Source organism: Cedecea sp. VD22, from assembly GCF_037150195.1.
In the GTDB taxonomy this organism is placed as follows: Bacteria; Pseudomonadota; Gammaproteobacteria; order Enterobacterales; family Enterobacteriaceae; genus Cedecea.
Genome location: NZ_JBBCPX010000004.1, coordinates 57,143 through 113,482, shown reverse-complemented (window position 1 = coordinate 113,482; position 56,340 = coordinate 57,143). Strand labels below are relative to the sequence as shown.

Annotated in this window: 54 protein-coding genes and 1 pseudogene (2 of these 55 only partly in view); 30 read left to right on the top strand and 25 right to left on the bottom strand. The window is 56.8% G+C overall.

Features of this window, described 5'->3' with window-relative positions; all coding sequences use genetic code 11:
• Together WFK85_RS10695 and ldcA are read right to left on the bottom strand one after the other, a co-directional pair.
• Nucleotides 1–4 (bottom strand): annotated as a pseudogene (locus WFK85_RS10695) (potassium/proton antiporter) (its annotated part extends 1,715 nt beyond the left edge of the window); the annotation flags it as partial.
• 83 nt (nt 5–87) lie between these two features.
• Nucleotides 88–999 (bottom strand): muramoyltetrapeptide carboxypeptidase, encoded by a 912-nt coding sequence (ldcA, locus tag WFK85_RS10690; protein ID WP_336708154.1) that lies wholly within the window; start codon nt 997–999, stop codon nt 88–90.
• Between the two features lie 95 nt (nt 1,000–1,094).
• Between ldcA and emtA the strand changes: the two genes are divergently transcribed.
• Entirely contained in the window at nt 1,095–1,706 is a 612-nt protein-coding gene (gene emtA, locus WFK85_RS10685; RefSeq protein ID WP_008454102.1) for a membrane-bound lytic murein transglycosylase EmtA, read from the top strand.
• Nucleotide 1,707: 1 nt separating this feature from the next.
• On the opposite strand, the gene ycgR is transcribed toward emtA, so the two are convergent.
• Nucleotides 1,708–2,439 (bottom strand): flagellar brake protein YcgR, encoded by a 732-nt coding sequence (gene ycgR / locus WFK85_RS10680; protein ID WP_336708153.1) that lies wholly within the window; start codon nt 2,437–2,439, stop codon nt 1,708–1,710.
• 236 nt (nt 2,440–2,675) lie between these two features.
• Between ycgR and WFK85_RS10675 the strand changes: the two genes are divergently transcribed.
• A complete protein-coding gene (locus WFK85_RS10675) occupies nt 2,676–2,927 on the top strand; it encodes a GlsB/YeaQ/YmgE family stress response membrane protein (protein ID WP_008454104.1) in 252 nt (83 codons plus the stop codon).
• A gap of 65 nt (nt 2,928–2,992) precedes the next feature.
• Here WFK85_RS10675 and WFK85_RS10670 read toward each other — a convergent pair whose 3' ends face one another.
• The 6 genes from WFK85_RS10670 to WFK85_RS10645 all read right to left on the bottom strand — a co-directional run bounded on the left by WFK85_RS10670 (nt 2,993) and on the right by WFK85_RS10645 (nt 11,699).
• Entirely contained in the window at nt 2,993–5,170 is a 2,178-nt protein-coding gene (locus WFK85_RS10670) for a TonB-dependent siderophore receptor (protein ID WP_166991912.1), read from the bottom strand.
• A gap of 240 nt (nt 5,171–5,410) precedes the next feature.
• Entirely contained in the window at nt 5,411–7,168 is a 1,758-nt protein-coding gene (treA, locus tag WFK85_RS10665) for an alpha,alpha-trehalase TreA (RefSeq protein WP_166992935.1), read from the bottom strand.
• 174 nt (nt 7,169–7,342) lie between these two features.
• Nucleotides 7,343–8,725 carry a protein kinase domain-containing protein gene (locus tag WFK85_RS10660; RefSeq protein WP_166991915.1) on the bottom strand — a complete coding sequence of 461 codons (1,383 nt, stop codon included), beginning with the start codon at nt 8,723–8,725 and terminating at the stop codon, nt 7,343–7,345.
• A gap of 38 nt (nt 8,726–8,763) precedes the next feature.
• Complete coding sequence (locus WFK85_RS10655) at nt 8,764–9,723, bottom strand: hypothetical protein (protein ID WP_336708152.1); 960 nt, start codon at nt 9,721–9,723, stop codon at nt 8,764–8,766.
• A gap of 120 nt (nt 9,724–9,843) precedes the next feature.
• Nucleotides 9,844–10,338, bottom strand: a complete 495-nt coding sequence (locus WFK85_RS10650) for an SH3 domain-containing protein (RefSeq protein WP_166991918.1) — start codon at nt 10,336–10,338, stop codon at nt 9,844–9,846.
• Between the two features lie 485 nt (nt 10,339–10,823).
• Nucleotides 10,824–11,699, bottom strand: a complete 876-nt coding sequence (locus tag WFK85_RS10645; RefSeq protein ID WP_166992938.1) for an MmyB family transcriptional regulator — start codon at nt 11,697–11,699, stop codon at nt 10,824–10,826.
• A gap of 111 nt (nt 11,700–11,810) precedes the next feature.
• Between WFK85_RS10645 and WFK85_RS10640 the strand changes: the two genes are divergently transcribed.
• The gene (locus WFK85_RS10640; RefSeq protein ID WP_336708151.1) at nt 11,811–13,232 is read left to right on the top strand and encodes an MFS transporter; all 1,422 of its coding nucleotides are present in this window, start codon (nt 11,811–11,813) and stop codon (nt 13,230–13,232) included.
• On the opposite strand, the gene WFK85_RS10635 is transcribed toward WFK85_RS10640, so the two are convergent.
• Nucleotides 13,196–13,966 carry a helix-turn-helix domain-containing protein gene (locus tag WFK85_RS10635; RefSeq protein ID WP_166991924.1) on the bottom strand — a complete coding sequence of 257 codons (771 nt, stop codon included), beginning with the start codon at nt 13,964–13,966 and terminating at the stop codon, nt 13,196–13,198. The two genes, WFK85_RS10640 and WFK85_RS10635, sit on opposite strands and share 37 nt — an antisense overlap.
• A gap of 97 nt (nt 13,967–14,063) precedes the next feature.
• On the opposite strand from WFK85_RS10635, the gene WFK85_RS10630 reads away from it, so the two are divergent.
• Complete coding sequence (locus WFK85_RS10630; protein WP_166991927.1) at nt 14,064–14,624, top strand: NADPH-dependent FMN reductase; 561 nt, start codon at nt 14,064–14,066, stop codon at nt 14,622–14,624.
• Between the two features lie 301 nt (nt 14,625–14,925).
• Nucleotides 14,926–16,584 carry a malate dehydrogenase (quinone) gene (mqo, locus tag WFK85_RS10625; RefSeq protein WP_336708150.1) on the top strand — a complete coding sequence of 553 codons (1,659 nt, stop codon included), beginning with the start codon at nt 14,926–14,928 and terminating at the stop codon, nt 16,582–16,584.
• A gap of 86 nt (nt 16,585–16,670) precedes the next feature.
• On the opposite strand, the gene gap is transcribed toward mqo, so the two are convergent.
• From gap to hutU, 5 genes are all read right to left on the bottom strand, one after another.
• On the bottom strand, nt 16,671–17,681 hold the full coding sequence (gene gap, locus WFK85_RS10620) for a type I glyceraldehyde-3-phosphate dehydrogenase (RefSeq protein ID WP_336708149.1): 1,011 nt from the start codon (nt 17,679–17,681) through the stop codon (nt 16,671–16,673).
• Nucleotides 17,682–17,759: 78 nt separating this feature from the next.
• Nucleotides 17,760–18,740 carry a GlxA family transcriptional regulator gene (locus WFK85_RS10615; RefSeq protein WP_336708148.1) on the bottom strand — a complete coding sequence of 327 codons (981 nt, stop codon included), beginning with the start codon at nt 18,738–18,740 and terminating at the stop codon, nt 17,760–17,762.
• 40 nt (nt 18,741–18,780) lie between these two features.
• Complete coding sequence (hutG, locus tag WFK85_RS10610; RefSeq protein WP_166991936.1) at nt 18,781–19,578, bottom strand: N-formylglutamate deformylase; 798 nt, start codon at nt 19,576–19,578, stop codon at nt 18,781–18,783.
• On the bottom strand, nt 19,571–20,779 hold the full coding sequence (hutI, locus tag WFK85_RS10605; RefSeq protein ID WP_166991939.1) for an imidazolonepropionase: 1,209 nt from the start codon (nt 20,777–20,779) through the stop codon (nt 19,571–19,573). The genes hutG and hutI overlap by 8 nt, the downstream gene beginning before the upstream one ends.
• 51 nt (nt 20,780–20,830) lie before the next feature.
• Entirely contained in the window at nt 20,831–22,507 is a 1,677-nt protein-coding gene (gene hutU / locus WFK85_RS10600) for a urocanate hydratase (RefSeq protein WP_166991942.1), read from the bottom strand.
• A gap of 494 nt (nt 22,508–23,001) precedes the next feature.
• On the opposite strand from hutU, the gene WFK85_RS10595 reads away from it, so the two are divergent.
• The 8 genes from WFK85_RS10595 to WFK85_RS10560 all read left to right on the top strand — a co-directional run bounded on the left by WFK85_RS10595 (nt 23,002) and on the right by WFK85_RS10560 (nt 30,764).
• Nucleotides 23,002–24,099 carry an ABC transporter ATP-binding protein gene (locus tag WFK85_RS10595; RefSeq protein ID WP_039303885.1) on the top strand — a complete coding sequence of 366 codons (1,098 nt, stop codon included), beginning with the start codon at nt 23,002–23,004 and terminating at the stop codon, nt 24,097–24,099.
• The gene (locus WFK85_RS10590) at nt 24,096–24,740 is read left to right on the top strand and encodes an ABC transporter permease (RefSeq protein WP_008454132.1); all 645 of its coding nucleotides are present in this window, start codon (nt 24,096–24,098) and stop codon (nt 24,738–24,740) included. Before WFK85_RS10595 ends, WFK85_RS10590 begins: the two co-directional genes overlap by 4 nt.
• A gap of 3 nt (nt 24,741–24,743) precedes the next feature.
• Nucleotides 24,744–25,424: an ABC transporter permease gene (locus WFK85_RS10585; protein WP_039303879.1), complete on the top strand. Its 681-nt coding sequence runs from the start codon at nt 24,744–24,746 to the stop codon at nt 25,422–25,424.
• Between the two features lie 33 nt (nt 25,425–25,457).
• On the top strand, nt 25,458–26,342 hold the full coding sequence (locus WFK85_RS10580) for an ABC transporter substrate-binding protein (protein ID WP_336708147.1): 885 nt from the start codon (nt 25,458–25,460) through the stop codon (nt 26,340–26,342).
• A gap of 9 nt (nt 26,343–26,351) precedes the next feature.
• The gene (locus tag WFK85_RS10575) at nt 26,352–27,911 is read left to right on the top strand and encodes an HAL/PAL/TAL family ammonia-lyase (RefSeq protein ID WP_166873211.1); all 1,560 of its coding nucleotides are present in this window, start codon (nt 26,352–26,354) and stop codon (nt 27,909–27,911) included.
• Nucleotides 27,904–29,100: a CoA transferase gene (locus WFK85_RS10570; protein ID WP_166991951.1), complete on the top strand. Its 1,197-nt coding sequence runs from the start codon at nt 27,904–27,906 to the stop codon at nt 29,098–29,100. The genes WFK85_RS10575 and WFK85_RS10570 overlap by 8 nt, the downstream gene beginning before the upstream one ends.
• 16 nt (nt 29,101–29,116) lie before the next feature.
• Nucleotides 29,117–29,929: a 3-hydroxyacyl-CoA dehydrogenase family protein gene (locus WFK85_RS10565; RefSeq protein WP_336708146.1), complete on the top strand. Its 813-nt coding sequence runs from the start codon at nt 29,117–29,119 to the stop codon at nt 29,927–29,929.
• A 73-nt stretch (nt 29,930–30,002) separates the two neighbouring features.
• Nucleotides 30,003–30,764, top strand: coding sequence for an enoyl-CoA hydratase-related protein (locus tag WFK85_RS10560; RefSeq protein WP_166991957.1), 762 nt, complete (start codon nt 30,003–30,005; stop codon nt 30,762–30,764).
• A 42-nt stretch (nt 30,765–30,806) separates the two neighbouring features.
• Here the strand turns inward: WFK85_RS10560 and WFK85_RS10555 are convergent, their stop codons facing one another.
• Both WFK85_RS10555 and hutC read right to left on the bottom strand, forming a co-directional pair.
• Complete coding sequence (locus tag WFK85_RS10555; protein WP_166991959.1) at nt 30,807–31,361, bottom strand: HutD family protein; 555 nt, start codon at nt 31,359–31,361, stop codon at nt 30,807–30,809.
• A complete protein-coding gene (gene hutC, locus WFK85_RS10550; RefSeq protein WP_008454147.1) occupies nt 31,358–32,119 on the bottom strand; it encodes a histidine utilization repressor in 762 nt (253 codons plus the stop codon). The genes WFK85_RS10555 and hutC overlap by 4 nt, the downstream gene beginning before the upstream one ends.
• Before the next feature lie 107 nt (nt 32,120–32,226).
• Here hutC and WFK85_RS10545 point away from each other — a divergent pair, with 107 nt between their 5' ends.
• From WFK85_RS10545 to WFK85_RS10515, 7 genes are all read left to right on the top strand, one after another.
• A complete protein-coding gene (locus WFK85_RS10545) occupies nt 32,227–33,594 on the top strand; it encodes a formimidoylglutamate deiminase (protein WP_336708145.1) in 1,368 nt (455 codons plus the stop codon).
• A 92-nt stretch (nt 33,595–33,686) separates the two neighbouring features.
• The gene (locus WFK85_RS10540; protein ID WP_336708144.1) at nt 33,687–34,394 is read left to right on the top strand and encodes an SDR family oxidoreductase; all 708 of its coding nucleotides are present in this window, start codon (nt 33,687–33,689) and stop codon (nt 34,392–34,394) included.
• Nucleotides 34,395–34,481: 87 nt separating this feature from the next.
• Nucleotides 34,482–35,945, top strand: coding sequence for a hypothetical protein (locus WFK85_RS10535; RefSeq protein WP_336708143.1), 1,464 nt, complete (start codon nt 34,482–34,484; stop codon nt 35,943–35,945).
• Between the two features lie 104 nt (nt 35,946–36,049).
• Complete coding sequence (locus tag WFK85_RS10530) at nt 36,050–36,928, top strand: cycle-inhibiting factor (RefSeq protein WP_166873231.1); 879 nt, start codon at nt 36,050–36,052, stop codon at nt 36,926–36,928.
• Nucleotides 36,929–37,084: 156 nt separating this feature from the next.
• The gene (locus WFK85_RS10525; RefSeq protein ID WP_008454155.1) at nt 37,085–37,720 is read left to right on the top strand and encodes a carbonic anhydrase; all 636 of its coding nucleotides are present in this window, start codon (nt 37,085–37,087) and stop codon (nt 37,718–37,720) included.
• 205 nt (nt 37,721–37,925) lie between these two features.
• Nucleotides 37,926–38,327 carry a DUF6515 family protein gene (locus WFK85_RS10520; RefSeq protein WP_336708142.1) on the top strand — a complete coding sequence of 134 codons (402 nt, stop codon included), beginning with the start codon at nt 37,926–37,928 and terminating at the stop codon, nt 38,325–38,327.
• A gap of 331 nt (nt 38,328–38,658) precedes the next feature.
• Entirely contained in the window at nt 38,659–40,095 is a 1,437-nt protein-coding gene (locus WFK85_RS10515) for a purine-cytosine permease family protein (RefSeq protein ID WP_336708141.1), read from the top strand.
• 63 nt (nt 40,096–40,158) lie between these two features.
• Here WFK85_RS10515 and ychF read toward each other — a convergent pair whose 3' ends face one another.
• A complete protein-coding gene (gene ychF / locus WFK85_RS10510; protein ID WP_008454161.1) occupies nt 40,159–41,253 on the bottom strand; it encodes a redox-regulated ATPase YchF in 1,095 nt (364 codons plus the stop codon).
• Nucleotides 41,254–41,392: 139 nt separating this feature from the next.
• Nucleotides 41,393–41,977: an aminoacyl-tRNA hydrolase gene (gene pth / locus WFK85_RS10505; protein WP_336708140.1), complete on the bottom strand. Its 585-nt coding sequence runs from the start codon at nt 41,975–41,977 to the stop codon at nt 41,393–41,395.
• A gap of 274 nt (nt 41,978–42,251) precedes the next feature.
• On the opposite strand from pth, the gene ychH reads away from it, so the two are divergent.
• Both ychH and WFK85_RS10495 read left to right on the top strand, forming a co-directional pair.
• Nucleotides 42,252–42,530 (top strand): stress-induced protein YchH, encoded by a 279-nt coding sequence (gene ychH, locus WFK85_RS10500; RefSeq protein WP_008454166.1) that lies wholly within the window; start codon nt 42,252–42,254, stop codon nt 42,528–42,530.
• A gap of 123 nt (nt 42,531–42,653) precedes the next feature.
• Nucleotides 42,654–43,706: a MerR family transcriptional regulator gene (locus tag WFK85_RS10495; RefSeq protein WP_336708139.1), complete on the top strand. Its 1,053-nt coding sequence runs from the start codon at nt 42,654–42,656 to the stop codon at nt 43,704–43,706.
• Here the strand turns inward: WFK85_RS10495 and WFK85_RS10490 are convergent.
• Nucleotides 43,663–44,574 carry a LysR substrate-binding domain-containing protein gene (locus tag WFK85_RS10490; protein WP_166991977.1) on the bottom strand — a complete coding sequence of 304 codons (912 nt, stop codon included), beginning with the start codon at nt 44,572–44,574 and terminating at the stop codon, nt 43,663–43,665. The genes WFK85_RS10495 and WFK85_RS10490 overlap by 44 nt on opposite strands.
• A 117-nt stretch (nt 44,575–44,691) precedes the next feature.
• On the opposite strand from WFK85_RS10490, the gene WFK85_RS10485 reads away from it, so the two are divergent.
• Both WFK85_RS10485 and WFK85_RS10480 read left to right on the top strand, forming a co-directional pair.
• Nucleotides 44,692–45,432, top strand: a complete 741-nt coding sequence (locus WFK85_RS10485; protein WP_336708138.1) for an SDR family NAD(P)-dependent oxidoreductase — start codon at nt 44,692–44,694, stop codon at nt 45,430–45,432.
• Between the two features lie 13 nt (nt 45,433–45,445).
• The gene (locus WFK85_RS10480) at nt 45,446–45,658 is read left to right on the top strand and encodes a tautomerase family protein (RefSeq protein ID WP_008454175.1); all 213 of its coding nucleotides are present in this window, start codon (nt 45,446–45,448) and stop codon (nt 45,656–45,658) included.
• 15 nt (nt 45,659–45,673) lie between these two features.
• Here WFK85_RS10480 and dauA read toward each other — a convergent pair whose 3' ends face one another.
• The 4 genes from dauA to lolB form a co-directional block, all read right to left on the bottom strand.
• Nucleotides 45,674–47,368, bottom strand: coding sequence for a C4-dicarboxylic acid transporter DauA (dauA, locus tag WFK85_RS10475; protein WP_442892265.1), 1,695 nt, complete (start codon nt 47,366–47,368; stop codon nt 45,674–45,676).
• A gap of 104 nt (nt 47,369–47,472) precedes the next feature.
• Complete coding sequence (gene prs / locus WFK85_RS10470) at nt 47,473–48,420, bottom strand: ribose-phosphate diphosphokinase (RefSeq protein WP_008454180.1); 948 nt, start codon at nt 48,418–48,420, stop codon at nt 47,473–47,475.
• 125 nt (nt 48,421–48,545) lie between these two features.
• Nucleotides 48,546–49,412 carry a 4-(cytidine 5'-diphospho)-2-C-methyl-D-erythritol kinase gene (ispE, locus tag WFK85_RS10465; RefSeq protein ID WP_336708272.1) on the bottom strand — a complete coding sequence of 289 codons (867 nt, stop codon included), beginning with the start codon at nt 49,410–49,412 and terminating at the stop codon, nt 48,546–48,548.
• 2 nt (nt 49,413–49,414) lie between these two features.
• The gene (gene lolB, locus WFK85_RS10460) at nt 49,415–50,038 is read right to left on the bottom strand and encodes a lipoprotein insertase outer membrane protein LolB (protein WP_008454183.1); all 624 of its coding nucleotides are present in this window, start codon (nt 50,036–50,038) and stop codon (nt 49,415–49,417) included.
• Nucleotides 50,039–50,240: 202 nt separating this feature from the next.
• Here lolB and hemA point away from each other — a divergent pair, with 202 nt between their 5' ends.
• Genes hemA through kdsA form a run of 6 tightly spaced genes read left to right on the top strand, consistent with a single transcriptional unit; the run spans nt 50,241 to nt 55,547 of the window.
• A complete protein-coding gene (gene hemA / locus WFK85_RS10455; RefSeq protein WP_008454185.1) occupies nt 50,241–51,497 on the top strand; it encodes a glutamyl-tRNA reductase in 1,257 nt (418 codons plus the stop codon).
• A gap of 36 nt (nt 51,498–51,533) precedes the next feature.
• Nucleotides 51,534–52,616, top strand: coding sequence for a peptide chain release factor 1 (gene prfA, locus WFK85_RS10450; RefSeq protein WP_008454187.1), 1,083 nt, complete (start codon nt 51,534–51,536; stop codon nt 52,614–52,616).
• Entirely contained in the window at nt 52,616–53,446 is an 831-nt protein-coding gene (gene prmC / locus WFK85_RS10445; protein ID WP_336708134.1) for a peptide chain release factor N(5)-glutamine methyltransferase, read from the top strand. Before prfA ends, prmC begins: the two co-directional genes overlap by 1 nt.
• A 20-nt stretch (nt 53,447–53,466) precedes the next feature.
• Complete coding sequence (locus WFK85_RS10440; protein ID WP_442892264.1) at nt 53,467–53,856, top strand: SirB2 family protein; 390 nt, start codon at nt 53,467–53,469, stop codon at nt 53,854–53,856.
• A 2-nt stretch (nt 53,857–53,858) separates the two neighbouring features.
• Complete coding sequence (gene sirB1 / locus WFK85_RS10435) at nt 53,859–54,668, top strand: invasion regulator SirB1 (RefSeq protein WP_008454192.1); 810 nt, start codon at nt 53,859–53,861, stop codon at nt 54,666–54,668.
• A gap of 24 nt (nt 54,669–54,692) precedes the next feature.
• The gene (gene kdsA, locus WFK85_RS10430; RefSeq protein ID WP_336708132.1) at nt 54,693–55,547 is read left to right on the top strand and encodes a 3-deoxy-8-phosphooctulonate synthase; all 855 of its coding nucleotides are present in this window, start codon (nt 54,693–54,695) and stop codon (nt 55,545–55,547) included.
• Nucleotides 55,548–55,707: 160 nt separating this feature from the next.
• Here the strand turns inward: kdsA and chaA are convergent, their stop codons facing one another.
• Nucleotides 55,708–56,340, bottom strand: the 3' portion of a protein-coding gene (gene chaA / locus WFK85_RS10425) for a sodium-potassium/proton antiporter ChaA (protein ID WP_166873271.1). 471 nt of this gene lie beyond the right edge of the window; 633 of the gene's 1,104 nt are visible here — the last part of the coding sequence; the start codon falls outside the window, past its right edge — the gene reads right to left on this strand; it ends in the stop codon at nt 55,708–55,710.

Genomic DNA, 56,340 nt, shown 5'->3' with positions numbered 1-56,340 from the left:
TCATTCGTCTCCTTTGTCTATGTTGTCGAATTGTAACATGTCATCTGTTACGCAAACGCTCAAAAAGGGCGCTTAAACCGGGCTTCTTTAGCGAAGTACCGGGTGTCCACTTAACGTCAGTCGGGAGGTAACGCCGTCGTGGGCCAGCTCGCCAAACGCGCCGAGCGGCAGCGTCACGGTTTGTGGTTCATGTCCAAAAGGCAGGCCGGAAAGGACAGGCACGTTCAGGCGCTGTTGCAGCGTTTTACGCATTACTTCAAAAGTATATCCTGCATCGTAATCCGTTGCGGTTGTCCCGTTAAAACTTCCTAAAATAATCGCTTTCTGGCGTGACAGAATGCCCGCATGGTAAAGCTGCAGCAGCATGCGCTCAACGCGGAAGGGATGTTCGTTGATGTCTTCCACAACCAAAATACCGCCGTCTATTGGCGGCAAAAACGGCGTGCCGACCAGAGAGATTAGCATTGCGAGATTGCCGCCCCAAACCGTGCCGCTGGCCTGCATCGCGGGCGCATCGTTTTCCCAACTTAGCGTGAACGTCGGTTCGCTGAGCGCCTGCCAGAAGTGGCGCCAGGTATATTCATCCATCTCCTCGGCACCAAAATTTCCGGCCAGCATCGGGCCACTGAAGGTGATGGCTCCGCACTGTGCCAGCAGGGCCATCTGGAAAGCGGTGAAGTCGCTGTGACCGCAAATAATTTGTGGCCGGGCGCGAAGCGAAGCCCCAAGAAGTGAAAAATCAATGTGCTCAAGCAGGCGGCTCATGCCGTAACCCCCGCGCACGGCCAGCACGATGTCCGTTTCCGGCGGCAGCGCCGCCAGCTGATTAAGTTCAGCCAGTCGCTCACTGTCCGTGCCGGCAAAACGCTGAAAACGCCGGGTCACTGCCTGCTGATTGACGACCTGATGCCCATTCTCTTCCAGCCGACCAATGCCCCTGGCGGCGGCCTGTTGATTAATGCAGTAGCCGGACGGGGCGATTAAATGAATCAGAGACATGGCATTTCCTTGCTGAATATGAATTGGTTATCATGCCGCTATCGAGAGCGCTTGTCATCGCCGTTATGGCCGGCCACATCAATAAGGATAGAGGCGTGAAATTAAGAGGGTTTATCATTCTGGTGCTTTTTTTGGCCGGTTGCTCCAGCCATTCTCCGCAGCAGCAGGCACCTTGGGATCCGACGATCCCCACCCAGCGGGCGCTGAACTGGATGCCGCTGACCGAACTCTCCGGCCAGCAATGGGGCGTTAGTCCGAGACTGATAACGGCAATTATTGCGGTAGAGTCGGGCGGCAATCCGCAGCTGGTTAGCGCCTCTAATGCCATCGGCCTGATGCAGATCAAAGGCTCCACGGCGGGCAAAGAGGTGTATCGCAATCAGGGCTTCAGAGGGCAGCCCTCGGACAGTGAACTGAGAGAGCCGGCGCGTAATATCGACATCGGTACGGCTTATCTGAGTATTCTGGAACACGGCATTTTGCGGGGAATCAACGACCCGCAGGTGATGCAGTACGCGCTGATTGTTTCTTACGTGAACGGGGCGGGGGCGCTACTAAGAACCTTTGATTCCGACAGGCAGACCGCAATCGACAAAATTAACCGCCTGAGCCCGGATGAATTTTATCAGCATGTAGCGACCAACCATCCTGCGCCGCAGGCACCGCGCTACCTGTATAAGGTCACGCGGGCCATGAACGCCATTTAAGCTATTTCACGCGGTTGGCCTTTTCCCGGGCCGACCGCTCCAGCGAGAAAATAATCTTTTGCAGTTCGCGCTCGACCGCCGGGTTGACGTTTAAGAAACGAAAACTCAGGCGCGGAGTAGAAATGGTCTCGTTTTTACTGTCCACGACTTTTCGCTCCGAAACCATCACCAGCTGCATATCAAAGTAAAACTTGCCCCATTCCACGAGATCCATCTCTACGCGGCCAAAACGCAGCCCGGGTGCAAGGCCCGCCGGTAACGTGCCGTCCACCAGGGCGCCCATGCCGCCCAGGGACAGGTCGCAGAGCCGGAAGGCAAATTGGGAACCGTCGGCAAGTTCGGTACGGCAATAATACTGGGGCTGCGTAGGCGCGGTAATGCGGAAATATTCCCGGCGCTGAACGAACCACAGCGATGGCGGCAGCGGCGTGGTAAACGCCGGGAGATTTTGATATTCCGTCGCTTTAAGGCCCGGCAGCGAGAACTCGACTTTTGCCCCCTGCGTTTCAGCGATGAAATCAATATCGTTGGCCTTCTGCACGGAAAGGTTTTCCCGCGCCTGGCTGCCAAAGTCCAGCACTAAACGCTCCGCCGAGACATCGAGAATTTTGCTGATGAACTGCCCGTTAGACCATTCCAGCCTGACGGGAACCTGCTGTCTGTGTAAATCACGTAACACACCTAATACTGCCAGAGGAGACTGCTTCAGGAACTGATCGTTATAGTGACTCAAGGCTCAAGTCCTTGTTGTGTTTTCAGGTTGTGGTAACGAAGCTTATCGGCAAAACCGCACAAAACTTAATACAAATTTTTGACTATTTTTTCCTGAAAATGCGCATAACCAGGTGAGATTCATCACGTTTTTTTGCAGCCGAACTATACTCTTTTTGACAGCAGGTCGCTGGCCGGGGCGCAGACAGCCTTGGGCGAGCCTGCTAAAGCTCACAATGTAGAAGAGGACGTTCTAAAATGGGTATCCTGGCCTGGATTATTTTTGGTCTTATCGCGGGTGTGGTAGCTAAGTGGATTATGCCTGGCAAAGACGGCGGCGGTATTATCCTCACCTGTATTCTGGGGATCGTGGGCGCGGTTGTCGGCGGTTGGGTGGCGACGGCATTGCACCTTGGCGGACCGGTAACCGGTTTTAACTGGCCAAGTTTCTTTGTGGCGGTGATTGGCGCCATTATTGTGCTGGCTATTTTCAGGATGGTACGACGGTAGACAGTCATTCATTACAAAAAAACGGCCCTTCAGGGCCGTTTTTACGTTTAGCTTTCTATATAAGTTTAGAAATCGTAGCCCACGGTCGCAATGATCGAACGTTCCGCGCCCCAATAGCAATAGCCCGTCCCGTAGCAGCCCGCCACATAGTCACGGCCCGTGAGGTTGGTGGCATTAAGCTGCACAAACGCGCCTTTCAGCGACGGTGTCCATGCGCCCATGTCTGCCCGAACCATGGCATCCAGCAGCGTTACGGAAGGAACACGCAGGGTATTTTCGTTGTCGGCCCATTGTTTGCCGATGTAGCGAATCCCTGCGCCCAGGCTCAGGCCATAATCGGCTTTGAACGTGCTCCACAGGCTCGCCATTTGATTTGGCGTGACGTACGGCGTGTTGCCGTCATTACCGTCGATGGCATCTTTATAGCGCACCCGGTTAAGGGTATAGCTGGCGATGGTTGACAGGCGTGGTGTCAACTGAGTGCGGGCTTCCAGCTCAAGTCCTTGTGAATGCACTTTGCCTGCCGGTTCAAAATATCCCCCCTGCACGTTACGGTTCCCCACATCTTTTTGGGTCAAATCGTAAACGGCGGCGCTATACAGATCGCTGGTTCCCACAGGCTGGTATTTTACGCCAGCTTCGTACTGTTCGGCAGTTGTGGGTTTCAGCAGTTTGCCTTCGGCATCGGAAAGTACCTGCGGTGTGACGGCCTGACTGTAGCTCACATACGGCGAAATACCGTTATCAAAGGCGTACAGCAGAGATGCGCGGCCGCTAAAGTGGTTGTCGCTGCGGTTGTCCGTCACGTCACTGTCGATCGCCGTCGCCACCAGATGGCTTTTAGTCACCAGATGATCGTAGCGGCCAGACAGCGTCATATGCCAGCGGTCCCACTTCATCTCATCCTGCAGATAAGCCCCGGTTTGCTCATACTGGCGGCGGCCTGATTTCACCAAAAGCCCCTGATTAATTGTCGCGTAGCTTGGGTCACGTGGATCGTAATAATAGTAACTGCCAACGCCACCAGAAACGCCGGTCCACGGATTCAGGTTGGTAGTGTAGCCCGTCCCGTCGGTCAGATCGTTGGTGAACCGGTGATATTCCCCGCCGAGCACCACTTTATGCTGCAGATCGCCGGTCGAGAAGTCGGCTTCTAACTGATTGTCGATGGCCCAGGCATCCAGCGAGGAGTTTTCACGGCTGTAGTAGCGCGACAGTTCGTTATGCGCGGTATCTGCCCAGCCAATTTGATAGGCCTGGCGTAGCGCTACGTTTGAGTGGGTATAGCTGGCGTTTGAGCGGAAAGACCAGACCTCATCGAAGGCGTGAGCAAACTCGTAGCTGTAGATCTGCTGGTGGCGCTTAAAGGCGTCATCCCCCGGCTGTACGTCAGAAAAGCCAGTATCCAGCTTGCGTCCCGTGGTGGTGTAAAGGCTGCCGTCGCCCGGAACAGAACCGTGGTAGCCCCCGGACGGATCTTTTTCCAGGTAGGCTCTTAGTACCAGAGACGTTGCATCATCCGGCTGCCAAAGCAGGGACGGCGAAATAGCGTAACGTTCATCACGCGTGTTGTCATACTGTGTATCACTATTTTTAGTCAGGCCGGTGATACGGAAGGCCCACTGGTCATTAATCGCGTTGGTGTAATCAAACGCCGTGCCGTTGGTGTTGTGGTTGCCGTATATCGCCCGCACGTGGCCTTCTTCGACAAACTGCGGACGTTTAGACGTTTCCATCACCAGGCCACCCGGAACAGTCTGGCCGTAAAGTGCGGAAGACGGGCCTTTGATGACGTCAAGGCGTTCCAGGAACCAGGGATCGACCTGGACCACGTTAAAGCTGCCCGCGTCGCTCATCAGGCGGAGGCCATCAAGGAAGATGTTATTCACGTCGCCGCCGTGGAAACCCCGTAATGCGACGGTATCGTAACGGGTTGCACCGCCGGAGAATCCGGTAAACACGCCCGGGGTATAGTGCAGCGCGCTATTAATGGTTTGCGCGCCCTGGTCTTCCATTTGCTGACGGGTCACGACGGAAATGCTTTGCCCGGTGGTAATCAGCGGCTCGTCGGTTTTGGTCGCGCCACGGGTTGTGGTGGCGGTATAACCTATTGTTGGAGAGGTTGCGGTGTCAGCAGGTTTGGCGGTCACAACCAGTATTTCTTCAGCCGATGAAGAAAAAGGGGCGATGAGCGCCAGCGTGCAGAGTAAAGCGGAGCGCTTTACGGTAAGGTCCTTTATCATTTTTTGTCCGGAAGTATTGAGATCATCATCCTGATGGAAGTCCTCCGCCGGCATGCGACGGGAAAACGCGGTTTTTAAATGCGGTTTCGAATGAGAATTGTTATCGTTATTATTATCAAGTGCAAGGCGTGCGATGATTTTTAATGCATAAAAGCCCATGAAATCAATGATGATTTCATGGGCTTATTGTTTTAAATGAAATGATTAAGCGGCAATCACGCCGTGGTCAGTATGGTCAGGTTACGGCGCTGGCTTGCTCGAGGCAGGTGAGATCCCCGTTTTATCTGCGGCAGGTTTGGCCGCTTCCGTTACCGGGCCGGGCGTGGCCGAAGGCAGCTTATCCGGCGCATTGTCGCAGGGTTTTTCTTTTGCACAGAGCATATCCAGCATTTTCAGCGCGACGCCGTTGGTCCAGCCGAAGCCATCCTGAAGCGGATATTCACCGCCTCCACCGCCCGCACCTCCGGCTGTGACATCGTATTTTTCAACCAGCTTTTGCTCTTTGTTGTAGAGGTTCTGCACCGTACTCAGGAAGCGGAAGCTGACTTCCAGCGCGAGATCTTTATGCCCGTAATTTTGCAGACCTTCGGTGGCCACCCACTGCAGCGGCGCCCAGCCGTTGGGGGCATCCCATTGCTGGCTGGTTTTTACGCTGGTCGTGGCAAGTCCGCCCGCGCTGAGCAGGTGCTGACGGGTGGCTTTCGCCATCTTGTCCGCTCTGTCCTGCGCCGCCGCATGAACGTACAGTGGGAACAGGGCGGCGGCGGTTAGCTGGTTTCGAACCGTGTGGCTTTTCAGATCGTAATCCGCGTACCAGCCTTCTTTGGCGTTCCACAGGTTTTGTTCAATTGCTTTCTGTCGATCGTCCGCGGCCTGCTTATAGCGCTGTGCTGCGTCGCTATCTTTTGCCAGCTCGCTGGCGTGAGCCAACGTTTTTTCAAGCTGGTAGAGCAGCGCATTAAGGTCCACGGGCACAATGCTTGTGGTACGGATGGTGCCCAGTTGGGCTGGATTATCCATCCAGCGGGAGCTGAAGTCCCAGCCGGAAGCGGCGGCAGCTCGCAGGTCACGATAAATATCCGTGGCCGCACGCGACGGCGTATTTTTCGCAGTGGTGACGTCGTCCAGGTAAGACTCTGTTCGCGGCGTGTCTTTCTCATCCCAGTAACGGTTGAGCAGGGCACCATTTTTGAGTTTCACCACGCGGGCATGGGCTTCGCCCGGTTTGAGGGCGTCGCTGCCCTCCATCCACCAGCTGTACTCCTGCTTCAACTGCGGCAGGTAGGCTGTGTAAACGCTATCGCCTTTATTCTGCGCCAGCAGTTCCACCATCATGGCGAAGAACGGCGGCTGTGAACGGCCCAGGTAGTAGCTGCGGTTCCCGTTGGGAATGTAGCCCCAGGTATCGATTTCGTGGGCGAAGTTGTCCACCATATTTTGCACGTCATCCCAGCGCCCACTCTCCGCCAGCCCCAGCAGGGTGAAGTAACTGTCCCAATAGTAAAGCTCGTGGAAGCGCCCGCCGGGCACAACGTAAGGTTTTGGCAGCGGGAGAAGCGGGTCCCATTTGTTGTCGCTGTTCGCGGAACGGGTCAGTTCTGGCCAGAGCCCGTTGATATGCTCCCGCAGGCTTTCTCCTTCCGGCGGCACAGACTTTTTTTCTTCCTTTGGCAGGATAAAGTTCACATCAACAAAATGGCGTAAGTCGAACCCCGAGAGCCGGCGCTGCATACGATAATCAGCAAGGATCATCAGCGGATCGCCCTTGGGCACGGCATCCGCAAAGGTTTTCTGGTCGGGGAACAGCTTCGCGGTCTGGACATCAATAAACAAAGGCCCAAAAAGCTCGTCGGGCGATTGAGGCTCGGGCGGGCGTGGGGATTCGGTTTCCTGGGCTGCAAACGAAGCAAGCGGCGTAAGGCCAAATACGGCACCGGCAGCGGCCATTTGGGCCGCAAAGCAAAGCGCATAAGGCCGGCGCAAAACGGGTTTTATCATCATTCCTTCTCCATCGACGGGACGCAACACGCTACGTTGCGATCAACTCCCTGAAAACCTTAGTTGAATTTTCCGAATTTCGAGCGTCGTTGAAGATAAAAAGAGAAAAACCGGATTATTTACCCCATAAAAAAGCCCCGCAGAGCGGGGCTGAAGTATTCGTTAAGTCTGTAATCACCCCTGCGGGTTTACCAGCCATGTGCCGGAGTTTGCTACTACAATGGTTTGCTTGCGGGGCGTTTCGCCGCCGCTCAGCGTCAACAAATATTTCCCGGCAGGGAGCTGAAGCGAGGCAAAACCGTTGGCGGCGGGCGTCAGCTTTTGCGCTTTGCCGTTGACCGCCAGCTGTTCGCCGTCGTTCATTCGAACATACACTCGGGCGAGCGTGCTTTCAGCCGCGACGGCTACAGGGGGCGCGCTTGCCTGCGCCGGGCTTTGATTCGCTGCAAGCGGCGCGGGAGCAGGTTCCGGCGAGCTCACTGAAGGGCTTCCCCGGCCAAAAAGTACCGCGCCAACAATCAGACCCGCGACGGCGCCCGCACCAATTTGCAGGGCAGGTTGATAGCGCTTCCAGAGCGGACGCGTCGCCGTATTCTCTGGATCTTCTACCGGTACCAGCGCGGTACCCGTTTTTTTATTACCGATCAGTTCACGCACGTCGTCTGGCTGGATATTCAGCAGGGCCGCAAAAGCGTCAATGGATTGGGGGCGATCTTCCGGCTTCAGCGACAGCGCTTTATCAACCGCCTGCAGTAAATTCAGGGAATAGCCCTCGGGCTGGTTTTCCGCGAGCTGGATGCAGCTGTCCTGAATACTGCGGGCGACGCTGGCAGGCGGTGCATTGCCGGTAATCAGCGTATAAAGCACGGCTCCGACGGCGTAAATATCTGTCCACGGCCCCAGCTGGCTTGCCAGATCTCCGGTGTACTGCTCCAGCGGTGCAAATCCGGGGTGAAGCAGGGTATTGCCTTCATCCAGCGAGCCTTGTCCCCGGCGTGGCGCGCCGGTATTGAGCAGGATGGGCAGCCCGTTATCCTGAATTTGAATGCTTTTCAGCGACAGGTTGCGGTGCAGATGTTCGGCCGCGTGAAGCGTTGCCAGCGCGCCGCAAAGCATGGGCAGCATCCGGCGTATCCACGTTTCATCGATCAGCGACGGCTGCTGCTTTTGCAGTTCATCCAGCGTAATGCCGCTATAAAACAGCGTCACGACGTAAGCGGTATTATTGTCGCTCCAGATGCGCAGCACCTGAGGCAGATTCGGGTGATTAAAGTGCGCCAGCTGACGCGCTTCCTGCATAAAACCGTTCAGACCGGTGGTGTAGACCAGATGGTCGCGCTCGCTGTGCAGCACCAGCTCCATCACGTCATTGCGCATGACGTAAGCTTTAGGCATGTATTCACGGATAGCCACCAGACGTTCGAGCTGATGATCCCACGCCCGGTAAAGAATACTGGTCATGCTGGCGTCGATGGCTTCCTGAATTTCAAATTCGTCAAAGCGGTAGCCAGGCGGCAGAGCATTGGGCACTTTTGGAATAAAATCGTTATCTATCATGATGTTCTCTGCGCGTAGTCATGCAACATGCGGCGTATTTATTTTTGGGCTCGCCAGGCACCCGCGGCCGGGTCGCGCAGCTGCGGGTGCAGGGACTCGACCAGCAACAACGTAATGGCCGTCCCCGGCGTCACCCAGCCGGACCAGAGCTTGCGCACCTCGTTGAGCCGCGTCTGGAGACGCTGTTCATCCAATGCCATGTCGCGAGACACTTCCACGGCAACGGTGCCGCTGGCTTTCCAGCCGTTAATTTCAGGGTGGTAAGGCAAAATAAGCCAGCTTTGCGGTGCCTGTTCACTGCTGACGACCATGCGCTCATTGTTCACGCTGGTGATAAGCAGGCTGTCGGCGTCCGCTGAGGGGTTGAGTCCGCTGACCGGGAAACCGTGGACAAACGTCATCATAATGCGCTTTTCGCCGCCGAGGCCGCGCTGCACCACTTCGCTGGTGCCGTTCAGCCAGCCGCCTTTTTCACATTTGCCATTCTCTTTCCCCGGAATAAACAGGGAACTGCTGGAGGCATCCCCCTGCCAGAATGTGCGCAAGTGGCAGCCATCCTGTAGGGTAAATTCCAGCCATGGCGTGCGGTCGAGAGGCGTGGAAAGATCTTCCGGGCGCTCATTACGGGTCGCAACCGAAGAAAGCGGGGACTCGATAGTCACTCCCCAGTCGCTGGTTTTGGTGGCAGACCCGCGAGCAAGGGACGTCCCCTCGGGATCTTCAAGCTGCCAGTTGACGCGCTCAATCTCGCTGCACTGATTTTCCAGAAGCGCGCCGAGGCGAGGCATGAACGTTTTCAGAATAAGGGGGTTTTTATCCCCGTTTGCCACAATTCGAACCGGAAGATCGCTTCCGCACCAGCTTTGCGGGGCATTGCTTTTGATGTTGTCTATCCACACGTCCAGCTTTTGGGACGGCGATTGAACGATGCGGTAGTTCCCTGCCCAGACGGTAGTGGATGCCAGCAGCAACGCCATACCCGAAAGCCAGAGTTTCATAAAAATCCTTGTTAGCCTGTGTGTAAAGAGGGGCTACGTTAACGCCCATACAGGTTGCCGGGCGAGTCGTTGCTACTCTCATACCAAAATCTTTGGTTAGAAAACCCCCGAAGGGGAAGTTTAATTAATGATCCACGTTCCGTTGTCGGCGTTCTGGCAGGCTTTGCTTTTATTATCTACCGCAACGCAGGTGGATTTTTTGGCCGCGCGGCGAGGACGAGGCCGGTCTTTTTTCAGCGTCTGGGTATACAGCTCGCTTTTGACCAGCGCCCTGAGCGGCACATAGCCCAGCAGCTCTTGTTTATCCTGCTCGGCGATAGCAAACCAGTGATTTTCTACCTCGCCCAGCACCGTGTAGCTTTGGCCGTTTTCAAGCTGGGCCAGCACTTTGCCACCAAAATCGGGTTTGCTCATGATGGAGCCCGGATAAAGCGCCCGATACTCGGCGTCAACAGGCGTAAACTCTTTTGGTACTTCAACGACATAGCGGTGAGTCAGGGTGACGCCGTTTACCGTGCTGGTCACAATGGTGTCGTCGGTCATCTTCGGCGGCGGCGCTTTACAGCCGACAACCGTAGTGACAACAAGGAGGACTAACAGGCTTCGCAATTTCATTGAGACGTTCCCTGAGAAAAAGGTTAAAACTCAACCGCCGCGGGAGCAAGGAGCGCCGCACAGGAAAATTATCCACGACGTGAGATACGCCCACGCAAAACGGTGCGGCGGCTTGAGTATCTCGCCGGCGCAAGGAATTCGCGTGGTTTCAGCATAGTAGCGTGATTTTACATAGCCCGGTTAACAATTCAATGGTGTTATAACAGTGGAATAACCTATTACGTACATGAAGGTTTGATGCCGGGTTAGCGCAGTAAAAAATTGGGCTGAGGTAAATGTAATCGGCTCGCCACTTAAAAGGAATGAAAAGCAGGGAGATGACGGTAATTTTTTGAATTTATTTGATAAATTCAGACTTTTCGTTGTGGTGTTATTTTTATTCTGTGGTCAATGCAAATCGTCTTTTGGGGTTTCCCTGAGGTTATTCTTAAAACAATAAAAAAACATCGGGCCGTCTTCAGGATGCCCGATGAGAAGGCAGAGGTTCAGGCTCCGCTCGATTGAGAAAATAACCGCAAAGCTCGCTCACCTGTTTCATCTATCGGCAGGTAAACCAGCAGCCTTGAACCGTCTCGCGGGGCAGAGTACCAGTTGACCTGTTGCATACCGAAGGTGCCGATCTGCGGATGCGTATACTGTTTGATATGGTTCTCGATATTGCGGATTTCATAGCGCTGCTCCCAGAGCGTTTTAAACGCGGGAGAGGCGGTGAAAAACGACTCCAGCAGCGCTTCCCAGCGCGGGTCGCCGCGGTGCTCGGTGATCCCGGCGCGGAACCAGCCGACAAACTTGGGCAGCACATCTTCGTTACAGTCCACCCGGCTGCGCCAGGTCTCATTGGTCAGATATTGATAAATGCAGTTGCGATGCTCCGGCGGTTCATTGTCGAGATCGACCCCCATTAGCTGGCAAAAATGTGAATTGTAGCCGAGGATGTCGAAGTTCGGCTTCTGGATACTGGCGGGGTTGGGCATCAGGGCGTCCAGCATCCGGCGGGCGGCGGGGCTGAGCCCCTCGCACTGCGCGGCGGCGGGCGCTTCGGACGGAGGCAGTCCGGCCAGAATAAACAAATGACGGGTTTCCGCCGGGGAGCACTGCAGCGCGCTGGCGATCGCCGCCATGGCGCTTGAAGATGGATTCACTTCTCGGCCCTGTTCCAGCCAGGTATACCAGGTTACGCCAATGTCAGCCAGCAGCGCCACTTCTTCACGGCGAAGGCCGGGCGTGCGCCGACGCCCGCTGCGCGGTAGCCCCAGCCGCTGCGGGTCCAGACTTTCACGCCGGGTGCGCAAAAACAGCGCCAGCATTTTACGGCTGTCGTCCAGCGGGCCATGCCGCAGCTCAGGCTGAGTGACGAGCATCACAAATACTCCAGAATAGTAGTGCCAGTACCAGTATAAGTAAGAACTGGTACCCGGTTAAATGTTCAGGGATCCTACGTCGGTATCCTGAACTATGCAATGGAGTCCCTGATGAATAATTCGCCTGTTTCACCCGGTCGTGCAGGCCTGGTGCTGCTGTTGACGGGCCAGATGCTGCCGTTAATCGACACCTCTATCACCAACGTGGCGCTGGACTCGATCACCCAGTCCCTCGGCACCACGCCAACCCAGCTTGAACTTATTGTGGCACTTTACGGCGTTGCCTTTGCCGTCAGCCTGGCGGTGGGCAGCAAGCTGGGGGATAACCACGGCCGACGCAGAACGTTGCTCTGGGGCGTGGCCCTGTTCGGTATTGCTTCTTTCCTGTGCGGGATCTCCGGCTCGGTCACTGAGCTGCTGGCGGCCCGGACCCTGCAAGGCGTCGGGGCGGCGCTGATCGTGCCGCAGATCCTTGCCACGCTGCACGTGACGCTCAAGGGTACCGCTCACGCCCGCGCCATCAGTCTGTACGGCGGTATTGGTGGGATCGCTTTTATTATCGGCCAGATGGGCGGCGGCTGGCTGGTGTCGGCGGATATTGCCGGGCTGGGCTGGCGAAACGCATTCTTTATTAACGTGCCCATCTGCCTGTTGGTGCTGGTGCTGAGCCGGTTTTATATTCCTGAAACGCGCAGCGAAAGCCACTCGCGTATTGACTGGCAGGGCACCGCCACGCTCGCGCTGGTGCTGTGTTGCCTGCTGTTCCCGATGGCGCTTGGCCCCGAGCTGCACTGGCCATGGCCGATGCAGCTGATGCTGGTGGCGACATTGCCGCTCGGTTATCTGATGCGCGTTGGCGCGCTTAACCAACAGCAGCGGGGGCTACAGCCGCTGCTGCCACCAAGACTGCTTAAGCTGGGCAGCATAAGGTTTGGCCTGCTGATCGCGCTGTTGTTCTTTACCTGTTGGTCGGGCTTTATGTTCTGCATGGCGCTGACGCTCCAGTCGGGCATGGGAATGGCGCCGTGGCAGTCCGGGAACAGCTTTATTGCCATGGGCATTTCGTATTTTGTCTCAGCGTGGTTTGCGCCGAGGCTTATCGTGCGCCACTCACTAAGCACGATTCTGCTGAGTGGGATTGCTATCCAGGTGGTGGGACTGCTGGGACTGATATTTACGCTCTGGCACTTTGGCACCCACGCAGGCCCGCTGGCTATTGCCCCGGCGACGCTGGTGGTGGGCTACGGCCAGGCGCTGATTGTGAACAGCTTCTACCGCATCGGGATGCGCGATATCGACCTGAACGATGCCGGGGCGGCAAGCGCCATATTAAGCACGTTGCAGCAGTCTGCGCTGGGGCTTGGCCCGGCGGTCCTTGGAGCATTGTTCCTGCATCTGCAGCACCAAAGCGGGGATTACTCCGTGGCGATGATCGGTTTCCTGGCGGCTGAAATCGTGATGATGCTGGCGCTGGCGGTTGCCGCCGTCACCCGCCGTCAGCTTTTATCTGGGGTGAAAGTCTCTTTAAGATAACGCCCCGGCGGCTGGCCGATAATTCGGGTAAAGGCAGTGGTAAAGCTGCTGGCGCTTTGATAGCCCATATCATAGGCCACCTGAGTTATCGGCTCGCCGTTAACCAATTTCTCCACCGAACTGATAATCCGCATTCTTTCCCGCCAGCGGGTAAAACTCATCCCGACTTCGCTTTCGAAGAGGCGGCCTAATGTTCTGGGGCTGATGAAGGCAACGGCGGCCAGCTGCACCAGCGTTTTATTGCAGGCCGGATCTTCCCGCAGCAGGCTGGTGATTAGCCTCAGCCGCTTATCTTTACCCTCAGGCACAAACAGATCGGTTTTCAAAACTTGCTTGCGCAACTGGAAGTGCAGCAGTTGTGCAATGAGCTCAAGTTGCGCGCCCGAATCGACGTGGTGTTGAATCGCTAAGGCTTCTTTGGCCAGTTCCGTTAGCAGGTTAGAGGCGACGATAAGCGAGCTATTTTCCGGCAATTGCAGCTCAAATCCTTGCCTGAAACGCAAATTGATCAGCCGCGAACGCTCGGTGTAAAGCGCCCGGTGTAGCAGGCCCGGCGGCACCCAAATGCCGTTACCAGGCGTAGCCAGCCACCAACCTGTTTCGTTTTGCAGACGAAGAGTGCCTTCCAGCGTCACGCTTAACTGGCCGTGTATATGGTGGTGAAACGTCACATCGTCACCCCGGTGATGGGCCATGTCGGAAGCAGCGATAGCCACGGATAGGGCATCTGGCATGTTGGCACTCCTGCGAAGTGTTTTGGCGGATTAGCGAAAGAATTATCTCATTCTTTTTCTGATAATGCCTGCATCGAGAAAATTAGAGGAGAACAAGATGAAAACACTACGCTTCGTAGGTATCGCCGGTAGTTTGCGGGTAGATTCCGCTTCCCGTGCATTGCTCAACAGCATTGGTGAAATGTTGCCTGAGCAGAGTCATTTTAGCGTGCTTGATATTGGCGCCATGGAACATTACTGCCAGGATCTGGAAAAGGGGGAATTACCGGAGCCGGTGGTAAGCGCCCGCCGGTTAGTGGCTGAGGCCGATGCGGTGATCATTACGGTACCGGAATACAATCACGGCATGCCCGGCGTACTCAAGAATGCGCTCGACTGGCTGTCTCGGCCGGTCAGAGCCAGCTGTATGCTGGGAAAATATGTCTTTTTCGTTTCGCAGTCGACCGGCGCGCTTGGCGGCGTCAGGGCGCAGTACCAGCTGCGGGAAACGCTGGCCTCAATGCTGTGCAATATGGTGCCGCTGCCGGAGCTGGCGGTCAGCTTCGCGAATCAGAAATTAGAGAACGGTCGTTTAATTGATTCCGCCACGGCGGCGTCTATTCGTACCCAGCTTGCCGTCTTTATTAAGGCGGTAGAGCAGAATAGCACAAACCGTTAACGACGGATTTATCGCCTTATAGGGCAACAAAATAAGGATAAAATCCATACATGTGTGTGGATTTTTTTTGCCAATAACATCCCGATAACTAAGCGAATTACCGCTAATAATACCCGGAATACAGGATGTATTATTCGGCGGTGTTATTTTTATAATATTTGATTTTATTTGGTTTTTTTAATTAAAAAAATTATTGGCATTAATTGTATGGATTAATCAGGATGTGAATGAGATTTTAAAATATCGTGAAAGTGGGTTAACATAGATTTACTTCATTCACCTGCGATGCAATAGAATTATTATGCCTGCAATGAAAAAGACAATTATTTCTCTGACAACACTGGCGTTATTCGTCAGCTCTGCTAGCTACGCTAACGCGGATTCCACGCAAAAAACTGACTTCCTGCTGATTGGCGGCGGTATTATGAGCGCCTCTCTCGGGACGTGGCTCCAGGAGCTGCAGCCGGACTGGAAACAGGTCATGGTTGAGAAGCTTGACGGCGTGGCGCTTGAGTCCTCGAACGGCTGGAATAATGCCGGTACCGGGCACTCGGCAAATATGGAACTGAACTATACGCCGGAGCGCCCGGACGGTTCTATTGATGTCAGCAAAGCGCTGGAAATTAACGAACAGTTTATGATTTCCCGCCAGTTCTGGTCCGCACAAATTCAGCGCGGTATTTTGAACGACCCGCATTCGTTTATTAATTCCACACCGCACATGAGTTTTGTCTGGGGCGATAAAAACGTTGAGTATCTGACCAAGCGCTATGCCGCGTTGCAGAAAACCACGCTGTTCCAGGGGATGAAATTCTCCACCAACCACGAGCAAATTAAACAGTGGGCTCCGCTGGTGATGGAAGGGCGCGACCCAAATCAAAAAGTGGCGGCGACCTGGACGCCAGTAGGGACCGACGTTAACTACGGTGAAATTACCCGCCAGCTGATCGGCAGCCTGAAAAAAAGCCCGAATTTCTCCCTGCAGACCTCTTCTGAAGTCACCGACTTCAAACGCAACGGCGATAATTCCTGGCACGTCACTATCAAAGACGTCACCAGCGGCAAAGAGCACGCCATCGACGCGAAATATGTCTTTATCGGGGCTGGCGGCGGTGCACTGAAACTGCTGCAGGAAACTGGTATTCCGGAATCGAAAAACTACGCCGGTTTCCCGGTGGGTGGCTCCTTCCTGATGACCGAAAACCCGGCGGTAACCAGCCAGCATCTTGAAAAAGTGTATGGTCAGGCCTCCGTGGGTGCACCGCCGATGTCCGTGCCGCACATTGATGCCCGCTTTATCGACGGCAAGCGCGTGGTGCTGTTCGGGCCGTTCGCGACCTTCTCTACCAAATTCCTGAAAAACGGCTCTTTCTTTGATCTGCTGAGCACCACCACCACCAGCAACTTTATGCCGATGACCGACGTAGGTCTGGATAACTTTGACCTGGTGAAATACCTGATTGGTCAGGTGATGCTGAGTGATGAAGATCGCTTTGAAGCGCTGAAAGAGTACTACCCGCAGGCGCGTAAAGAAGACTGGAAACTGATTCAGGCTGGCCAACGCGTGCAGATCATCAAAAAAGATGAAAACAAAGGCGGCGTCCTGAAGCTCGGTACCGAAGTGGTTGTTGACCAGCAGAAAACCATTTCTGCTCTGCTGGGCGCATCTCCAGGCGCGTCTACTGCGGCACCTATCACGCTGAACGTGCTGAAGCAGATGTTCCCGCAGCAGTTCAACTCGCCTGAGTGGCAGAGTAAAATCCGCGCTGTTGTGCCAAGCTACGGCCAGGAGATGAACGGCAACGCGGCGCTGACGCAGAAAGTGTGGGATGACACCGCGGCCACGCTGCAGCTGACCAAACCGCCGGTCATTCAAATGAACGACCAGAGCGCAACCCCGGTAGCAAAACCAGCCGAAGCGAAAGCGGACGCGGCTACCCAGCACGACATGGCGCTGTAAGTTAACGCCTCAGCCAGCCGCTGTTACGACAGAGGCAATGATAAAAAAAGCCAGCCGCAAGGCTGGCTTTTCTCTTTCAGCTGCCGTTACAGCCCGCGTTTATCCATCAGCAGGGCAAGGTCAACCAGGCGGTTAGAGAAGCCCCATTCGTTGTCGTACCAGGCCAGGATTTTCACCAGGTTACCGCCAATCACCAGGGTCGAAAGCCCGTCAATAATCGAAGATCGCGGGTCACCCTGATAGTCGCTGGAAACCAGCGGCTCATCGCTGTAGCCCAGAATGTCTTTCAGCGGGCCAGCTTCAGCGGCTTTGCGGAACGCGGCATTCACTTCTTCCGCCGTGACATCGCGTTTGAGCGTCACGGTTAAATCAACGATAGACACCACTGGTACAGGCACGCGCAAAGAGTAGCCTGTCAGGCGACCGTCAAGCTCGGGGATAACCCTGCCGAGGGCTTTAGCCGCGCCGCTGGAATATGGCACAATCGATAGCGCTGCCGCACGTGCACCACGCAGGTCTTTTTCTGGCTGGTCGTGCAGCGCCTGGCTGTTGGTGTAGGCGTGAGTCGTGTTCATCAGGCCGTGTTCAATGCCGAATGCCTGATGCAGTACCTGCGCGGCAGGGGCCAGGCCGTTGGTGGTACAGCTGCCGTTGCTGACCACAAAGTGTTTCTGCGGATCGTAACTTTCGTGGTTCACGCCAAGCACGATAGTCAGGTCGTCATCTTTGCCTGGGGCAGAAATGATCACGCGTTTTGCGCCGCCGTGGGTGATGTGAACTTCAGCTTTTTCGCGGCTGGTGAAGAAGCCGGTGGCCTCGATAACGACATCTACGCCGACCTCACGCCATTTGATCTGCGCCGGATCTCTTTCGCTGAAAACGCGAACCGGCTTGCCGTCAACGTGCAGCAGCCCTTCGGAGGCTTCCACTGGCGCAGGCAGTTTACCCATCAGCGAGTCGTGTTTTAACAGGTGCGCAAGGGTTTTGCTGTCCGTCAGATCGTTGATGGCCACGATCTCAATATTGGGGTTACCCAGGGCAGCGCGCAGCACGTTACGTCCGATTCGGCCAAAACCATTAATCCCGACCTTAACCATGATTCACTCCTTCTCTTGAATGTCTGAGGTCAGAGTAGGCGCAGAGTGAAATGGCGTAAATGACAAAAAAGGATCAATTCATGCCAACTTCCGGCAGTGGAAGCGCTCGCGGTATTCCCCCGGCGTGAGGTGAAGCTGGCGCTCAAAGACGCGGCGCAGGTTAATGGCGGTGCCAAAGCCCGAGGTGCAGGCGACCCGCTCCAGGGTGTCGTTCGACTGCTCAAGATGATGGCGGGCGGCGGCCAGCCGGGCTTCTTCCACATAGCGGGCGGGCGTGACGCCGGTTTCACGGGTAAAGACGCGGGTAAAATTACGCGGACTCATGGCGACCCGTTCCGCCAGTTTTTCCACCGATAAATCCTCCGCCAGGTTATCCAGCAGCCAGTCCTGGAGCTGACTTATCGGCCCGGTATTGGTCGCCTGGCGCAGATGATAGCGGCTAAACTGTAGCTGACCGCCGGGGCGATGGAGGTACATCACCAGATCCTGGGCCACATCCCGCGCGAGGGTAAAGCCGTAATCCGCCTCAACTAACGCGAGCGTAAGGTCAAAGCCGGAACTCACGCCGCCGGAGGTCCACACCGGGCCGTCCTGAATATACAGAGGGCCGCCTTCCACTTTGATTTGCGGCCATCTGGCCTGCATCTCTTCCAGCATTCGCCAGTGGGTGGTTGCCCGGCGGCCATCCAGCAGCCCGGCGCGGGCCAGCAGCATCGCACCGCCGCACACGGAGGCAATGCGCTGAGTATTTGGCGCGGCGCGGTATAACCAGTCGACCACCGCGCTGCCTTCAGGTTCGCTCTGGCCTTTGCCGGTGATCATGATGGTGTCGCGGGGCTCATTGGGGTCAAGGTCGGCCAGCCTGTGGTCAGCCAGCAGGTTCAGGCCGGACATGCCGTGCACGACGTGATGAGGTTGAGTGGTGGCGATACTGATGCGGTAGCGAGGCTCGGTCAAGGCGTCCGCATGCAGGCGGTTAGCCTGCATCAGAATATCGGCGATACCGGCGGCTTCGAACAGCATGCCGCCGTCAGGAACAATTATCAGGATCGTTTTCATGTCCTGAAAAGTACGCTTTTAACAAATTAAGTCAAGTGGGCTAGCCGTAATGCCGCTGTCCCCAGGCCAGGGCGGTTTCAATCAGTCGGGCTAGCACCTGCTGGAATTGCGCGCCCTTATCGTCTGACCAGGCAAAACTCTCTTCATCCATGTAGCAACACTGCGCCACTTCCAGCTGTACCGCATGGATATTTTGCTGTGGCGCACCGTAATGGCGCGTGATGTACCCGCCCTTGAAGCGCCCGTTCAGCACTTTGCTGTAGCCGTTGAAATGCTCGCTGGTTTTTAACAGTTCAGCGCTGAGTACCGGATCGCAGCTGGTGCCGTCTGCGGTGCCGAAGTTAAGATCCGGCAGGCGGCCTTCGAACAGGCGAGGTACCACGGATTTGATGGAATGCGCATCCCACAGCAGCGCATAGCCAAAGGTTTCTTTCAGCCTTGCCAGTTCCTGGGCCAGCGCCTGATGATAGGGCTGCCAGATGTTGGTCAGGATATCTGCTCTGGCCTGCACATCGGGGGATTTTCCCGCCTCGAACAGCGGTTCACCGTCGAAAAAAATGTCCGGGTAAAGCCCGGTAGTGGCGGTGGTGTACAGCGGCTTATCGTCCGACGGGCGGTTCAAATCCACCACGTAGCGGGAGTAGTTGGCGCTGAGTATGCTGGCACCCATCTCGCGTATCGGCTGATAAAGTTTGGGAATATGCCAGTCGGTATCTTCCAGTTTTTTGGCCCGCGCCGTCAGCCCGTTTGCCACTTCCGGCGTTAACTGTGTACCGGGATGCGGCATGCTGATCAGCAGCGGCAGCTTGCCCTGATGAAGCTCAAAGCCCTTAATCATTCCACACCTCTTTACCTTGATAGATAACCTGTTTGGAGAGCGTGCCGCCCAGCCAGTAGCTCAGCTCGGCGGGATGGTCTATTTCCCAGGCAACAAAGCTGGCTTCTTTCCCGGCTTCAAGAGTGCCCGTTTTCTCACCGATCCCGAGTGCGCGCGCCGCATTCAGCGTCACGCCAGCAAGTGCTTCTTCCGGCGTCAGGCCAAACAGCGTGCAGGCCATATTCATCATCAGACGAAGGGATTGCACCGGGGAGGTGCCCGGGTTCAGATCGCTGGAAATGGCTATTGGCACATGATGTTTACGCAGCAGCGCCACCGGCGGCTTCTGCGTTTCGCGCAGGAAGTAAAATGCGCCGGGCAGCAGCACGGCGGTCGTACCGTGTTTTGCCATCAGCGTAATATCGTCCTCGCAGAGATATTCCAGATGGTCGGCGGAAAGCGCATTGTGGCGGGCGGCGAGCCCCGCGCCATGCAGCAGCGAAAGCTGTTCGGCATGAAGCTTAACCGGCAGGCCCAGCTCATGGGCTTTCACAAAGACGCGCTCAACCTGCGGCACGGAAAAGGCCAGGTGTTCACAGAAGGCATCGACGGCGTCAACCAGCCCTTCGCGATGCAATTCCGGTAACCAACGTTCGCAAACGTCGGTGATAAAATCGTCGCTGCGGTCTTTGTATTCCGGGGGCAGGGCGTGTGCAGCCAGGCAGGTACTGTAAATCGTCAGCGGCAGACTTTGTGCCAGCTGGCGGACAACGCGCAGCATTTTGCGCTCGTCGTCAAAGCTGAGGCCGTAGCCCGATTTCACTTCCAGAGTCGTCACGCCGTCTTTACGCAGCGCATTGATACGGCGACTGGCGCTTGCCAGCAGCTCGGCTTCGCTGGCCTGACGCGTGGCCTTCACCGTGCTGGCTATCCCGCCGCCGGCTGCGGCAATATCCGCGTAGGTGGCCCCGTTCAGGCGCATCTCAAATTCCTGGCTGCGGTTGCCGCCGAACACGCTGTGGGTGTGGCAGTCGATAAGGCCGGGGGTGACGAATTTACCCTGAAGGTCGCGTTCTTCGTCGTGGGGCTGGTTGGGACGCTGGCTTTCGGGGCCAACCCAGGCAATTTTCTCGCCTTCGGTCAGCAGCGCCGCATCTTCGATAATATTGTACTTGCCGCTGACCATGGTGGTGATGCGGCAGTTACGCCATAAAATCCGCATAAGATCTCTCTCATCAGGACGGGGCACGACGAAAGCCGCGCCCCAGGGGAACTACTTCGCCAGCATTGGCAGGTTCAGGCCGTGTTCTCTGGCGCACTCAATAGCAATATCATAGCCCGCATCCGCGTGGCGCATCACGCCGGTGGCCGGGTCGTTGTTCAACACGCGAGCAATACGCTCCGCCGCTTCGTCGGTACCGTCGCAGACGATAACCATGCCGGAGTGCTGTGAGAAGCCCATGCCGACGCCGCCGCCGTGGTGCAGGGAAACCCAGGTCGCGCCGCTGGCCGTGTTCAGCAGGGCGTTCAGCAGTGGCCAGTCGGACACGGCATCGGAGCCATCCTGCATCGATTCGGTTTCGCGGTTGGGGCTTGCCACCGAGCCGGAATCAAGGTGATCGCGGCCAATGACGATAGGGGCGGACAGCTCGCCGCTTCTGACCATTTCGTTAAACGCCAGGCCCAGTTTTGCGCGCTGGCCGAGGCCGACCCAGCAGATACGCGCCGGCAGGCCCTGGAAGCTAATGCGCTCTTTGGCCATGTCCAGCCAGCGGTGCAGGTGCTTGTCGTCCGGGATCAGCTCTTTGACTTTGGCATCGGTGCGGTAAATATCTTCCGGGTTGCCGGAGAGTGCGGCCCAGCGGAAAGGTCCGATCCCACGGCAGAACAGCGGGCGAATATAGGCCGGCACAAAGCCCGGGAAATCAAAGGCGTTGCTGACGCCCATCTCTTTGGCCATCTGGCGGATGTTGTTGCCGTAATCAAAGGTAGGGATGCCCTGCTGCTGGAAGGCTAGCATCGCTTTCACGTGCTCCGCCATGGACGCTTTCGCTGCCTGAGTGACCACCGCAGGCTCAACGGCTGCGCGCTCGCGATACTCTTCCCAGCTCCAGCCAACGGGCAGGTAGCCGTTGAGCGGGTCGTGGGCGCTGGTCTGATCGGTGACCATGTCCGGGCGCACGCCGCGCTTCACCAGTTCAGGCAGAATTTCTGCCGCATTACCGTGCAGGGCAATAGAAACAGCTTTCCCTTCGCCGGTGTAGCGTTTGAGGCGGGCGAGGGCGTCGTCCAGATCTTTAGCCTGCTCGTCGACATACCCGGTGCGCAGGCGGAAGTCGATGCGCGACTGCTGGCATTCAATGTTCAGTGAACAGGCACCGGCAAGGGTAGCGGCCAGCGGCTGCGCGCCGCCCATGCCGCCGAGGCCCGCGGTGAGCACCCAGCGCCCGGTTAGCGAGCCGTTGTAGTGCTGGCGGCCTGCTTCCACGAAAGTTTCATAGGTGCCCTGCACAATGCCCTGGCTGCCGATGTAGATCCACGACCCGGCGGTCATCTGGCCGTACATCGCCAGACCTCTGGCGTCCAGCTCATTGAAGTGTTCCCAGTTAGCCCAGTGCGGCACCAGGTTAGAGTTGGCAATCAGCACGCGAGGGGCGTTGGCGTGGGTTTTAAAGACGCCAACCGGCTTGCCGGACTGCACCAGCAGGGTTTCATCATCATTCAGGGCTTTTAGCGCTTCGACCATTTTGTCGTAGCACTCCCAGTTTCTCGCCGCCCGGCCAATGCCGCCGTAAACCACCAGTTCTTTCGGGTTTTCAGCCACATCGGGATCGAGGTTATTCATCAGCATGCGCAGCGGAGCTTCCGTCAGCCAGCTTTTGGCATTCAGCTTCGTGCCGCGTGGCGCCCTGATTTCAACATCACGATAACGAGAAAACTCACTCTTCATGGGGTTCACCTTGTTTTGAGATAACGGGAAAGTGCTCACGAAAAATACCATGTCATCTTTTCGTTTGCTTGTATATACATGATTAGCACATTTGATGCCAGGCACGAAAAACATTTTATTATTCTTTTAAATCAACATATTAAATAATAACGGATAAGTGGTTACATCATATATCGTTTCTTTTTCGACCTCTTCCGCACTATTTTGGCGCTCTTTACAAAGAGATTGATCCTTTTTGGGGCAAAAATAGCAGTTCAGATAGCTGGCAAATCGCCCGGAAGGCACCGTTTAATCCTGATAAAAATCACGGATTGATCACACTTAAAATTTAATAAATTCATTATTTATTTGTTTTTAAACAATAAATTTGATCATTTTTAATGTTGCGTATTTGTTATGGCACAGGCTTTGCAGATTGTACATACAATGCTATACATAGCTTTTTTACGCAGCCGTTCATTTCTTCGGCAGCCAGATGACCATGAGGCGTAGCGATGATTACTTTCAACAATGTGACCAAGTTTTATGACGACGGCACGGTCGTGGTGGATGGACTGAATCTCACCGCACCCGGCGGCAAGATCACCGTGCTGGTAGGCCCTTCCGGTTGTGGGAAAACAACGTCACTGCGCATGATCAATCGGCTGATCGAGCCGTCTTCCGGCGACATTCTGCTTAACGGCGAATCCACCTCCGCCATGGACGTGGTGCAGCTGCGTCGCCGTATTGGCTACGTTATCCAGAATGCGGGCCTGTTCCCGCATCGAAACATCATCGACAACATTGCTACCACCGCGATCCTCAACGGCATGCCTAAGGCTAAAGCCCGTGCGCGAGCGGGGGAACTGCTGGAAGTCGTCGGCCTTGCCCCGCAGCTCGCCAAACGCTATCCGTGGCAGCTTTCCGGCGGCCAGCAGCAGCGTGTCGGGGTTGCCCGAGCGTTGGCCGCTGACCCGGAGTTCATGCTGATGGATGAACCCTTTAGCGCCGTGGACCCGGTGGTGCGTGACCAGTTGCAGGAGGAGTTTCTCCGCATTCAAAAGGAAGTGAGTAAAACCATCATTATGGTGACGCACGATATTGACGAGGCGATGAAGCTGGGCGATCTGGTCGCCGTCCTGAAGCCCGGCGGCAAGCTGGGGCAGATGGCATCCCCGGGTGAACTGCTTAACGCCCCGCAGAGTGATTTTGTCGCCGACTTTATTGGCCGCGACCGCGGCTATCGCAAGCTGAGTTTCTACAATTCCGGGCCGCTGGCCTCAATGCAAACGGAGCCGACCGCCGAAGTGGGCACGCCTATTGATATGGCTCGCAACATTGCGGTGCAGCGCTGGCTGCTGGTCACCCGCGAAGGCAAAGCCTGCGGCTGGTTTGATACGCATCAGCAGGTTGAGGCCGTGGTGCCGGAGCATATTAATCTGGGCGCCACCTTCTTCCCACAAACCGGCACGCTGCGCCAGATGCTTGACTCTGCGCTCAGCTCGCCGTGCCATCGGGCGGTGGTGATTGGCGAGCGGGCAGAAGTGCTGGGGACGCTGGGGCTGGATCACGTCCTGGATGCCTGCAAGTCGATGGCGCGGGAGGCGGTATGAGATTTGACTGGCTGTGGGCGCAGAGCGACAAAATTTTCCATTTGCTGCTGTGGCATCTCTACCTTTCGGTGACGCCGATCCTGATTGGCCTGCTGCTGGCCATTCCGGCTGGCTGGCTGGTGAGCAGTATGCCGCGCGTGAAGGGCGTCATTCTTAACCTGTTCGGGCTGCTGTACACCATCCCGTCTCTGGCGCTGTTTGTGCTGCTGCCGCCGCTGCTCGGCACGCAGATCCTCGACCCGATCAACGTGGTGGTGGCGCTGACAATTTATAGCTTTGCGCTGCTGGTCAGAACCGTGTGCGACGGGCTGGATTCAGTACCCACCGACACCCGGCAGTCCGCCTTTGCCCTCGGCTACAAACCAGTGCACCAGTTTTTCCAGGTTGATTTGCCGCTGGCGGTGCCGGTGATTGGCTCGGGGATGCGGGTCGCCGTGGTGTCTAACGTCAGCATCGTTTCTGTCGCTGCGCTGATCGGTGCCCCGCAGCTTGGGTCGCTGTTTACCCAGGGGTTTCAGCTGCAGTTTCTGACACCGATTATTGCCGGCATCGTGCTGTGTATCGTGCTGGCTTTCGTGCTCGACTGCGTGGTTGTGGCCGTCACCCGCTCATTAAGCCGCTGGCAGCCAACAAGGGGTTAAAGTATGTCTGACTGGTTCTTTACGCTCAGCCACTGGTATGGCGATGACGGTATTCTTCCGCTGCTGGCGCAGCATATCGGCTACAGCGCGGTGGCGCTGGCAATAGCGATAGCCATTGCGTTTCCGGTGGGCTGCTACACCGGCCATACCGGCAAAGGGGAGGCGCTGCTGATTGGCACCACCAACGCGCTGCGCTCCCTGCCGTCGTTTGGCCTGATTATCCTGCTGGTTATTCTGATGGCGGGCTACTTCGAGTCCGACATGGCCTTTATTCTGCCGTGCATCATCGTGCTGGTGGTATTAGCCCTGCCGCCTATAGCGCTGGGCGTGCATGCGGGGATTCGCTCCGTAGACCCCAGCGTGCACGACGCCGCCAAAGGCATCGGCCTGACGCCGTTCCAGGTGCTGACTCAGGTGGAGTTACCCTGCGCCACGCCGTTGATTCTGTCCGGCATTCGCAGCGCCACGCTGCAGATTATCTCTACTGCTACCATCGCGGCCTACGTCTCCCTTGGCGGCCTGGGGCGGTTGATTATCGATGGCCGTGCGGCGAACGATTTTGCCCAGATGACCGCTGGCGCGGTGCTCGTTGCCATTCTGGCGCTGCTCGTGGATGTGTTCTTTTCCCTTTCGGTGAAGTACGTGGTGTCCCACGGCATTTCCCGACGTATCAAAACCCAGTGATGTTGAGCCCGTTAATTACACAAGGTGAAAGCGATGAATATGAAGAAACGTTGTTTGACGCTGTTGAGTGCCGCGATGCTGTCCGTTGTTTCCTCCTCGTGGGCGGCAGATGCGGGGCAGAAGGTAATTATTGGCTCGGCTGACTTCCCGGAAAACCAGCTGCTGGCGACGATTTACGCCGGGGCGCTGGAAGCACAGAACATCCCGGTGGAGAAGAAGCTCAACATCGGCAGCCGCGAAGTATACATTCCGGCCCTGCTGGACGGCTCCATTAACGTTATCCCTGAGTACAGCGGCGCGCTGCTGAGCTACCTGGATGCCAAGAACACGGCGCACAGTTCTGACGAAGTGGCGACCGCGCTGGCGGCGAAGCTGCCGGCCAAAGTGAAAATGCTGAATACCTCCGTGGCGCAAAACAGCGACGTTATCGCCGTCACCAAAAAAACGGCGGATAAATACAACCTCAAAACCATTGAAGACCTGAAGCCTCACGCGGCAGAGCTGATTCTGGGCGGCCCGGCTGAATGGAAAACGCGTCACGAAGGCGTGCCGGGGCTGAAAGAAGTGTATGGCCTGAACTTCAAGAGCTTCAAAGTGCTGGATGTGGCTGGCCCGCTGACGCTGACCGCGCTGAAGAACAACCAAATTCAGGCGGCGGATTTAACCTCCACCACGCCGGAAATTCAGAAAGACCATCTGGTGGCGCTGGCCGATCCGAAAAACCTGTTTGCGGCGCAAAATATCGTCCCGATTGTGGCCACTACTACGCTGAATCCGACGATTGAGGGCACGCTGAATAAAGTCTCGGCTCAGTTAACCACCGCGGATCTGATCGCCATGAACGGGCAGCTTGCGGAATTTGCCAGCATTGATGACGTGGCGCATCAGTGGCTGGTTAAACATGGTCTGAGCAAGTAAGGGCGAACGATGACAAGACAAACTGGCTCCACCGCACGTTCCCATGAAACCGTCACCTTAGGCAGGGCGCAAACCACTATTGACGAGCTGGTACGCATTGCCGACGGGGCGCCGGTCGAACTGGCCCCCGAAGCCCTGGCGAATATGAATCACGTCAGCGGCTATATTCGACGGGCAATAGATGAGGGGCAGGTGATCTACGGCCTGACCACCGGGGTAGGCGACCTGGTGACGGAGCGCCTTTCCGCCGACCAAATCGCCAGCGTGCAGCTCAATATGCTGCGCAGCCACGCCTGCGGGATGGGGCCAGATTTGTCCGTGCGTGAAGTGCGCGCCATGATGGCGGTGATGCTGAAGTCGCTGCTGCAGGGTTATAGCGGCGTCAGCGCCGAGCTGGCGACACGCATGGCCGAAATGCTTAACCGGCAGGTGACGCCATGGTCACCGGCCAGCGGCTCGGTCGGCTATTTAATTGCGACGGCGCATATCGGACTGTCTCTGTTTGGCGAGGGGCAGTGCTGGTATCAGGGCGAGCTTCTGCCGTCCGCCGAAGCTTTGGCAAAAGCGGGGATTGCTCCCCGAGTGCCTGGCCCGCGCGAAGGCCATGCGCTGATCAGCGGCACCTACGAAATCACCGGCCTGGCGTGCCTTGCCGTGCATGATTTTGAGCGGCTGCTGCCGGTGGCGGACATGGCCGGCGGTATGTGCCTTGAGGCGCTGAAGGGCAATACTCGTGGCTATGATGCCCGTCTGCACGCCCTGCGTCCGCACGATGGGCAGCAGAAAACCGCCGCGATTCTTCGCCGGTTACTGAGCGGCAGCGAGATCTTTGCCCGCTACCGCGACCATCGGGTGCAGGATGCGCTCAGCCTGCGCTGCATTCCGCAAATTCACGGCGCGGTGCGCGACCAGCTCGCCCATTGCCGTCAGATTGTGACTATCGAACTCAATTCGGTGACCGATAACCCGGTCTTCCTTATCGAAGAAGATGCGCTGGTTATTCTGCCCGGTGGCAACGGGCACGGTGCGCCGCTGGCGCTGGCGCTGGATTCTCTGGCCGTTGCCATTGCCCAGGTCAGCACGGCGTCCCAGGCGCGATCGGATCGTATTACCAACGTGCACCTGAGCGGCCTGCCTGCGTTCCTGGTGGGCAGAAGCGGCGCGAACTCCGGGATGATGATCCCGCCTTACGTGGCCGCCGCGCTGGCGGGGGATAACCGCAGCCTGGCAGCTCCGTCGAGCGTGCATACCGTCACCACCTGCGCCGGGCAGGAAGACCATATCAGCATGGGCGTTTCTTCGGCGCGAAAAGCCATGCTGGCGGTGAGCAACGCGGTGGATATCGTTGCCATCGAGCTGCTGTGCGCCAGCCAGGCGCTGGAGTTTCACCGCCCGCTTCGCGCCTCGGTTGGCGCGGAGTTAACGCTGAGCATGGTGCGCGCCCGTGTGCCATTTCGTGAGACAGACACGGCGCTTTACCCGGATATGCACGCCGTGCGCGATTTGATTGCTGAGGGTGAGCTGAGCCAACGGCTGCTCGCCCTGGTTGAGGAATCCGAACATGAGTGAAGCTTTGCAACCGCTGAAAGGCGTCAGAGTGCTTGATTTATCCCGTGTGCTGGCCGGCCCGTGGTGCGCCTCGCTGCTGAACGATCTCGGGGCGGAAGTCATCAAGATTGAGATGCCGGGCAGCGGGGATGACTCCCGTAGCTTCACCCCGCACATCGGCGGGGAAAGCAGCTACTTCATGCAGCTTAACCACGGCAAGAAAAGCGTCACTCTGGATTTAAAGGCACCGGAGGGGTTAGCCATTCTTAAGCAACTGGTGGCGCAGGCCGATGTGCTGGTGGAGAACTTCCGTCCGGGCGTAACCAAACGCCTCGGCATCGACTACGCGACGCTGCAGGAAATCAACCCGCGGCTGGTTTACGCCAGCATTTCCGGGTTTGGGCAGCACGGGGCGATGGCACACAAAGCTGCCTACGACCATATCGTGCAGGCCTACGGCGGCATTATGCAGGTCACCGGCTGGGCGGAAGGAGAACCAACACGCGTCGGCGATGCCATTGGGGATGTTGTGGCCGGGTTGTACGGCAGTTGGGCGGTGCTCGCGGCGTTGCTGCAGCGCGGGATCAGCGGCAAAGGGCAGCATCTTGATGTGTCGATGCTCGACACGATGGTGACGATGCAAATGGTTTCCCTGACCCAGTGGATCGGCGGGCAGCCTTCCGCCGGGCGGCTGGGCAACGCGCACCCGATTAGCGCCCCGATGGACAGCTATCCGGCGCAGGATGGCCACATTGTCATTGCCGTCGCCAACGATAAACTTTTCCGCCAGCTTTGCTCGGCGATGAATAAGCCCGAACTGACAAGCGATCCACTGTATCTCACCGATCCGCTACGCCTGGCGAACCAGCGGCCACTGCGGGAAGAAATTGAGCGCTGGCTGGCGGATAAAACGGTGAACGATGCTCAGGCCATTCTGGACCATGCGGGCGTCCCGGCTTCTGCCGTGCTGCGTCTCGACCAGATTCTGACCAGCGACTATGCGAAGGAACGTGAACTCGTTAAGCAGGTGACGCACCCGACGGCAGGCACCATCTCTATTGTTCCGCAGCCGGTGAAAATGAGCGCCATGCAGGCCGAGCCCGCGCTGGTGCCGCCTGGGCTGGGTGAGCATACGGCCAGCGTGCTGCGAGAATTACTGGCCATCGACGAGGCAACGCTGGCGCAGCTCAAGGCGCTGGGTGTCATTTAACCGGCGGAGAACGAAAATGGTGCAAATAAATAAAGTGGCGGTGGTCGGGGCCGGAACGATGGGCGCGCGCATCGCCGTGGTGATGGCGCGAGCGGGCTACCGCGTTAGCCTGTGGTCGCGCTCTGAGCCGACGCTCGATAAAGCGCGGACTATTGTGGCATCGCTCGGCGCTGGTGAAGCCGTAGAGTTCACCACCTCCTTTGAGACTTGCCTGAGCGACGCCGACCTGGTGTCCGAGAACGTTGCCGAAGACGTGGCGCTCAAGCAGCGCGTGCTGGGGGATATCGAGCGCCTGGTGAGTGAGCATTGCGTTATCACGACGAACACTTCAAGCGTGTCTATTACGCTGCTGGCCTCGGCCTTGAGCCAGCCGCAGCGGCTGATCGGTATGCACTGGTTTAACCCGGCGGATACCATGCCGATGATCGAGATTGTGCGCGGGGCACAGACCGGGGATGACATCTGCCAGCGCGTGCGGGACATCTGCCAGCACCTGAGGAAAGAGACTATCGTCGTCAACCGGGATATTCCGGGTTTTATTATCAACCGGCTGCAGTACGCGATGCTGCGCGAGGCGCTTTACCTGGTGGATGCCGGAATCGGCTCCGTAGAGGATGTTGACCGCGCGGTGCAGCGCACGCTGGCGCCCCGCTGGGCGGCGATGGGGCCGATGAAGCTAATGGATTTTGCCGGGCTGGATACGGTAGAGAAAGTGGCCGGTATTTTACTGCCCGAATTGGATAACAGCGCTGAACTCCCGGCGTGGCTGAAAGCCAAAGTGGCCGACGGTAAGCTCGGCGTGAAAAGCGGGGAGGGCTTCTATGCGTAGACCGCAGAGACCGCCGCAGCCGGAATGCGCCACCGGGATGAAATCGTCAGGCAGCTAACCGGGGGAGAGAAGCATGAGTGATATCCTTTCTCACGTTGATGGCGCGGTTGCGGTGGTGACGCTCAATCGGCCACAGAAATACAATGCGCTCACGGCTGAAATGCTTGATGAGCTGCTCGGCGTCTTAACCGAGCTGGACGGGCGACCGGACGTCAGGGCGATCGTTTTGCTTGGCTCTCCCAAAGCGTTTTCTGCCGGGGCGGATACCGGCACGCTGGCGTCTGCTTCGGCGACAACATTATGGCGCAGCGGATTCAGCGAGAAGTGGGACCTGGTGGCGAGCATTGAAACGCCGCTGATTGCCGCCGTGTCTGGCTACGCCCTCGGCGGTGGCCTGGAGCTGGCGCTGCTGTGCGACATTATTATCGCCGATTCAAGCGCCGTCTTTGGCCTGCCGGAAAGCCACATCGGGATTATCCCCGGGGCGGGCGGGACGCAGCGGCTGGTGCGTGCCGTGGGCAAATCGCTGGCGATGGACATGCTGTTAAGCGGCAGAAGAATTGACGCGCAGGAAGCGCTGCGTGCCGGGCTTGTCAGCCGCGTGACGGACTCGCTGGAAGAGCAGGCTTTAGCGCTGGCGACTCAGGTGGCAAAAGCCGCGCCGCTTGCCGCGATGATGATTAAAAAAGCCGTGGCGGCCAGCTACGAAATGCCGCTGAGTGCGGGCGTGGCCTACGAGCGATCGCTCTCTGCGTTAATTGCCGACAGCGAAGACCGGGCGGCGGGGCTGGCGGCGTTTAAAAATAAGCAATCGCCCGAGTTTAAGGGGCGATGAAGTGAGATAACGCTGAAACCGGCAGCCAGTCTGCCGGTTTTTTTATGCCGAAAGGGTGACGCGAGCGAAAAGGGAAGAGGCCGCAGAAACCACGCTGACCGTGGCCGGGGCGCTCATCAACAGGCTGTCGTAGTGTTGTAATACCTGGCGTTCACCGTTGACCTCAACCTCCAGATCGTCACCGGCATTAAACAGCAGCTGTGTACCCTGCTGGTGTTTCCAGGTGCCTTCCCGCAGCCAGCTTACCGTGGCTCGCGTGCTCTCTGCTTTATAGATGACGTTAAAGTCCAGCAGCGGCCCGCCGACAATCGTACAGCTGACTTCGCTGTCGCCGCTAAAATCCGTGGCCTGGAACGGTGGAATCAGCGGGCTTTGTTCGCCGTCGACGGTGAGATACATACCTTCGCCTTCCAGCACGCTGATATTGCGCAGATAGCCTGAAAAAAGAGAGAAGGGGCCGTCCTGGCGGATGGTCGCCACCGAAATGCGCCAGGCGTAGTTATCCGTCGCCGGGAAACGATAAATTTCCCGCGTCACGCCCTGGCCGTTTTTCCAGAGCATTTCCGGGCACTGCTCGTAGGGCAGAAGCTGGATCATTTGTGCATGCTTCCTTCGAGGCGGTAGCGTGAACCCGGGTAAACCAGGCGCACGCTGGTGACGATTTTTTTGTTCTGGCGGCCGGTCCAGGTGCGACGATTGACCTGCAGGCAAGGCGTGTGCTCGTCGATTTCCAGATACGCGCACTCTTCGCGAGGCACGTTTACCGCCTCAATAATATGCTCACCTTCAACGATGGGCGCGATGGACGAGAGATAGGCGTTGGGCGTGATACGGGTGAAATCCTGCTGGAAGTAATCCGGCACGATCAGCGAGTTCACCAGGCGGTCTTCCAGCATCACCGGCACGCCGTTTTCGTAGTGGCAAATCAGCGAATGGAACAGGCGGCTGCCCTTGGGTAAATTGAAGGCCATGGCCTGCTGCGCGTCGGCATACACCTGGGTTAGCTCCAGCACGCGGGCGTGATGGCGGTGGCCGCGGCTGGCAATTTCGTCGGCAATATTATTGATTTCGAGCAGCGCGGACTGCCCGCGCACTTCGGCGACGAAAGTCCCGATGCCCTGCATACGCACCAGCAGACCTTCGGCGGTCAGTTCACGCAGGGCGCGGTTGATGGTCATGCGGCTGTAGCCAAACTGATTCACCAGTTCACTTTCGGAGGGAACCCGGTAGTTTACTGGCCATAATCCACTATGAATATTGGTCTTAATAATGATTTTGACCCTTTCATAATAGGGGGCCGGCTGGTCCAGATTGTCGGTCTCTGCCGCTGCTTTAAAAACGTCGTTTTGTGCCATTCATCATTCCTCGCCCGGGTATCCTTTAAAGTTTACTCTACCCCTATTTGGATGTATATATACATGCATGTATATACAATTGATTAACATCGAACCGGGGTGCTGATATGGCGGTATATTTCGCGGCAAAAGCGCTTCTGCCGCAGGGCTGGGCGGAAAATGTCAGAGTGGGCGTTTCGCCCGAGGGCGTCATTCAGTCCGTGGTCGCTGACAGCGTGCCGGATGAAGGCGATATTCGCCTGGACGGCGTTGTTGTGCCGGGGATGCCGAACCTGCATTCGCACGCTTTTCAGCGGGCGATGGCGGGGCTGACGGAAGTCGTTGGCGACCCGGCAGACAGCTTCTGGACCTGGCGCGATCTAATGTATCGCCTGGTGGGCAAAATCATCCCGGAACAGCTGGAAACCATCGCCAGCTATCTGTATATCGAAATGTTAAAAGCCGGCTATACCTCGGTGGCCGAGTTTCACTATCTGCATCACGATGTGGACGGCAAAGCCTACGCGCAGCCTGCGGAACTGGCGCTGCGCGTGGCTCAGGCTGCAAAAAACGTCGGCATTGGCCTGACGCTGCTCCCGGTGCTATATACGTATTCCGGTTTCGGGGGGCAGCCCGCATCGTCGGGGCAGCGTCGCTTTATTAACGACACCGACAGCTACCTGAAATTGTATGACAGCATTGCCACAGCGCTTGCCCCGGAGCCGATGCAGCGCGCTGGGTTGTGCTTCCATTCGCTGCGCGCCGTGACGCCGGAACAAATGCATCTGGTGCTGTCCAGCCAGCCGCAGCCTCAGCCGGTGCATATTCATATTTCCGAGCAGCAGAAAGAGGTGGCGGACTGCCTCGCCTGGTCCGGGCTGCGTCCCGTCGAGTGGCTGTATGACAATATGCCCGTCGATGATCGCTGGTGCCTGATTCACGCCACCCATATCACCGAAAACGAAACGCGACTTATTGCTGATTCCGGCGCAGTTGCCGGGTTGTGTTTGACCACCGAAGCGAATCTCGGGGACGGCATTTTCCCCGGGCAGGCGTTTTTGCAGCAGGGCGGCAACTGGGGCATTGGCTCCGACAGCCATATCAGCGTCAGCGTTAGCGAGGATTTACGCTGGTTTGAATACGGCCAGCGGCTGAATAACCGCCGCCGCAATTTGTTGCACCTTGGAACGGAGCCTTATGTTGGCAACGTGCTCTACCAGGGGGCGCTGCGCGGCGGGCGCATGGCGCTGGGGCAAAACATTGGCGAGCTGGCCGTAGGGGCGCGGGCCGACTGGCTGGTGCTGGACGGGGACGATCCGTTCCTGGCGACAGCGAAAGATAGCGAGCTGTTGAACCGCTGGATTTTTGCCTGCTCTTCTAACCCAATCAAAGACGTTGTGACCGGCGGGAAATGGGTAATACGCGAAGGGCGGCATGAGAAAGACGCAGAGATCAAAGCGGACTTCGCGCAGGTGTTGAAGCAGCTAACGCGTTAGTTACCCGGTGAAAATGCATATCCGCTATTGAGCTATCCGCCTCCGGGCTTTCAGGTTTTAATGCTGGCCTGCAAGTTCACGAGGAGAAAATCATGGCCAATGCACGTTATGCCATTTTGGGCGGCAGCTCTGGAATCGGGCTGGCGCTTGCCCGCAAGCTGACGTCTCGCGGAGACAGCGTGTTTATCGGCGGGCGGTCGGGGGGAAAACTGCAGACGGCATTAGCTGAGCTTGGCCAAAATGCCGCAGGTAAAACGGTGGACGTGACCGACCGCCTGTCTCTCCGGGCATTCTTTTCGGATGCCGGGCCGCTGGCTGGGTTGTTTACTCCGGCGGCCTCTTATCAAACTGGCGATTTTCGCGATGGCGATGCCGCCACGTCCGAAGCGCTGTTTCAGGCCAAATTCTGGTCACAGTATTGGGCCGTCTATGAGGCGCTTCCTAATCTGCAGACTTCCTCTGCCGTGGTGCTGATGTCCGGTGCCGCTTCTGCCCGCCCCATTGGTGCGCCCGCCTATGCCGCCTGTAACGCGGCGCTTGAGGGACTGGCCCGGGGCCTGGCGGTGGAGCTGAAGCCGGTGCGGGTCAACTGCCTGTCGCCGGGCACCACCGACAGCGAACTTTGGCGTAGCCGACCGGCCGAAGTGCGTGAATCGACCTACCAATATTGGAACAGTCTGGCGTTAAATGGTCGCCCAGGACACGTAGATGAACAGGCCGCAACGGCACTTTTTTTACTGGATAATCATAACATTACAGGCAGTACAATTTATTGCGATGGCGGCTATACGCTGCGGTAGGCACGTTTGTCCGTGGGTGCTTTCGCACTCAAGTTAGCCCCGCCCGGGCCGATATTTTTTGCAGACCAACAATATGGGATGAATTAAATGACAGGTCCGATTGGCAGCATTGGCGTTTCTGTTCCCTCGATGGGGGCAAATATTGCGGCAAAGGTTAAAGCTCCGGTGGTCCCCGCCCCGGCGAGCCAGGCCTCAACGCGCGTTACCCTCAGCGGAGCGAGCGACAGCATCAGCGCCGTTTACTCGTTCGGTGCCCAAAAGCTTCGGGCGAATACGCCCGCAGGCAACAGCAGTTTATCCGCGCTGATGGGGGCAACCCTTTCGCAGCCGGGTTCTGTCTCGTTCCAGGGGCTGGGTAAAGAGCTTCTGCTGGCGCTGAAAGATAATCCGAAAGGTTTCTCTCTGGCGGTTGCCTCGCCTGCGGCCGCCGCCGTAGAGGGCGACGTTGTGCAGGACAAAGACAGCGCGGTCGCGCTGAATATCGAGACAAAGAGCGGCGTAAAGGTCAGCATTTCGTTATCCCGCCAGTCTGGAGGCCTGGTCGCGCAAGTTCAGACCAGCGGCGGCGATCTGACCGACGATGACGTGGCGGCGATCTCGGGCCTGGCGGATGGCTTCCAGAACGTGCTTGATGGCCTGTCGCAGCAGCCACCGGCGATAAAAATTGGCGGACTGCTCAACGTTGATAGCAGGCTGTTCAAGTCCGTGGAGCTGAACACCGATGTCAGCCAGGCCGGCAGCTCAATCCAGTCTCTGAGTTTCCAGAGCGACAGCGCTCGGCGCACGCTCAGTTATAAAGACGGCGACGCCACGTTTAACCTGACGACCGACCTCAGTAACGCGGGGACATTGGGCAGCAAAAGTCAGCAGGCCCAGGCGCTTTCCGCCTATGAGAAACAGCTCGACGGAGCCGGATCCCGCGGCCATGCGAACAAAGCCCAGCTTGCCCTGTTTAAAAGCGCCTTCCACGCGCTGAACAGCGATTATGGCTCTAACGAATCGAAAACCAGTGGGATACAGCAAAGCATCACTGTTTCTGCAGAAGATAAAGCACGCTCTTACTTGAGCGGGCTGGCTGATTTTACCGCGTCCTTTAAACAGTCGGACGTCGCCTCAAACCCTTACAAGTCCGAGGAAAAAGACAGTTTTTCCTATGACTTTAGCCAGACCACTCAGGGCAGCACCGATACCCGGGGTGACCTGAGCAAGCTGGCTCAGAGCACAAAGGCGAGCCTCAAGGCCAGCTATCATGAGTCGCTGGTCCCGGGCGGAAAATTGGACCTCACGGGACTGAAATCCTCACAAAATTATACTTATCATGTGATTAGTGAAGAAACGTCGACCCAAACAACGCTGGCGTTCAAAAAGGGCAATCTGGCGAGCGTGGAAACCAGCCGCGCGACCCATAACGCCGAATATGTTCAGACTTACGTTGCGGCGCGTTTGACCGATGAGAAACGCACCCCGTTTGATAAGGAAGAGACGAAGAAGGTCAATCTCCTGGCGGATAATGTCAATCTGAAATCAACCAATCCATTGAATCTGAAATAATCCTGCTACCCACGCTGCGGCGTGGGTTTTTTACCTCTGTCGGGGAACCGGCTCGCCGGCGTTACCACTCAGCCTCAATTGCCCAACGAGTGGAATACCCTCCGATGAGAAACATCCTTAATACTTTCCGTCCTACACAGTCCGATCCTCGCCTGCAGGCGCAAAGCGGCCAGTCAAGCCGCACCGCCAGAACGTCAGCCACGGCATCGTCGTCCCGCAACGTGAATAACCCGTCCACACGGTTGGTGCAGGATTTCGCGAAGCTAAGCGGCAAAAACCTGAGGGCCAACGTGCTGCTTAACAGCGATGATAATTCGGTACCTATTCACCATAAAAGCCCGTCGGCGCTGCTGAAAGCGATAGACGATAATATTTCAAATACGGCCAGAGAGTGGGGGATGCCTAAGCATGAAGTTGAGGCGATGCTGGGCAGCAGCAAGCGCATTAACGAGCCTGTTTGCGGCGTTACGGCGAATAACGTGATGAAGCTTTTCCTCGACACCGACCATTTCAGCTACGCTTTTGAACACGGGCGAACAATGTCGTTACCCCAGCTTCAGCAACAGCTTGCCAATTTACCCGCCCACAAACACTTTATTTTGCGCGTGAATGACGCAGGCATGGGCCATGCTTACGTGATTGATCTCCCGGCCAGCACAAAACCAAGGCGCGATGCGTTTCTGTATCAGTCGGATTTAGGGGAAGGCGCGACTCGTCCCCTGCGTCTTGACGACTGGATGAGCAAGAAAGCTGCACAGCCGGTCTCGCTGAACGATATCAATACGCATTTTATGAACATGGCGCACGGGCGAATCGATCCGGGGCATATTGCTAAGCTGTTCGACGTCGACAGTAATCCGAATATGCTGCGCCCGGAGCGCCTGGATCTACAAAGGAATCAAGGTTTTAATTTTCAGCTGGCGGAATACGACCCGGCGAATCTGGAGAAAAACGTCTCGGCGATTAAAGCCCGATGCGGCTAAGTATTTGCCGCCGGTAGCAGGGAATAAATCCACGTTTAATGTGGATTTATTCCGCTTTGTCGCCAGAGAAAAAGCGGCCTTTTGGCGAGTCGGGGCTGGACTAACTCAATGTGATCTCTATCATGTCGGGGTCACTACAGAACAAGAGAACGTGCTATGCAACATATCATCGAAGGCTTTCTTAACTTCCAGAAAGAGATTTTCCCGCAGCGCAAAGAGCTCTTTCGCAGCCTGGCGTCCAGCCAAAATCCTAAAGCGCTTTTTATTTCCTGTTCCGACAGCCGACTGGTGCCGGAGCTGGTAACACAGCAGGAACCAGGGCAGCTCTTCGTTATTCGTAATGCAGGCAATATCGTGCCTTCTTTCGGTCCAGAGCCGGGCGGCGTTTCGGCAACCATCGAGTACGCGGTTGTTGCCCTTGGCGTAACCGATATTGTGATTTGCGGGCACTCTAACTGCGGTGCGATGAAAGCTATCGCCTCCTGCCAGTGCCTGGATCCGATGCCGGCCGTTGCGCACTGGCTGCACTATGCCGATGCGGCAAAAGCGGTCGTGGAAAAGAAAACCTGGAACAACGAGACCGATAAGGTCAACGCCATGGTAGAAGAAAACGTTATCGCCCAGCTGAACAACATTAAAACGCATCCTTCCGTCGCGGTAGGGCTGCGTAACAACGGCCTGCGCCTGCACGGCTGGGTTTACGATATCGAAAGCGGTGAAATTCGCACGCTGGATAAAAACAGCAAATCCTTTGTTTCCCTGGCGGATAACCCTGACGTTTGTTTCGAATAAATTCACGCCAGCGCTCTTGCAGATAAAAAAATCCACGCTTTGCGTGGATTTTTTACATCTATGGATAAATAAAGACGCCAGAAGCAGGATTGTGGAGATTTGACGGATTTACTTTCCCTATACGGAAAAGCCTGAGGCGGCGGGATTATAATCGACATAAAGCGGGCGAATGCTCGCGCTCAGCCGCAGGTCAGGAGAGTTTAAGATGAAAAAGTATCTGTATGTGTTGGCTATGTCTGCGCTGATTGTTGTGCCGTCCCTGGCGCAGGCGCGTCCTGGCCCCTGGTTTGGTCATGGCCCAGGATTCTGGTCTGGCCCGCGCTATTATCCGGGGCCGCATTATTTCTATGGCGGACCGCGTTTAACCGTTTTGCCAGGACTTGCCACGGCCATTATCGTAGGTGGCCTGACCTATTACGTGGTCAACGGGATTTATTACCAGCGTCAGGAAGCGGAATACATTCGCGTGGAGACGCCGTCCAGCATCAATTCTGGCGTCAGCGTGCTGGATTACAACGGCAAACGCTATTACGTGCGTAACGGCAGCTATTACCAGAAGGATATTAACGGTAACTATTTCGAAGTGCCGCGCCCCGCCGGACTGTAATCCCCATTTTGTTCAGCCTGTGTGGCAGGCGGTAATGTAGGAAACCCACCGTCAGCGTGGGTTTCTTTTGGCATTAACTGACGCCTTAGTTTCCCTCTTTTCTCAACGTTCGCCCTCCCGTCAACCCTTGGGCCGGTCTTCCACGCCTGCGCACCATCAGTTTTTCATATTGGTACATCTACACATCAATTTGGTTACATAAAATCTACAACTTAGTTCGCAAATTCATTATCAGCAGGGTGTGGTTTGCGCGCATTGCTTGTATATACATGAGTGATCATTTGATGTGCGATGGGTTTTCCGGCGTTTAATCAGGTTCAGCGAGGTCGTTATGTCTTCCTTTTCATCCACAGAAGAACAGTCCAAAAAGAGCTCACGTCTAAGCGAGAGCCGATCTATTGATTACATTCCTGACGGGGAACGTCACGGGCATGCGTTTAGCCAGTTTACTCTTTGGTTCGGCGGCAATTTGCAGATCACCGCGATTGTCACCGGCGCGCTGGCCGTGGTGCTGGGCGGCGACGTCGTCTGGTCGCTGGTGGGGCTGTTCGTGGGGCAGGTTCTGGGGGCATCGATCATGTCCTTCCACGCTTTGCAGGGGCCGCGTCTTGGCCTGCCGCAGATGATCATCTCCCGGGCGCAGTTTGGCGTTTACGGGGCGGTGATTCCGCTGGTGCTGGTGTGCATTATGTATATCGGCTTTTCCGCCAGCGGCACCGTGCTGGCGGGGCAGGCAATGGCGCATTTGCTGTCAATCAGCGATGTCAGCGGGATGATCCTGTTCAGCGCCATTATTATCGTCATTGCCGTGCTCGGGTATCGCGTGATCCATAAGCTTGGCAAGGTCGCCAGTGTTGTTGGCGTGCTGGCTTTTGCCTGGCTGTTTGGGTCGCTGCTGTTCAACACCGATCTTGCGGCCATTGTGCAAAATAACCATTTCTCCATGCCGATGTTTTTGCTGGCGGTGTCGCTATCCTCTTCCTGGCAAATTGCCTTTTGCCCCTATGTTTCCGATTACTCGCGCTACCTGCCGCGAGACGTGTCTGGCCCGAAGGTGTTTTTCTCGGTGTTCAGCGGCACCGTGCTGGGGACTCAGGCTTCAATGACGCTGGGCGTTATCACCGCTGCGATTGCCGGGAGCGCTTTTTCCGGACACGAAGTCGGCTATATTGTGGGGCTGGGCAAAACCGAAACCATGGCGATGCTGATTTATTTTGCTATCTGCTTCGGCAAAATTACTTTTACCACGCTGAACGCCTACGGCAGCTTTATGTCGCTGACCACCATTGTGTCAGGGTTCCGCAAGCAGGTGACCCTGAGCCAGAAGAACCGCATTCTGTTTGTGGTGCTGATGGTGGCGGCTTCATGCATCATTGCGCTGCTGAGTGAACCGGCATTCCTGAAACACTTCACTCATTTCCTGCTGTTCTTGCTGGCCTTCTTTGTGCCGTGGAGCGCCATTAGCCTGACCGATTACTTCTTTATTTCGTCCCGAGCCGTAGATATTCCCGCGCTGTTTGATGCCGATAAGCGCTATGGCCGCTGGAACCTGTTTGGCATAGGGGTTTATATCGTCGGGGTGCTGATTCAGCTGCCGTTTATTGAGAACCCGCTTTTCCACGGCTCGCTGACGTGGCTATTCGACGGCAACGATGTGTCGTGGATCATTGGCTGGTTTGGTACGGCGATTCTCTATTATGGCCTGCATCGCCTCGATAAACGCGTTCTGCCAGCGGCGACGGTTTACCCGAATAGCGCTGTTCGCTGATTTTTCTGTGTTTAAAAAAAATCCACGCCTGAGCGTGGATTTTTTATGCCCGAAGGGAAGGGGTTAGACGTTGAACAGGAAGTTCATCACGTCGCCGTCTTTCACGATGTAGTCTTTACCTTCGGCGCGCATTTTGCCGGCTTCTTTTGCGCCTTGCTCGCCTTTGTAGGTGATAAAGTCTTCATAGGCGATGGTTTGCGCGCGGATGAAGCCTTTTTCGAAGTCGGTGTGGATTTTACCCGCCGCCTGTGGAGCAGTCGCGCCGACAGGGATGGTCCACGCGCGCACTTCTTTCACGCCAGCGGTGAAATAAGTCTGCAGGCTCAGCAGCTCGTAGCCTGCGCGGATCACGCGGTTCAGGCCCGGCTCTTCCAGACCCAGCTCGGCCATGAACTCTTCGCGGTCGGCATCGTCCAGCTCGGCGATGTCGGATTCAACCGCGGCGCAGACGGCAACCACGACGGAACCTTCACCAGCGGCAATTTCGCGGACTTTATCGAGGTACGGGTTGTTTTCAAAACCGTCTTCGTTAACGTTGGCGATGTACATGGTTGGCTTCAGGGTCAGGAAGCTCAGGTATTTGATCGCCGCCTTATCTTCTTCGGTCAGATTTTTCAGCGCGCGCAACATACCGGCGTTTTCCAGCTGTGGCAGGCATTTTTCCAGCGCCGCCAGCTCGGCTTTAGCGTCTTTGTCGCCGCCTTTGGCTTTCTTCTGCACGCGGTGAATAGCGCGCTCGCAGGTGTCCAGGTCAGACAGCGCCAGCTCGGTATTGATAACTTCAATGTCGTCAGCCGGATCCACTTTATTGTTTACGTGGATGATGTTGTCGTTTTCAAAGCAGCGCACCACGTGGCCGATAGCTTCGGTTTCACGGATGTTGGTCAGGAACTGGTTGCCCAGGCCTTCACCTTTAGATGCGCCTTTTACCAGGCCTGCGATGTCCACGAATTCCATGGTGGTCGGCAGAATGCGCTGGGGTTTAACGATTTCAGCCAGCTTGTCCAGACGCGGGTCCGGCATTGGCACCACACCCGTGTTCGGCTCAATGGTACAGAACGGGAAGTTAGCCGCTTCGATACCTGCTTTGGTCAGGGCGTTGAACAGCGTGGATTTGCCCACGTTCGGCAAGCCGACGATACCGCATTTGAATCCCATGGTTTAAATCACCTTAATTGCTTGATTATCAATGAATTTAACTGTTTTCATTGAAAAAATGTAGATAACTTTGCGCATTATACACTGAAACCACCGCCAGCGGGCGTGGAAATCCTTTCCCGGTGCGGGGAAGGCCGGTTTATTGTGCTTTAAAGGCGTGCAGACGATTAGTTGCCTTAGTCAGACCCTCTTTCAGCCAGACTTCGGTGCAGCGCGCCGCTTCGTCTACTGCGTCGTCGATAAGCTTCTGTTCGCTGACCGGCGGTTTGCCGAGCACAAAGCCGACAACTTTGTTTTTATCGCCCGGATGGCCAATTCCCACGCGTAACCGGTGAAAGTTCGGGTTATTGCCGAGTTTACTGATAATGTCCTTCAGGCCGTTGTGCCCGCCGTGGCCGCCACCCAGCTTGAATTTCGCCACGCCCGGAGGGAGATCCAGTTCATCGTGCGCCACCAGAATTTCGTCCGGGGCGATGCGGAAGAAGGTGGCCATGGCGGCAACCGCTTTCCCGCTGAGGTTCATAAACGTGGTCGGAACCAGCAGGCGAACGTCTTCTCCAGCCAGATTAATGCGGGCGGTATAGCCAAAGAATTTCGCTTCTTCTTTCAGCGACTGATTGTGGCGCTCGGCCAGTAAATCCACATACCAGGCCCCGGCATTATGGCGGGTCGCTGCATATTCAGCGCCTGGGTTGGCCAGGCCGACAATTAATTTAATGCTCACGTTTAAATTCCTGAAAACCGTTCACAGCCGCGTAGTTTACTGCGCGAGGGCGACGTTGACAAAGCGCAATCCCCCCGCCGACACATTCTTGAATAGTTGAGGATCTGAACCATTAGAATTTCAAGTAACTCAGACGCTTATTTGTAAACTTTTGTAGGTCTTTCATTCGTAATTGTGATCGCTCACGCACACGCTCTTTAGGGGCATTGTCTATACTTTAGTCACAAGGATAGGGGATGTTCCCCACCGACCCGTAATAGTGCGGAGGTGACATATGAAACGCAGAAACGCTTCGTTACTCGGTAATGTCCTCATGGGATTGGGACTGGTTGTGATGGTGGTCGGCGTGGGCTATTCAATTCTGAACCAGCTCCCGCAGCTAAACCTGCCGCAGTTTTTCGCCCACGGTGCCGTGCTGAGCATCTTCGTTGGGGCCGTACTTTGGCTTGCCGGGGCGCGTATTGGCGGACGTGAACAGGTCTGCGACCGTTACTGGTGGGTTCGCCACTACGATAAACGCTGCCGCCGGGATGAACATCATCGCCACAGCTAATATTTAGCAGATTTTGAGAAACGGCTCCTTTTCAGGGGCCGTTTTTTTTATGCTTAACGGATTGACCCTCACGTTACGTGAGGCTGCACACTCTCTCTCAGCAGAAGCCAAAAGGAGCAGGACATGTTGTTCAAAGTAGGTGAACTGGCAAAGCGTGCCGGGATCACGGTACGGACGCTACACCACTATGAAGCTATAGGCCTGTTGCTGCCTTCTGCCCGCACCGCCGCGGGTTATCGGCTGTATAACCGGCTGGATATCGCCCGGCTGCATCATATTCAGGCGTTGAGCCGGATGGGAATGAGCCTGGGTGAGGTGCGCGACTGTCTCGAGCGTCAGGCGCTGTCGCTCCAGGAGATCCTGGATTCGCAGATCTCCGTGCTGGATGGCCAGCTGGCTGAAATCGCCGTGCTGCGCCAGCGGCTGGTTACGCTGCGTGAAACTCTGCGCAGCGGCGCAGAACCTGACCTCGAGGAATGGCTGACTACGCTGGAGTTAATGACGATGTACGATCGCTATTTTTCAAAAGAAGAGTTAGAGCGCCTGCCTTTTGCGCAGGCTGATAGCCGCCGTGACGGGGAATGGAAACAACTGGTCGACGAGGTGGCCGGGCTTCATGCCCAGGGCGTTCCACCGGCGGATGAGCGCGCCCAGCGGCTGGCGGCGCACTGGATGGAAATCCTGGAGCGTGACACGGCGGGTGAGCCGGATTTTCTGGTTCGCCTGAACAAAATGCATCAGGCTGAGCCGGACATGGCCCGCCAGACCGGGATTTCGCCGGCGCTGACCGAATACGTAACGCACGCATTCGGCCACAGCAAGCTGAACATTTACCGGCGCTACCTCAACGATGAGGAGTTTGCTTTCACCAGCCGCCACTATTTCGACCGTATGCAGGAGTGGCCGCCGCTGGTGGCCGCGGTGCGTAAGGCCAATGCGGAAGGCGTGCAGGCTGAATCAGAGCAGGCGCAGCAGCTCGCACGTCGCTGGCTGGAACTGTTTCAGTCGTTTGCCGGGCCGTCTGTGCAGACGCAGCAAAAATTCCGCACCGCAATGGCGAACGAGCCAGAGCTTGCCAAAGGCACCTGGATGACGCCGGAGGTGCTGGCCTGGCTGCAGAGGGCGATTGGCGCTATGTTCCAAGCCGCTGGACTAAGAAATCAACCAGGCTCCTGACGCGTAAAGAGAGATGGCGAGCGTGAGGATAAAGTAAAATAAACGGTCGTGAGGTGCCGCCGTACTCCGGCAGCACCTCAACCAGCGTTCCGTCGGCCACATCCTGCTCCAGAATAAACCGGTAGGTCTGAATCAGGCCCGCTCCGCTTCTGGCAAGCGCCACTATTCCCAACACATCTTCCGCGCAGGTAAAGCCGCCGCGGGTAAAAATGTCGGTATCTTTGCCGTCGACGCTGAACGTCCAGGGGACTTTTCGCCCGGTGCTCGGCAGCTCAAACTGGATGCACTCGTGGTGATTTAAGTCGCCCAGCGTTTGGGGTATTCCCGCCCGGGCTAAATAGACCGGAGAAGCCACGGTGATAAGCTCCGCGTCTTCGAGCTTGCGGGCAATAAGCGATGAGTCCTGAGGTGAGCGGCCGCGAATGGCAATGTCGTAACTTTCATCGGCAAAGTCGATGTTGCGGTTGCTGATGTGAACCTGCACCGAGACGCGGGGGTAAAGCTGCCTGAATTCCGGCAGCAGCGGCAGCACTCGATGATGCGCATACGGGGTAGGGAGGCTAATTCGCAGCACGCCAGCGGGTTCTCTCTGTGCGCCGGTGACTTCCCGCTCCGCCTCTCTGAGCTGCTGCAGCGCCTGCTGGCACTGGCGGAAATAGCGCTCCCCGCTTTCTGTCAGCCTGATCTGGCGGGTTGTACGCACGAACAGGCGCACGCCTAAGCGCTCTTCCAGGCGGGCGATAGAGCGGCTGACCGCCGCGGGCGTGATCCCCATAAAATTGGCCGCCGCGCTGAAGCTCAGCTGTTCCGCGGCCTGGCAAAACAGCTCCAGCGTGCCGATCTGCATCTCTTCGAAGTGGCGTTTCATTCCGATGTTCTCTTTCTATTTATTACATGAGGTATCTTGTCATGTTACGGATGGCTATTTTATCGGTCATTGTGTCATAAGTATAGTGAGCTCCACATTCACCCACAGGAGCAAATCATGAACTCAACCCCAACCGTTATTGTGACCGGCGCCTCAAGCGGCATCGGCCTGGCTATCGCGCAGGCTTACCTGGCTCGCGGCTACAATGTTGTCGGCAATGGCCGAACGCTGAAGCGCTTAGAAACGGCGGCGGCAAGCCTCGGTAACCCGGCGAATTTCCTGCTGGTGGCCGGAGATATTGCGCTGAAGACCACTGCAGAAGCACTGTTTAAGCAGGCTATCGCTGCTTTTGGCCGTGTGGATATTCTGATCAATAACGCCGGGATCTTTATCCCGAAACCGGCGAGCGACTACAGCGAGCAGGATATCGACGCGTTGATTAACACCAACCTGAAAGGGTTTCTGTTCCCGTCCCAGCAGGCCGCCAGCCATATGAGCAAAAACAAGTCGGGGCACATTGTGAACATCACGGCGAGCGTGGCCATGCAGCCTAACGTCAAGGTGCCTGCCTTGTTGCCGGTGATGGTGAAGGGCGGTCTGAATCAGGCGACCAGGGCGCTGGCTTTAGAGCTGGCGGCGGATAATGTGCGGGTTAACGCCGTTGCGCCTGGCATTATCGAAACGCCACTGCACGCGGACTATTCAGGCTCAATAGGTTTTCTCAGCACGCTGTCGCCGAGCGGGAAGACAGGCACCGTGCAGGATGTGGTAAACGCCGTGCTGTATCTGACGGATTCACAGTTCGTCAGCGGCACGGTCATGGCCGTGGACGGCGGCAGCACCGCCGGGGTTTGGTAACAGGAGAGCCGCTATGCCATACGTTAATATTCGCGTCACCCGGGAAGGGGTCAGCGCAGAGCAAAAGCTGGCGCTGATTGAGGGCGTCACCGACCTGCTGGAGCAGGTATTAAACAAAAAGCCCGCCGACACCTTTGTGGTTATCGACGAGGTTGAAACCGACAACTGGGGCGTGAACCGTGAAAGCGTGAGCGCCCGGCGGCGACGCGAAGCCGGGCAGGAGTAGGAGTGAACCTGGCCGCTAATTGGCGGCCAGTGCGGCCTGAACGTCCGGGAAGAACGCAAGGCGGCCGGGAATCGGTTTCACGCCAGCCCGCGCGAGCGTGCGCAGCGGCTGGAATTCAAGGTTCGTCACCCGTAGTTCGCAGCCTTCCGGCATTTTCTCTACAAAGCGCTGGAAGGCATCCAGACCCCCTGCGTCCAGCACCGGAACCGCATCCCATTGCAGAATAACCACCCGATGCCCCGGCACCTGCTGGGCCAGCTGAATGAACAATCCTTCGGCAGCGGCAAAGAACAGCGGCCCCGTGACGCGCAGCGCCAGCACATCCTCAGGCACATTCACATTGCTAAGCGGCGCGAGGCGAGTCATTCGAGCCACGCGTCGCATGAAAAGCAGCGACGCCAGCACAATGCCGACGCTGATGGCAATCACCATGTCAAACAGCACGGTCAGCGACATGCAGATCAGCATCACGATGATGTCGTCTTTCGGCGCCCGGCGCAGCAGGTTGACGACTTTATGCGCCTCGCTCATGTTCCACGCCACCATCAGCAGCAGGGCCGCCATCGCCGAGAGAGGCAGCCAGGAAAGCTGAGGGGCGAGCGCCAGCAGGGCCAGGATCACCAGCAGCGAGTGAATAATGGCGGCCACAGGCGAAGTTGCCCCGGCACGCACGTTGGCGGCTGAGCGAGCAATGGCCGCGGTGGCGGTAATTCCGCCGAAGAACGGGGCAATAATATTTCCCAGCCCCTGGCCGACCAGCTCGCTATTGGCGTTATGTTTGGTGCCGGTCATGCCGTCCAGCACCACCGCACAAAGCAGGGATTCGATGGCACCCAGCATGGCCATAGAGAACGCCGCAGGTAACAGGGCGCTGAGTGAGTCCCAGCTAAGCGTAAAGTCCGAATCTGGCATCGCCCACGGGAGCGTTAGCTGAGGCAGCAGTTGGGGAATGCCGTTGCCCTGGGTGCCGTCGGCAAGCACGTAGTGGAACCGGGAGCCAATCGTCGCAACTTCACCACCAAGCAAAGTCACCATCGCCATCACGGCGCAGCCCGCCAGCAGCGCAGGCAGATGCCCCGGCAGGCGAAGCCCCAGGCGCGGCCAGAGAATCAGCACCGCAAGCGTCACGATGCCGATCGCAGCGTCGCCCATATTCAGCGTGGGCAGCGCCATCGCCAGCGCGGCCACTTTATTCAGGTAGTGTTCCGGCACGTGCTCCAGCGTAAGGCCGAAAAAGTCTTTCACCTGCATCGTCGCAATGGTGATGCCTATCCCGGAGGTAAAGCCCAACGTCACCGACAGCGGAATGTATTCGATAAGCCGCCCAAAGCGTGCCAGCCCAAACAGGATCAGGAATATCCCGGACATCAGCGTGGCAACCAGCAGGCCAGCAAGCCCGAATTGTTGCGCGACGGGGTAGAGGATCACCACGAAAGCCGCTGTCGGGCCGGAGACGCTGAAGCGCGAGCCGCCGCTAAGGGCGATGACAATCCCGGCCACGGCGGCAGTATACAAACCGTACTGCGGCGCAACGCCGCTGCCGATGGCCAGCGCCATAGCCAGAGGAATAGCGATGATCCCGACGGTCACACCGGCGATGGCGTCCCGGCTAAAGCGGGACAGGGTGTACTTTTCGCGCCAGCAGGCATCAATCAGGGCGCGGAATGGCATTACGTGAGAAGAAGATACGGTTTTCACTTGTGATTCCATCCGTGAGCGCATCATCTGTCGTTCAGGCAGGTGAAGGAGGCATTGAAAAAGAGTAGTTCAAAAACGAAAAAACCCGCCGCAGCGGGTTTTAAAAGCAACGTCTATCAGTGCTCGAACATCGCAGAGATAGATTCTTCGTTACTGATACGACGAATGGCTTCTGCCAGCATACCGGACAGGGTCAGGGTACGGACGTTTGGCAGGGCTTTGATTTCGTCAGACAGCGGGATGGTATCGCAGACAATCACTTCGTCGATCACCGAGTTGCGCAGGTTGTGCACCGCGTTACCGGAGAAGATAGGGTGAGTGGCATAGGCGAATACGCGTTTAGCGCCGCGTTCTTTCAGCGCTTCAGCTGCTTTACACAGGGTGCCGCCGGTATCAATCATGTCGTCAACCAGTACGCAATCACGGCCGGACACGTCACCGATGATATGCATAACCTGGGAAACGTTAGCGCGCGGACGGCGCTTGTCGATGATAGCCATATCTGTGTCGTTCAACAGCTTAGCGATAGCACGGGCACGTACCACGCCGCCGATGTCCGGGGAAACCACGATTGGATTTTCCAGGCCGATTTGCAGCATATCTTCCAGCAGAATTGGGCTACCGAAGACGTTGTCTACCGGGACGTCAAAGAAGCCCTGGATTTGTTCAGCGTGCAGGTCCACGGTGAGAACACGGTCAACCCCTACGCTTGAGAGGAAGTCAGCAACGACTTTCGCAGTGATGGGTACACGAGCGGAGCGCACACGACGGTCCTGACGAGCGTAGCCAAAGTAAGGGATAACAGCGGTGATACGACCTGCAGAAGCGCGGCGCAGGGCATCAACCATAACAACCAATTCCATCAGGTTGTCGTTCGTTGGGGCACAGGTGGACTGGATGATGAAAATATCACCACCGCGTACATTTTCGTTGATTTGTACGCTTACTTCACCGTCGCTAAAGCGACCGACGGCGGCGTCACCAAGGGAGGTGTACAGGCGGTTGGCAATACGTTGTGCTAGTTCCGGGGTGGCGTTACCAGCAAAAAGCTTCATATCAGGCACGAGAAGAACCTCAGGCATGCGTCCAGTGGCGGATGGTTGCTACCGCATAATGTGCGGGCGGGGTAGCCCCCATCCAGGCGGTGTATTAAAGAGCACGATGCAACGTCTGAAACGAGGTGACGTTGTCACCAATGCCCAGCTTGCCCGGATATGGCCTGATGCAGCGGAGATCTATTAACGCCTCGCGCAACAAACCCATGCAGCCATTCCGGGGCTTGCTCAAGCACCTGCCGGGCGGCGTGCTCGGTGTTAAATTCAGCAAACACACAAGCGCCGGTGCCGGTCAGGCGCGACGGCGCGTATTCTAACAGCCAGGAAAGCGCGGCATCAACCTCGCGAAAACGTTTTCTTGCGATAACCTCACAATCGTTGACAAATTCACATTTTAGCAACGTCGTAATTGACCTGACCGGGGTTTCGCGCGGGAGGTCAGGATCGCCAAAAATGATCGGCGTTGGAATACTGACGCCCGGATGAGCAACCAGGTACCATTTTTCTTCAGGTTCGACCGGCGTCAGGATTTCACCGACGCCTTCAGCAAAGGCGGCGTGGCCCCTGACAAATACCGGCACGTCGGCACCAAGGCGAATGCCCAGCGCGGCCAGTTCGTCTTCGCTGCAGCCGGTTTTCCAGAGCTGGTTCAGTGCCACCAGTACGGTAGCCGCGTTGGAGGAGCCGCCGCCCAGCCCACCGCCCATTGGAAGCTGCTTCTCAACGCCGAGATCGGCGCCTGCGCCCGCGGGCAGGGTGCCTTTTTCTGCCGCGAATTCCATCAGCATACGGGCGGCGCGCACAATCAGGTTTTCTTCATCAGGCACGCCGTCAATCGGCGTCACCAGCCGAATGACGCCGTCGGAACGCGGTTCGATGGTGAGCGTATCGCCATAATCAAGAAACTGAAACAGCGTCTGCAGGTTGTGATAACCGTCGGCACGGCGGCCGGTGATGTACAGAAACAGGTTCAGTTTTGCAGGGGCAGGCCAGCGGGAAATCATTATTTCACCGTCCAGCTGTCCATTTTCAGCTTGATACGCTGGTCGCCTTCGCGCAATTCCATGTTGGACGGCAGAGAAGGTTGGGTTTTGCTGTCGTAATCACTGTATACCACTTTCCAGGTTTTGCCGCCCTGGGTGTAGTTTACTTCGCGCAGGCGGTACTGGTCGTCCAGCTTGTAGTCCGTGGAGTCGCCCGGCAGGCCGAGCATCCACTGGCGCAGGCTGTTCAGCGGAATAGGCATCCCGGTCAGCTTGCCGATCATCTCTTCCGCATCTGTGGCGGTGTAGCGCTTGCCGTCGCGGTCGGTTAACTGAACCCGATCCGGCTGAGCATTAAGCTCAAGTTCGGTGCTGCCGAGCGGGTTGGTCAGCAGCAGGCGGTAACGGTCCGGGGCAGTTTGCTGCCAGTTAAAGCGGGCATATACCTTTTGGCTATCGGAGAGATAAGCAAAAGCGCCACGCGTCTGATATTGGGTGATTTTTTGCACTTGTTGCTGGTGTTCTAACCACTGCGGCGAGTCAGGACTTTTGCCCGGGCCGCTCGGTTGGGTGACTGAACAGGCGGCCAGCACGAGGCTGGCAAGGGGCAGAAGGCGCATCAGGCGGGCTTTTGGCATCAACATGGCGGCAGCAAATCCTTAAATTCATTTTTGTGGTCAACCGTTCATGCTAGCGGGCGGGCGGCAGGGCGTCTACGGTCATGTTGTCTTAAATCATAAATCATCCACTTACTCCACAAGGGGAAGCTCTCTTTTATTGATTCGGCTCATCCTGTATGATGCGACCAGAAATCCTTATCAACATCGGTATTACTCAGACCGCTCCATGACCCTGTTAGCGTTAGGAATTAACCACAAAACCGCGCCGGTATCGCTGCGAGAACGTGTAACGTTTTCGCCAGACACGCTCGACCAGGCGTTGGGCAGTTTGCTGGAACAGCCTATGGTTCAGGGCGGAGTGGTGCTGTCGACCTGCAACAGAACCGAGTTATATCTGAGCGTTGAGCAACAGGAAAACCTGCACGAAGGGCTGGTGCGCTGGCTGTGTGATTACCACAACCTCAACGAAGAGGAAGTGCGTAAAAGCCTTTACTGGCACCACGATAACGACGCCGTCAGCCATCTGATGCGCGTGGCCAGTGGCCTGGATTCACTGGTGCTGGGCGAACCGCAGATCCTCGGGCAGGTGAAAAAAGCCTTTGCCGACTCCCAAAAAGGCCATTCGCTTTCCAGCGAGCTGGAGCGCATGTTCCAGAAGTCCTTCTCCGTTGCCAAGCGCGTGCGCACCGAAACCGACATTGGCGCCAGCGCCGTTTCCGTCGCGTTTGCCGCCTGCACCCTGGCACGGCAAATCTTTGAATCGCTCTCCTCGGTAACTGTCCTGCTGGTCGGTGCCGGGGAGACTATCGAACTGGTTGCCCGCCATCTGCGCGAGCATAAAGTTGAGAAGATGATTATCGCCAACCGTACCCGAGAACGCGCTCAGGTGCTGGCCGATGAGGTCGGCGCGGAAGTGATTAGCCTGAGTGAAATTGACGAACGTCTGGCGGATGCCGATATCATCATCAGTTCTACCGCCAGCCCGCTGCCTATCATCGGCAAGGGGATGATGGAACGCGCGCTTAAAGCCCGTCGTAACCAGCCGATGCTGCTGGTAGACATCGCCGTACCGCGTGACGTTGAACCCGAAGTCGGTAAGCTGGCGAACGCCTACCTTTACAGCGTGGACGACCTGCAGGCCATTATTCAGAGCAACCTTGCGCAGCGCAAAGCGGCGGCGGTTGAGGCTGAAACTATCGTGGCGCAGGAATGCAGTGAATTTATGGCCTGGCTGCGCGCGCAAAGCGCCTCCGAGACCATTCGCGAATACCGTAGTCAGGCAGAGCAGGTGAGAGACGACCTGGCTGCCAAAGCGCTGGCTGCCCTACAACAGGGCGGCGACGCGGAATCCGTACTGCAGGATCTGGCCTGGAAACTGACCAATCGCCTGATTCATGCCCCAACCAAATCGCTCACGCAGGCTGCCCGTGACGGGGACGACGAACGCCTGCAAATCCTGCGTAACAGCCTCGGGCTGGATTAGCACACACAACTCTTATTACAAGGTGAACCACCGCCCATGAAGCCTTCTATTGTTGCCAAACTGGAAGCCTTGCAGGAGCGCCATGAAGAAGTTCAGGCCCTGCTAGGCGATGCCTCGACCATTGCCGATCAGGACCGTTTCCGCGCCCTGTCTCGTGAGTATGCCCAGTTAAGCGATGTATCGCGCTGTTTCCTGCAATGGCGTCAGGTACAGGAAGACATTGAGACCGCAGAAAGTATGCTCGGCGATCCGGAAATGCGCGAAATGGCGCAGGAAGAGCTGGCCGAAGCCAAAGCCAGCAGCGAAGAGCTGGAGCAGCAGCTTCAGGTTCTGCTGCTGCCAAAAGATCCCGACGATGAGCGCAATGCGTTTGTCGAAGTTCGTGCCGGCACCGGCGGGGACGAAGCTGCGCTGTTTGCCGGCGATCTGTTCCGCATGTACAGCCGCTATGCCGAAGCCCGCCGCTGGCGGATTGAAATCATCAGCGCCAACGAAGGCGAGCACGGCGGCTTCAAAGAAGTGATCGCAAAAATCAGCGGCGAGGGTGTCTATGGCCGCCTGAAATTTGAATCCGGCGGCCACCGCGTGCAGCGTGTTCCGGCCACGGAATCCCAGGGGCGTATTCATACTTCCGCGTGTACCGTGGCGGTGATGCCGGAAATTCCAGAGGCGGAACTGCCGGACATTAACCCGGCGGACCTGCGCATCGATACCTTCCGTTCCTCTGGGGCGGGCGGGCAGCACGTTAACACCACCGACTCCGCAATCCGTATTACTCACTTGCCAACCGGCATTGTGGTGGAGTGCCAGGACGAACGTTCCCAGCATAAAAACAAAGCTAAAGCGCTTTCCGTGCTGGGGGCGCGAATTCGCGCCGCCGAAGTCGCCAAACGTCAGCAGGAAGAGGCTTCCACTCGCCGTAACCTGCTCGGCTCCGGCGACCGCTCTGACCGCAACCGTACCTACAACTTCCCGCAGGGGCGCGTGACCGATCACCGCATCAACCTGACGCTTTACCGTCTGGATGAAGTGATGGAAGGGAAAATCGACGCCCTGATCGAGCCGATTGTGCAGGAGTTCCAGGCCGATCAGCTCGCGGCGCTGTCCGAGCAGGATTAATGGAGTTTCAGTCATGGCTTTGCCAGGCCGTTCAGCGCCTGGCGCAAAGCGAAAGCCCAAAGCGAGATGCGGAGATTTTATTGGGATTTGCCACCGGCAAATCCCGCACGTTTATCCTCGCTTTTGGTGAAACCTCGCTGACGCCAGCCCAGCAAGCCGAGCTTGATGGGCTTCTGGCTCGCCGGGAGCGCGGTGAACCGATTGCACACCTTGTGGGCGAACGTGAGTTCTGGTCGCTGCCGCTGCGCGTTTCTCCGGTGACGCTGATTCCTCGTCCTGATACCGAATGCCTCGTCGAACATGCGTTAACTAAGCTGCCGAAAACCCCGTGCGCAATGTTAGATCTTGGCACCGGGACGGGCGCTATCGCTCTGGCGCTGGCCAGCGAACGTCCTGACTGCGACGTCACCGCGCTGGACGTGGTGCCGGAAGCCGTGGCGCTGGCGAAAACGAACGCAGAAAACCTGGGCATAACCAACGTCAGGGTGTTGCAAAGCCACTGGTTTAACGCCCTTGATGCCCAGCGCTTTGCGCTGATTGTCAGTAATCCGCCGTATATCGACGAAGCCGATCCGCACCTCAGTGAAGGTGACGTTCGCTTTGAACCGAAAAGCGCGCTGGTAGCGGAGAATCATGGTCTGGCCGATTTAGAAACCCTGGTTAAAGATTCACGCCGTTTTCTTGAACCCGGCGGCTGGCTGGTGCTGGAGCACGGCTGGACGCAGGGCGAAAGCGTGCAGCGTTTGCTACGGGATGCCGGTTTCACTGAGGTTGCAACCTACAAAGATTATGGCGATAACGATCGCCTGACGTCAGGACGCTATCTTTGACTTATTAAGGAACAGACATTTTGGCGACTTATTTTTCACTTAAATATCTGCATATTTTCACCGTCGTTATTTCAATCAGCCTGTTTGTTTTACGCTACTGGTGGCAATATCGCGGGTCTGTGATGTCCGGCAAGCGCTGGGTGCGCATCGTACCGCACGTTAATGATACGCTGTTATTGATCAGCGGTTTTGCGCTGGTTATGGTTACGCATTTCTATCCTTTTACGCCGCAGGGAACGTGGCTGACTGAAAAGCTGTTTGGCGTTATTATCTATATCGCTTTAGGTTATATCGCGCTGGGAAAACGTCCGCGCAGCCAGCAGGTTCGTTGGTTTGCTTTTCTGCTGGGGCTGGTGGTGCTTTACATCATCATAAAACTCGCCACCACTAAAATACCGATATTGGGGTAAGTATGAAGTCGTTAGCCGATTTCGAATTTAATCAGGCACCGCTCTGCGAGGGCATGATTTTGGTCTCGCAGCTGATTCGGGATGATTTCCCGACCGCAGAAGTGAAAGCACAGCTCGGGGAACTGGTGAAGCTGGCAAAAGAAGAGATTTGCCTGGGGACACATCCCGACCTGCAGCTGGAAAAACTGCTGGAACTCTTTTACGGCGAATGGGGCTTTAAGGACTCAGGCGGCGTGTATCGCCTGTCCGACGCCCTGTGGCTGGACAACGTTTTAAAAAGTCGTCAGGGGAGCGCGGTTTCCCTTGGGGCAATTTTGCTGTGGCTTGCCGAGCAGCTTGATATTCCGCTGATGCCGGTGATTTTCCCGACGCAGCTTATTCTGCGTGCCGACTGGATGGACGGCGAAATGTGGCTTATCAATCCGTTTAACGGCGATACGCTGGATGAGCACACGCTGGAAGTGTGGATCAAGGGCAATATTAACCCGACGGCGGAGCTGTTCGACGAAGATCTTGACGAGTCAGACAACGCGGAGGTGATCCGCAAGCTGCTGGATACGCTCAAGTCCGCGCTGATGGAGGAGCGGCAGATGGAGATGGCGCTGCGCGCCAGCGAAGTACTGCTGCAGTTTAATCCGGAAGATCCGTACGAAATTCGCGACCGCGGCCTGATTTATGCGCAGCTGGACTGCGAGCACGTGGCGCTCAACGACTTGAGCTATTTTGTTGAGCAGTGCCCGGAAGATCCAATTAGCGAAATGATTAAGGCGCAAATCAATTCGATTGCGCACAAGCAGATTACCCTGCATTAAGTTCACACCTGATAAGGCGAACATATGAAACAAAAAGTGGTTAACATTGGCGATATCAACGTCGCAAACGACCTGCCGTTTGTGCTGTTTGGCGGCATGAACGTGCTGGAGTCCCGCGACCTGGCGATGCGCATCTGCGAACACTACGTGACCGTGACCCAAAAGCTGGGTATCCCGTACGTGTTCAAAGCCTCTTTTGATAAAGCTAACCGTTCATCCATTCACTCCTACCGTGGCCCGGGCCTGGAAGAGGGCATGAAGATTTTCCAGGAACTGAAGCAGACCTTCGGCGTGAAAATCATTACCGATGTGCATGAAGCTCACCAGGCACAGCCTGTGGCTGACGTGGTTGATGTGATTCAACTGCCAGCTTTCCTGGCTCGCCAGACCGACCTGGTTGAAGCGATGGCCAAAACCGGCGCCGTCATCAACGTGAAGAAGCCGCAGTTTGTCAGCCCTGGTCAGATGGGCAACATCGTGGATAAATTCGCCGAAGGCGGCAACGACAAAATCATCCTGTGCGATCGCGGCACGCAATTCGGCTACGACAACCTGGTTGTCGACATGCTGGGCTTCAGCGTGATGAAGCAGGTCTCTAACGGCGCGCCGGTGATTTTCGATGTCACCCACGCGCTGCAATGCCGTGACCCGTTTGGTGCGGCGTCAAGCGGTCGTCGTGCGCAGGTGACTGAACTGGCTCGCGCCGGGATGGCTACTGGTCTGGCGGGTCTGTTTATTGAAGCGCACCCGGACCCGGATAACGCCCGCTGCGATGGCCCATCTGCGCTGCCGCTGGCGAAGCTGGAAGCTTTCCTGACCCAGATTAGAGCGATTGACGATCTGGTGAAGAACTTCGAGCCGCTGGACACCAGCAAATAATTGCTGCAAAAAATAAAACCCGCTTCGGCGGGTTTTTTTATGTTTGGCTCCCTCTCTTGAGGGAGACAGCGAAATGAGTCCGTAGTGGCCTGATGCTCTCTCCCCGTGGGAGGGGGAGCAAATATTAAAGACCGCCTTTACAGGCGGTCTTGCTGTTTACTTAGGCAAAGATTGTCATCAGGTAGGCGGCAAACAGCGCCAGGTGCGCGGTGCCGTTAAGCACGTTGGTGCGTCCGGTGGAGAACGAAATCTGGCACAGGACCAGCGCCGCCATCATCACCACCATCTGCGGCATGCCGAGGGCGAAAACCAGGTCGTTGCCGGTGAACCAGGCAATCAGCGTCACCGTCGGTACAGTAAGAGAAATGGTGGCGAGCACGGAACCGAAGAACAGGTTCATGGCGCGCTGCACCTGGTTACTCAGCACCGCTTTTAACGCGCCCAACCCTTCCGGAGACAGAATCAGCAAGGCGACCAGGAAGCCGGTGAACTGGGCCGGGGCATCCATCGCGTCCAGAAGATGCTCCAGCGGGTTGGCGTTCATCTTGGTCACGGCAATCACTGCAATCAGGTGGACGATAAGCCAGGCCGTGTGCCACGCGGAGCTGTGCGCGGATGGCTTGCCGTGGTGCGGGTCGTCGCTGTCGCCTTCATCTTCATGCTCGTAAACAAACAGGCTCTGGTGCGTTTTCGTCTGAATCAGCAGGAATACGCCGTACATGGCGGCAGAGATCAGCGCTACAAGCAGGGACTGACCCAGCGAGAAATTGCCGCCCGGAAGCGCCATCGGGAA

What these genes read in the sequence shown, in the direction of transcription:
- WFK85_RS10580 (WP_336708147.1), top strand. Translation starts at nt 25,458, where the DNA reads ATGAATATGAAGAAACGTTGTTTGACGCTGTTGAGTGCCGCGATGCTG.
- ldcA (WP_336708154.1), bottom strand. Translation starts at nt 999, where the DNA reads ATGTCTCTGATTCATTTAATCGCCCCGTCCGGCTACTGCATTAATCAA.
- WFK85_RS10520 (WP_336708142.1), top strand. Translation starts at nt 37,926, where the DNA reads ATGAAAAAGTATCTGTATGTGTTGGCTATGTCTGCGCTGATTGTTGTG.
- WFK85_RS10495 (WP_336708139.1), top strand. Translation starts at nt 42,654, where the DNA reads ATGTTGTTCAAAGTAGGTGAACTGGCAAAGCGTGCCGGGATCACGGTA.
- WFK85_RS10635 (WP_166991924.1), bottom strand. Translation starts at nt 13,966, where the DNA reads ATGCCAGATGCCCTATCCGTGGCTATCGCTGCTTCCGACATGGCCCAT.
- lolB (WP_008454183.1), bottom strand. Translation starts at nt 50,038, where the DNA reads ATGTTGATGCCAAAAGCCCGCCTGATGCGCCTTCTGCCCCTTGCCAGC.
- WFK85_RS10660 (WP_166991915.1), bottom strand. Translation starts at nt 8,725, where the DNA reads ATGATAGATAACGATTTTATTCCAAAAGTGCCCAATGCTCTGCCGCCT.
- gap (WP_336708149.1), bottom strand. Translation starts at nt 17,681, where the DNA reads ATGGTTAAGGTCGGGATTAATGGTTTTGGCCGAATCGGACGTAACGTG.
- prfA (WP_008454187.1), top strand. Translation starts at nt 51,534, where the DNA reads ATGAAGCCTTCTATTGTTGCCAAACTGGAAGCCTTGCAGGAGCGCCAT.
- hutU (WP_166991942.1), bottom strand. Translation starts at nt 22,507, where the DNA reads ATGAAGAGTGAGTTTTCTCGTTATCGTGATGTTGAAATCAGGGCGCCA.
- WFK85_RS10675 (WP_008454104.1), top strand. Translation starts at nt 2,676, where the DNA reads ATGGGTATCCTGGCCTGGATTATTTTTGGTCTTATCGCGGGTGTGGTA.
- WFK85_RS10480 (WP_008454175.1), top strand. Translation starts at nt 45,446, where the DNA reads ATGCCATACGTTAATATTCGCGTCACCCGGGAAGGGGTCAGCGCAGAG.
- WFK85_RS10485 (WP_336708138.1), top strand. Translation starts at nt 44,692, where the DNA reads ATGAACTCAACCCCAACCGTTATTGTGACCGGCGCCTCAAGCGGCATC.
- WFK85_RS10650 (WP_166991918.1), bottom strand. Translation starts at nt 10,338, where the DNA reads ATGAAATTGCGAAGCCTGTTAGTCCTCCTTGTTGTCACTACGGTTGTC.
- WFK85_RS10560 (WP_166991957.1), top strand. Translation starts at nt 30,003, where the DNA reads ATGAGTGATATCCTTTCTCACGTTGATGGCGCGGTTGCGGTGGTGACG.
- ychF (WP_008454161.1), bottom strand. Translation starts at nt 41,253, where the DNA reads ATGGGATTCAAATGCGGTATCGTCGGCTTGCCGAACGTGGGCAAATCC.
- hemA (WP_008454185.1), top strand. Translation starts at nt 50,241, where the DNA reads ATGACCCTGTTAGCGTTAGGAATTAACCACAAAACCGCGCCGGTATCG.
- ychH (WP_008454166.1), top strand. Translation starts at nt 42,252, where the DNA reads ATGAAACGCAGAAACGCTTCGTTACTCGGTAATGTCCTCATGGGATTG.
- WFK85_RS10565 (WP_336708146.1), top strand. Translation starts at nt 29,117, where the DNA reads ATGGTGCAAATAAATAAAGTGGCGGTGGTCGGGGCCGGAACGATGGGC.
- WFK85_RS10630 (WP_166991927.1), top strand. Translation starts at nt 14,064, where the DNA reads ATGAAAACACTACGCTTCGTAGGTATCGCCGGTAGTTTGCGGGTAGAT.
- WFK85_RS10590 (WP_008454132.1), top strand. Translation starts at nt 24,096, where the DNA reads ATGAGATTTGACTGGCTGTGGGCGCAGAGCGACAAAATTTTCCATTTG.
- WFK85_RS10545 (WP_336708145.1), top strand. Translation starts at nt 32,227, where the DNA reads ATGGCGGTATATTTCGCGGCAAAAGCGCTTCTGCCGCAGGGCTGGGCG.
- treA (WP_166992935.1), bottom strand. Translation starts at nt 7,168, where the DNA reads ATGATAAAACCCGTTTTGCGCCGGCCTTATGCGCTTTGCTTTGCGGCC.
- hutI (WP_166991939.1), bottom strand. Translation starts at nt 20,779, where the DNA reads ATGCGGATTTTATGGCGTAACTGCCGCATCACCACCATGGTCAGCGGC.
- WFK85_RS10655 (WP_336708152.1), bottom strand. Translation starts at nt 9,723, where the DNA reads ATGAAACTCTGGCTTTCGGGTATGGCGTTGCTGCTGGCATCCACTACC.
- kdsA (WP_336708132.1), top strand. Translation starts at nt 54,693, where the DNA reads ATGAAACAAAAAGTGGTTAACATTGGCGATATCAACGTCGCAAACGAC.
- WFK85_RS10640 (WP_336708151.1), top strand. Translation starts at nt 11,811, where the DNA reads ATGAATAATTCGCCTGTTTCACCCGGTCGTGCAGGCCTGGTGCTGCTG.
- WFK85_RS10670 (WP_166991912.1), bottom strand. Translation starts at nt 5,170, where the DNA reads ATGATAAAGGACCTTACCGTAAAGCGCTCCGCTTTACTCTGCACGCTG.
- WFK85_RS10525 (WP_008454155.1), top strand. Translation starts at nt 37,085, where the DNA reads ATGCAACATATCATCGAAGGCTTTCTTAACTTCCAGAAAGAGATTTTC.
- hutC (WP_008454147.1), bottom strand. Translation starts at nt 32,119, where the DNA reads ATGGCACAAAACGACGTTTTTAAAGCAGCGGCAGAGACCGACAATCTG.
- WFK85_RS10575 (WP_166873211.1), top strand. Translation starts at nt 26,352, where the DNA reads ATGACAAGACAAACTGGCTCCACCGCACGTTCCCATGAAACCGTCACC.
- hutG (WP_166991936.1), bottom strand. Translation starts at nt 19,578, where the DNA reads ATGATTAAGGGCTTTGAGCTTCATCAGGGCAAGCTGCCGCTGCTGATC.
- WFK85_RS10535 (WP_336708143.1), top strand. Translation starts at nt 34,482, where the DNA reads ATGACAGGTCCGATTGGCAGCATTGGCGTTTCTGTTCCCTCGATGGGG.
- WFK85_RS10530 (WP_166873231.1), top strand. Translation starts at nt 36,050, where the DNA reads ATGAGAAACATCCTTAATACTTTCCGTCCTACACAGTCCGATCCTCGC.
- WFK85_RS10515 (WP_336708141.1), top strand. Translation starts at nt 38,659, where the DNA reads ATGTCTTCCTTTTCATCCACAGAAGAACAGTCCAAAAAGAGCTCACGT.
- WFK85_RS10595 (WP_039303885.1), top strand. Translation starts at nt 23,002, where the DNA reads ATGATTACTTTCAACAATGTGACCAAGTTTTATGACGACGGCACGGTC.
- WFK85_RS10585 (WP_039303879.1), top strand. Translation starts at nt 24,744, where the DNA reads ATGTCTGACTGGTTCTTTACGCTCAGCCACTGGTATGGCGATGACGGT.
- dauA (WP_442892265.1), bottom strand. Translation starts at nt 47,368, where the DNA reads ATGGAATCACAAGTGAAAACCGTATCTTCTTCTCACGTAATGCCATTC.
- sirB1 (WP_008454192.1), top strand. Translation starts at nt 53,859, where the DNA reads ATGAAGTCGTTAGCCGATTTCGAATTTAATCAGGCACCGCTCTGCGAG.
- prmC (WP_336708134.1), top strand. Translation starts at nt 52,616, where the DNA reads ATGGAGTTTCAGTCATGGCTTTGCCAGGCCGTTCAGCGCCTGGCGCAA.
- WFK85_RS10645 (WP_166992938.1), bottom strand. Translation starts at nt 11,699, where the DNA reads ATGCTCGTCACTCAGCCTGAGCTGCGGCATGGCCCGCTGGACGACAGC.
- WFK85_RS10570 (WP_166991951.1), top strand. Translation starts at nt 27,904, where the DNA reads ATGAGTGAAGCTTTGCAACCGCTGAAAGGCGTCAGAGTGCTTGATTTA.
- WFK85_RS10555 (WP_166991959.1), bottom strand. Translation starts at nt 31,361, where the DNA reads ATGATCCAGCTTCTGCCCTACGAGCAGTGCCCGGAAATGCTCTGGAAA.
- WFK85_RS10615 (WP_336708148.1), bottom strand. Translation starts at nt 18,740, where the DNA reads ATGAAAACGATCCTGATAATTGTTCCTGACGGCGGCATGCTGTTCGAA.
- WFK85_RS10490 (WP_166991977.1), bottom strand. Translation starts at nt 44,574, where the DNA reads ATGAAACGCCACTTCGAAGAGATGCAGATCGGCACGCTGGAGCTGTTT.
- WFK85_RS10540 (WP_336708144.1), top strand. Translation starts at nt 33,687, where the DNA reads ATGGCCAATGCACGTTATGCCATTTTGGGCGGCAGCTCTGGAATCGGG.
- mqo (WP_336708150.1), top strand. Translation starts at nt 14,926, where the DNA reads ATGCCTGCAATGAAAAAGACAATTATTTCTCTGACAACACTGGCGTTA.